Origin of the sequence: Streptomyces kaniharaensis (assembly GCF_009569385.1) — a bacterium.
In the GTDB taxonomy this organism is placed as follows: domain Bacteria; phylum Actinomycetota; class Actinomycetes; order Streptomycetales; family Streptomycetaceae; genus Kitasatospora; species Kitasatospora kaniharaensis.
This window is the reverse complement of sequence record NZ_WBOF01000002.1, coordinates 565,738-619,722: the sequence shown is the minus strand read 5'-3', so window position 1 is coordinate 619,722 and position 53,985 is coordinate 565,738. Positions and strand designations below refer to the sequence as shown.

Below are 53,985 nucleotides of genomic sequence, written 5' to 3'. Positions count from 1 at the left end.
CGCGGGGCGCTCGATCAGGGTGGAGGAAGGCATGGCAAACAGGACCCTTCACGCAGGCCAAGTCCGAGTACGGACGACCCTCCCGACCATACAGGAACACATGAACAGTCTTTCATTCATCGACTGTAGGATGAGCCCATGGGTCATGGAGCCGCCCCCGCGAAGAACGCCGTCCCGCACATCCGCCTGGACGCGGACAACGCCGCCCGGGTGGCCACCACCCTCCAAGCACTCGCTACCCCCTCCCGGCTGCTGATCCTCGCCCGCCTACGCGAAGGACCCTGCGCCGCCACCGAACTGGCCCACGCCGTCGGCATGGAGCAGTCCGCCTGCTCCCACCAGCTCCGTCTGCTGCGCAACCTCGGCCTCGTCGTCGGCCAGCGCCAAGGCCGCTCGGTCGTCTACGCCCTCTACGACAACCACGTCGCCGAACTCCTCGACCAGGCCGTCTACCACACCGAGCACCTCCGGCTCGGCCTCAGCGACGCCGCCGACACAGACCTCGCGGTCGACCCAGCGCCTCAGCCCTCGCGCTGACCCCGCCGGCGCCGCCGACCCGCGCTGGTAGCCGAGGAATACGACGCGGTCCGAATGCGCGCCTGTTACCAGAAGCAGCTCACCACTGCGGGATCGCCCACGCGCTGAGCCGGCCGCGTCAGCCCAGCCGGGTCGTGGCCGCGGGCCCTCCGGCAGCGGCATCCCACCTGCCGATCCAGCAGGGCTCCCACCAGCAGGGCCAGCGCACTGCGCGGAAGCAGGGCGTCGGCCTCGGGCTGCTGGGCGATGCGCACCGCGACGTCCACGGGCGCGGCCCTCCTCTGAGTAGACGATCGGTTTGGTCGTCCAGTCTGGTTGCCGCGGATCGCAGGGGCCGGGCAGCACGGCTGCCTGGGCACACTCGGGAGATACCTGGGGGAGAGGGCACGCGGCCGGGCTACGGTCCCGCCAGGGGCCCGCTCGAGTCCGGGGTGCGGAAAAATCAGGGCAGGGCAGGTTTTCGTGCCGCAGGTCCGGTCACCCGCGAGGCGTTGCCGGGGCCGATGGAGCGGTCGGCCCCGGCAACGCTGCGTACTGGTGCGAGCGGGTTGGGAGGGTGCACGCTCAAAGGCGGACAGCTTTCCGTGCCGGACGGAGGCCCATTCATGTCCACCCGGCATCCCTTCCGCGTCAGGCACACAGATACCACCGCCCACGCTTGTCTTCGTTCGCCGCGGGCCGCGGACGAAAGGCCGGTTTCCGGTTTGCCCTGACAGCCCCGGGGCACGCGCGTGGGCAGGTCCGACGTGCCGAGTGGGAAGGGGCTGGTGATGTCCACCGGACAGACGGGCTTCAGTGATGTCGCCTACGATCTGATCTCCGTTCAGTATCACGCCCTGAAGGGCGGATACGACTACGGCGAGTACGTCCGGGACGCCGAGAACGCCGGCGACGAGGAGATCGCCTCGTTCTTCCGCACCGTGATGGAGGAGGACTCCGCCAGGGCGAAGCAGTGCCACGAGTTCCTGGTCCGGATCAGCGGTCACGAGGAGGGTGGCCCCGCGATGACCGGCCGTGCGCACGATGGCGGCGCCAGCGGGAGGGCAAGCGGATCGGGGACGAACTTCCCGGACCCGGCAGCTGCGGACGACGGTCCGATCCCGGCCGGCCCGGAGAGCCGGGAGCGCTCGATCAGCGAGTCCTAGCCATGACGGGCGACCGGAACTGGGTCCGCGGCTGGCAGCCACGGCCGCCGCACTCGGCACGTCGCGTGCCCGGCACGCGCCGGAGGGACAGGCCCGCGCAGGCGATCCGCACCTGGCGGAGGGTTCTGCGGACGACGGCCCGAGACGTGTGGGAACAGGGTCGGACCATCGAACTACTCCAGCGTTCGATGGCGTTCGCGGCGCTGTTCTTCGTGACGCTCGTGCCGCTGCTGATCGTCATCGCCGCCGCCTTCCCCGCGCGTGGCACCGGCATCGCCGAGTGGATCACCGATGGCCTCGGCCTGAGCGGTCGGGGCGCCGACGCCGTGCAGCGGCTGTTCGCCTCCCGTGGCCAGGTCCTCAGCACCACCACCGGCTTCGGCCTGGCTGCCCTGGCGGTCTTCGGGCTCTCCCTGATGGCCGCCGTCCAAGGCGTCTACGAGCGGATCTGGAGGATGGATCGCGGCCCGTGGCACACCATCTGGCGCCAGGCCGTCGGTCTGGCCGGGCTCGTGGGATACATCATCGTGGCCGCCTGGAGCGGCTCTCCCTGGCGTCACTCGGGTGTTCAGCCGGCCTTCCGGATAATCGTGACGATCGCTGGCGGCGTGCTGCTGTTCTGGTGGCTCCAGCACCTGCTGCTCGCCGGACGCGTCCCGGCGCGTGATCTGCTGCCGGGAGCGGTTGCGACGGTGGTGGGCCTGGCGGGCCTGCACCTCTTCTCCCGGCTGGTCTTCGCGCCTCTGCTGGTGTCCAACGCGGTGTCCTACGGGACCGTCGGGACGGTGCTGATCGTCCAGTCCTGGCTGATCGGCGTCGGCTACACCGTCTACGGCGGCGCGCTGACCGGACGAGCCCTGGTCCGGGCCCGCCAAAGACCGTAGAGGCCTGTCAAAGACCGTAGCGCGCGGCGATCCGGGGGTGGTGGTGGTCCGATCGAAGGACGCGCGCCACCCGCAGGCGCGGTTGCCTGCACGCGGTTGGGGCGATGGCGAATCATGGGGACCGCTAGACAGGTACGCGAAAGGACTGGAATGTGGGCGAGGACGGGAAGGAGGAGTCGGAGGAGAAGGCGGACCGCAAGTGGACGGAGATGCTGCAGGAGGTCCGGGTCGCCCAAACCGGCGCGCAGATTCTCTTCGGGTTCCTGATCAGCGTGGTGTTCACCCCGCGATTCACCCAGATCAGCCCGGCCGACCGGGCGCTGTACGACGTCACGGTGGTCCTGGGCGCGGTGGCCACCGGCACACTGATCGCCCCGGTCGCCTTCCACCGCTTCCTCGCCGGCCACCAGATGATGCCCGAACTGGTCCGCGCCGGCGCCAAGATGATCGCCATGGGACTCGTCCTGCTCGGCATCACCGTCGGCGCCGCCCTCGTGCTACTCCTCCACGTCGCCACCGGATCCGTGATCGCCTGGGCGGTCGCAGGAGCCGTGATGCTCTGGTTCGCCATCTGCTGGCTCGTCCTGCCTTGGATTGTGCTGCGCGCGGGCAGACGCCGAACGACATGACCCGAGGCGCAGTGACCTCGCCGAGTGGATGAGCCGGCAGCAGGGCACCGGATCGCCCGGCCAGGAGTGAGCGCGCACCTCGGGGCGGGCCACCGCCGTTGCCGTCCGAAATCGATCTTCGGCCCGTGACAGGGCCGTGATAGGCGCCTCGGACATGCTCCCCCTGGCATCGCGTCAGGCGCTCTTGCCCGCCGATCTACGCGCGATGACCCGTGCGTCGCACTCACCAGGGGGAAAACACCCATGTCCATCCGTCGCAAGATCGCCGCAGCCGCCGGAACGGCAGCGCTGGCCAGCGCCCTCAGCTTCACCGCGACTCCCGCCCAGGCCGCCGGGAACCTCTACACCATCCCCGCCTACGGTGTCGCCATCCACTTCAGCAACGGCTACTGCCTCGACGTCCCCAACGCCGATGCGTACGGCCAGCAGATCGTCCAGCAGTGGTGGTGCAACGACACCGATGCCCAACGCTGGAACATCATCCCCGTGGACAGCACGCACTTCCAGATCCAGAGCATCCTCGAGAAGGGCAAGTACTGCCTCAACAACTACGAGGGCGGAGACGTCACCGGCAACTACATCCGCCTCTACGACTGCGGCACCGGCAGCGACCGCGTGTTCAACTTCGTCTACAAGGGCATCGGCTGGCAGCTCCAGCCGAAGTCCGCGTCGGTGAACTGCGTGAACATGTGGGGCGGTGACCAGCGGGGCAACGAGGCCCGTCTCTACCCCTGCGCCTCGGTCAGCAACGAGAACGTCTGGTGGCGTTACTGATCGCATCGCACCAGCAGCGCAGCCCGCCCCGCGCCGACCGCGTGGGGCGCGGCTGCGCCGTGCCTTCGCGAGCATCGCCGCAACCCCCAGGTGAGTCCGCTATGAGTCCACAGACTCTCCGCATGAGATGACTTCCGACTGTCGGATGATCATCTGTACTCATCAGCTGGAGATTTGCGGTAGTTTGTGGCGCCGCAGCGCGGTGGCCCACCCACACGGGCGGCATCCGCCCCCGTGGAACGGCCCGAATCCCTCCTGCAGGCTTGCAGGCTCATGCAGGGACCGCTGCTGATCACTGCGGCGGGGGCCTCGGCGAGCATCATGACCGGGCTCCGGCACGGCAGTTGTACCATGATCCAACTCAAGGGGGACACTTCTCCATGCGTGCTTCGCACAAGCGCTTCCTCGTGACGGCTGTTCTGCCGATCGCTCTCCTCGGGTCCATGGCCGCCCAGTGCGGCCCCAACAACCCCGAGCCGAGCGACACCGGGACCGCCACGGCCGCACCGACCGCCACGGCCGCTCCGACGGGCAAGCCGGCACCGACCGGCACGGCCGCACCGACCGCTACGGCTGCTCCGACGGGCAAGCCGGGTCCGGCGAAGAGCCTGTCGGCCGATGAGCTCACCAAGGCCCTGCTCTCCAAGGCCGACGTGCCGGGCGCCACCGACGCGAAAACCGGCCCGGCCGGCGGTGACAGCAAGACGGTCGCGGACAACGCCGCCTGTCAGCCCGTGCTCGACCTGATGGACGGGATGAACGCCGCGACGAAGCCGACCGCGGGCGTGGAGGGCTTCTACAAGACCGGTTCGGGCGCCGGGGTCGTGATCCACCTCGACCAGTTCGGTGCCGGCCAGGGTGACAAGGCCTTCTCGTCCGCCGCGGCCGCGCTCGGGTCGTGCTCCAGCATCCCCGGCTCCGTCCCCGGGAACGGCAACGAGAAGATCACGATGTCCGTGTCGAAGCTGAGCTACTCGACGCTCGGCGACGCGACCCTGACCTTCAAGGTGGCCTTCACCGGCGAGGAGTCGGCCGAGTACTCCTACGTCTTCGTCCGGAGCGGCGACGTCGTGATCGGCATCAGCAACCTGGCGAAGGCATCCGTGCCGCAGCCGGACCAGGCTCTGGTCAAGAAGCAGCTTGACCAGGTGAAGGCCGCCCAGCAGCACTGAGCCACCAGCGCAGACGGTGAACCCCTGGGGCGCAAGCTCCAGGGGTTCGCGGTCCGCTTCCCGCACTCGGCGGCATCCGGAAGAACCTGTTGCAGCTGCCTGCGGTCCTCGCAGGGGCGGCGTCCTCTTCCCGCTCGGCATCGCTTTCGCGGTGATGACCTCGCGAGGATGGGACGCATGGTCAGCGTCGAAGAGTGGATCCGGGTCCGAAGGGACCTGCGGCTGGGGCAGAGGCTTTCCGGGACGGTGACCGCGGTGCCGACTCCGGGGTCGGCGATCCGGGCGCTCTGCCACAGGATCCGACGACCCCGTAGGCGAACAGATCTGCGGCCAATGGCCGTAACGATCCGCCCGCACTGTCCGGCCGCGGTACGAGCCCAACCGGGCGGCTGCCGCTGCTCGCCGTGGCCACTGCAATCAGCGATCCGAACGATTCGGAGCAATCCGGGCATCCATCACCACGCTCCACGGCCGCCGTCTGTGCGACTGTCTGACTGATTCCGATCACTCATGAATTGCAGGCTTGTGAAGGCCAGTGGCGCCGTCTGCGCCGACGCGGGTACTGGAGGGGAGGAAAGCGGCGGGCCGAAAGGGCGTGCCGAAGGTTACGGCGCGGGGAGCGCCGGGCCGCCGTACTCCTCGAGGACGTCGAGGACCTCCTGCAGGGTCAGCTTCACAGCGGTGCTCCCGGGACCGGTGGCCCGCGCGTAGCGGAACCCGCCGTCGTGCCACAGGATCGCGTGCACCCGCCAGTCGAGCAGTGACATCGTCAGGACGTCGGCGTCTCGGGTGACGTCCCAGCCGAATCTGCGGGCCGTTTCGCTGAGGCGAAAGGCATCGTGGTTCAGGGGAGGAACGCTGTCGGCCATGGCCTTGATGATCGGCGCACCGCGCCCTCGCCGCCCGCGCCCAGACGCTGCTTTTGCCGGTCGCCCCGCTCATGGCGCCGGCACCGCCCTGTGAGCTGCGTCCGCGGGCTCTGTGGGCGAGAGCCGCCAGCCGCCTGCTCGGCTCCCGGTCAGTGGCCGAGCGCGTTGGCGAGCTGCTTCTTGTTCATCTTCGAGCGGCCGTGGATGTTGCGCTGCTTGGCCTCGTTGTACAGCTGGTCGTACGTCGGTCCCTGGGAGCCGGAGTGGGAGCGCTGGCCGCCGCGCCGTGAGGAGGACATGTCGTGGGTGGAGGAGCGGCTGGCGGTCTTCGACTCGCCGTGCCGGGCTCGCTCCTTGTTCACGGTGCGGGCCGCGATCTCCTTGGCCCGCTTCTCGCTCTCGCCGTGCTCCTTGGCGCTCTCCTTGATGTGCTCGTACTGGCGTTCACGCTTCTTGCTCGAACCGGCAGGCATGACTTGAACTCCTGACTCGAGTGATGTGCCAAGGCGGCTACCCCGAAGGTAGATCCCGACGCATTCAGGCGCCCGCGCAAGGATGGACGCTTATTGAGGAAGTTCCATCGTGATTCGTGCAGGTCACCGGCCCTGGTGTGACAAGTGGTTGGGGTGCTCGCGCAGCTCATCACGGTGATCGTCGCGCGGAGATCATCCGTCAGCCTTTCTGGCTGTCTTCCCGGGATCTCCTGCACGCTGTGTGCCGGTCCCCTACTGTGCGAGCAGGGGCTGTGGTGGGCCCGCGCGGGAGGGGATATGGCTCAGAACCTGATGGTGTGGCTGCTGGAGCGCCGCGTGGTGCTGGAAGAACGCGTTGAGCGGCTGCGCAAGCAGCTGGCAGACACCGAGGCCGAAGTGGCTCGGTTGGAGGCCGCTGAGGTCGTCTACCGGCAGTACCAGGAGGACGCTGACGCCGGGCATCCCGACGCCGAGGCCTGGCAGCAGGCCCTGGAGGAGGCCACCGGCGGAGAACCCGCCGCGCCCGCGCCCGGCGCCGGTGTGACGCCGGGCGCCGCAGGCCAGCTGCTGATCCCGCACTGCGGCCAGGACAGCGGCCCGCAGGACCTGCCGGCCGACTATCAGGCGATCATGGGGATCGTCGCGGACGGCGACGGCCCGCTGCAGGCCAAGGACGTGGCCCGTGAGCTGGGGCTGGATCCGGTGCCGGCGAAGGTGGAGCCGGTGCGCGGGAAGCTGCGCAAGCTGGCCGAACGCGGCTGGATCACCCGAACCGCGGCCGGACGCTACCTGCCCCGGTAGGGCGCGCGGTCCCGGAATAACGGCCGATTCCCGCCGCAACACGGCTTACCCCGGCGGGAGTTGGGAAGCTCGTGAAAACCAGGACCAGCCCCACCGGGGACACCGTCAGCCTTGTCTACTCCGTCCGCCTGCCGCTGTCCAGCCGGACCGTCAACTACGTGGCCGGCCTGATCCGCGCCCACCGCAAGACGATCCGCTCCCGCTGGCGCAAGCTGGACGCCGGGCGGATCGCCGTGATCGCACTGGCCCACCTGCGCAACGACGAGCGGCTGGCCGACCTGGCCGGCGGCAACGCGGTCTCGGCCTCCACGGTGCGCCGGTGGGTACTGGAGGTGATCGACCTGCTGGCCGCACGCTCTCCCCGCCTGGACCGAGCGCTGGCGAAGGTGGCCAAGGACAGCGGGTGCGTGGTGCTTCTGGACGGCACGCTGATCCGTACCCGGCGGCGGACCGGCCGGGCGAACCGGAAGAACTACTCGGGCAAGCACAAGGCGCATGGCCTGCTGTTCCTCGCCCTGACCGACGCGAAGGGGCGGCTGTTGTGGATCTCCTCGGCCCGCCGGGGCGCCTGCAGCGAGATCACGGCCGCCCGCTACGAGAAGCTGTGCGCGCGGCTGCGGGAACTTCGACTGGGTGCGGTGGCCGACCTGGGGTTCGTCGGCCTGGACGACGGGGACCAGGAGCAGCCGGCGGTCATCACGGGGTTCAAGGCGAGCGGCGGAAAGCGCCTCTCGTCCCCGAAGAAGGTCGTGAACCGGCTGGTCAGCAGCCTGCGAGCGCCGGTCGAGCACGGCTTCGCGAACCTGAAGACCTTCCGGATCCTGACCAAGGTGCGCATGCATCCGCGGCACGCGACCGCACTCGTGCGGGCCCTGCTGGTGCTGACGCACCACCAGGTGGCACGGTGACGGATGATCTCCGCGCGGTGATCACCGTGATGAGCTGCGCGAGCACCCCAATTATTCGTCACACCAGGACCGGTGACCTGCACGAATCACGATGAAACTTCCTCATTGCACTGCACTGCACTGCGCTGGTCTCGGTCGGAAGGCGTCCGGGCACGCGCGGCTGCCTGTCGGCCTTCGAGTCCGATGGGGTGAGCCCCGCGGCGGCGGCTCACACGGCCGGTCGGGGCGGGGATCACTGTCGGGTGGGCCGGGAGCGACCCGGTTCCGGACGAGCGACAGGTGGATGTGCGATGGGGCACGGCGGAAACGTGATCGAGGAGTTGATGGCCGACCACCGCGAGGTCCAGGTGATCTTCGGCAAGATCCAGGAGATGACCGCGGGCGGCCAGCGGCTGCGGGATCTGGTGGACGAGGTCACCATCGAGCTGGTGCGGCACTCGGTCGCCGAGGAGCAGTACCTCTACCCGGCGGTGCGCGAACACCTCCAGGGCGGCGACAGCCTCGCGGACAAGGAGACCGAGGACCACAGCCGCGTGGAGAAGATCCTCAAGCGCCTGGAGAACATGGACACCGACGACGCGCAGATGAGCCCGCTGCTGCAGCAGCTCATGGACGAGGTCGCCGCCCACGTACAGGACGAGGAGACCAACCTCTTCCCGATGCTGCGCCGGGCCTGCACCCCCGAACAGCTGGACGACCTCGGCGACAAGATCCGCCGGGCCAAGGCCATGGCTCCCACCCGCCCGCATCCTTCCGCTCCGAGTACCCCGGCGGCCAGCAAGCTCCTCGCGCCGGGCACCGGCCTGGTGGACCGGGCCCGTGACTTCGTCACCGGCCGCGGCGAATCCTGAACCGCCCCCAGGCGGCGACGGTCCACCAGCCGTGGCCGGGTCGCGCAAGGGCGCGGCCCGGGGGCCTGCTGGGGGCAGGCTCTGGGCCGTGCAGACAAGCGCGGTGTGGTGATCAGGGCAGCCGGGTGAGTTTGCGGCGACCGGCCCGGCGGCGCAGCTTCGGCAAGCGCTTCTGTGCGGCTTCGGCGGTGTGTCGCTGGCGTTCGTAGAGGACGCCGAAGGCGAAGGCGTGCCGCTCGCTGCTGCCGGTGTGCTGGCTTTCGAGGGCGATCAGTTCCTGCCGGGTCACCACGCTGTCCTGGTGGGCACCCAGCACCTTGTGCAGCTTCTTCATCCGGGCGCCGAACTTCGCTGCTCGTTTCGCCGTGCGACGCGGGATGTGCGATTGGGCGTGGTCGGCGGTGTAGCGGGCGCGCTTGGCGGCCTTGCGGGCGCGGTGCAGCGCCTGGTCGCGCTGCGGGCCCGGCTCGGTACCCAGGGCGCGGTCGAGGCGTTTCAGGGTTCGGCGCTGCTCGCGCCGCAGGATCTCGGACAGGTACGTGCGTGCCTGCCGGTTGGCGCGGCCGTTTAGTGGCGGGTCGGCGGCGAAGGCGTCGAGGCCGTCCAGGAGGGCGAAGTAGCGGGCGTTGTCGAGTTCGGTGACCGCCCGCTGCCAGGCCTGCCGGTAGCCCTGGGCGTAGCGTTCGGTGAGCTGGCCGCGCAGAGCGCCTTGGCGCAGCTGGGCGGGGACGGCGTCCAGCTGGTCCACGAGTTCCTCGCCGAGTACTTCCTGGTCACGGGCCCGGCCCAGCAGCCTTCCGAGCCAGCGCAGTTCCGCGGCCAGGGGCTCGACGTGGTCGCGCTCGAAGAGTCGTCGGTGGGCCTTGAGCAGGCTCCGCAGTCGGCGTGCGGTGACCCGCATCTGGTGCACGGAGTCCGCCTGGCCGCGGCGTACGGCAGGATCGAGGGCGAGGAACGCATCGAGCTGGGCCCGGAAGCCGTCCATGACGAGAGCGCCGGCCGACCCCGCCGCCGGAGTGGACGCCGGCCCGGCCGAGCGGGCCTCGGCCATACGGGGCTCGCCGAGTGCCCGGGAAAGCTTCGAAGGCCAGGTCGATCGCACCAGGCCCGCGTCGGCGAACACGGCCTCGATCCGGTCCAAGAGGGCTGGCGTGCCGTGCTCCAGCTCGACCTCGAACTCGGTCCACCCGCAGACCTCCGTACCGGTCCCGCCCGCCCGGCCGGCTTCACTCGCGGGCCGGTCTCCTGGCGCGTCGTCTTCGGCGAGAGCCGCCTGATCGCCCGAGGGAGCGACGGGGACACGTTCGGCGTCGAGGATCTGGGCTACGACCCGGTCCTCGGTGATCTCCGCGAGCGTGTCTCCCCGATCGTCGCGCAGCAGCAGCCGGGCGCGGCGGGTGTGCAGACGTGCCACCGGGGCGAGGCTGGTGCCGCGGGTGGAGGCCACGACGAGTCCCGCGAGTTCGGCCGGGACCTCGTTGGGGCCGCCGGCCGCCAGCGGCAGCCGGATTTCCTGGCGCACGTCGCCTCCGCGCGGCAGTTTCAGGTGCCAGCCGGCGTCGCTGCCGCCAGCGCGCCGGCGCAAGGTGATGTGGCGACGCAGCAGGCGCAGGTCTTGTGTGTCGTAGTAGACGGCGTCGAGGTCCTGGGGCTCGGCGCTCTGCGCGGCCGCGACACCGGGCACCCGGTCGAGCCGCTCGGGAAGTGTGGTCCCGTCGTACTTCCGCTCCGTCTCCGCATGCTGTGTGCCCATGCCGTGCGCGTGCCCGCGCCAGCCGCGGCCAAGCGTGGGCCGGGAAAACACTGGAGCTAGGGATCCGGTCGAAGCGCTGCGGCGGACCGCCTTCCTTCCGGAGTGACACGGTGCCTTCCCGTACCGGGTGCGGGCCATCCCCACGGCGGCTGACGCCGTCCGCGACCTGCCGCCGGGCCCGCCGCGGCATGGCCCAGCCGGAGGCGCAGACCGGGCCGGCCGCACGGGCCGGCACCGGCATCGCCCATCTGGCCGGCGCCCTCGGCCCCCTCCGTACGCCGCTGCCTGAGCCGCCTTCCAGCTGTACCGCTCGCGGCCAGATGGTGCGTCGGCTCGGGGCGAGGCAGAGGGGGAAGCTGCTGCGCGTCGGGCCGTGCGCCTGAGACGCTGTGATCATGCACGATCACGCACTGTTCACCACGCCCGTTGAGCCGTTCTTACGCGGGGCGCTGGATGTGGAGCACACGGAGCACGGCGTGCTGCCGCGGCGTCTGCCCGGCTGGGTGCGCCGGCAGTTCCCGGACGATTTCCTGGCCATGATGGCGGCTCAGCCGTCCGGGGTGCGGCTGTCCTTCCGCACCCGGGCCCGCACCGTCGAGCTGGCGGTGCAGCGCACCAGGACAAGCTTCGCGGGCTTCCCGCCGTGCCCCGAGGGCCACTATGACCTGGTGGTCGACGGCCGCCTTGCCGGGCGGGCCGCGGCGAGCGGCGGCCACCTGCGGGTGGTCGACCCGGTGACCGGGGCCAGTGATCTGCAGGCCGGGCCGCCCGGCACCGTCCGGTTCGCCGACCTGCCCGCCGGCGTCAAGGACGTCGAGCTCTGGCTGCCGTACCAGGAGGTCACCGAGCTCATCGCGCTGCGCACCGACGCCCCCGTCGAGGCCGCGCCGCAGCGGGGCCGGCGGGTGTGGGTGCACCACGGCAGCTCGATCAGCCACGGTTCCGACGCCGACGGCCCGACCGGCATCTGGCCGGTGCTGGCCGCCACGGCGGGCAGGGTGGATCTCGTCAACCTCGCCTTCGGCGGCAACGCGCTGCTCGATCCCTTCCTGGCCCGGGTGATCCGGGACATCCCGGCGGACCTGATCAGCGTGAAACTCGGCATCAACCTGGTCAACACCGATCTGATGCGGCTGCGCGCCTTCACCCCAGCGGTGCACGGCTTCCTCGACACCATCCGGGACGGGCACCCCGAGGTGCCGTTGCTGGTGGTTTCCTCGGTGTTGTGCCCGATCCACGAGGACACACCGGGCCCGTTGGTGACGGACTTCGGCGACGGGCGGCCCCGGTTCCGGGCCGGCGGCGATCCGGCCGAGGTCGTCGTCGGACGCCTGACCCTGGGCGTCATCCGTACGGAGCTGGCCCGGATTACGGAGCGGCGGTCCGCCTGCGACCCCAACCTGCACTACCTGGACGGCCGGGAACTGTACGGTCCGGCCGACTACGCCGAGTTCCCGCTGCCCGACGAGGTGCACCCGGACCAGTCCGGTCACCGGCGCATCGGCGAACGCTTCGCCACCCTGGCCTTCGGCCCGGGCGGCCCGTTCGCCCCGCCCGGTGACCGACGGTAGTAGTACAGCTCGTATGCACCCCTTCTCGCGGACGACGAAGTCCGCAAGGTCACCCATCCGGCCAGGACCCCGGCCACTTGCCGTCCCGGCGCGGTCGTGGGGCTCGGCCCGCGCGGCCTCTCCCGCCCGAGCTGGTCGATGAGGTGGCCGCCGGGTGTGGCCGGGTCGAGCAGCGGTATCGGCTGCTGCCGGCTCGGCTCGTCGTGTACTTCGTGCTGCGATGTGCCTGTTCTTCGGGACGGGCTATGAGAAGGTCGCACGGCTGCTGACGCAGCGCCTGGAACGTGAGGGTCGTTGGGAACGGCCTGGCAGGTGTCGACGACCGCGGCGATCGGGCGGGCGCGTCTGCGGCCGGGCCCGGAGCCGTTGCGGATCCTGTTCGTCTCCCTGGCGGCTGTTCTCAGATGTGGATGATCTGCAGGTTGGCGATGCCCTTGTAGTCCTCGACGAAGCCGCCGACGTAGATGGTGTGGCCGTCGGGGCCGACGACCATGCCGTTCACGTAGGCCTCGTCCAGTTCCCCGGCTGACCCAGCAACTCGGCGCCGGGACGGTGACGGCTCCACCAACCTCGTCGGGACACCGCGGCCTCTTTCGCTCACTGATCTCACCCGCTGATCAAGACCACAGGGCCCCGGCGCAAGACCGCCGGGACCCCGGACGGGCCTCGGCGCATCCGCCGACGAACGGCGGGCCCGGCAATACACATTTCACCGGCAGGGAGACCCCCGTCCCCGGCCTGCTCACTCAGGTTGCTCAGGGAAACACCAACCAAGGGGTGTCCTGTCAGGCACCTGCCAACATGGGGTATCCATGCATCGCGCTCCCCACAGACGCAAGACCATCAGCGGCAAGTCGCGCACCGCCCTCGCGTTCGCCGCAGCCGCAGTGATCGACGCCGTCGGCAAGCTCGTCCAGGGGTAAAACCCCGGGTCAGGCGCGGGCGCCAACCCCGCCGCCCTCGAGACATTCCGCCGCCCTGGGAAGGGAATCAACCTCCCTTCCCAGGGCGGTGGAGGGCGGGTTTGCGTCCTGGCGACAGCTCCTCGCCCGCCCTCTCGCCCGCACCTGGCCCGCCACCTGCGCCATGCTGGCCGCCTGCCCCGCGGCTACGACCCGCTGTTCGGCCGTGCCGACCTGGCCGCTGCGACCTGAGCACCTCCGGGGTGCAGGCACTTGGCGCCCGCACCTCGGGTGAGTGTTGCGGATGCGCATTCCGGTTGGCATGCCGTGGGCCCGCAGGGCGGCCGGTGGGCGTGGTCCGCCGCGGTCTGGCGGCGGGCGGGCCGGTTGTGGCCCGGGCAGCCGGTCCGGCGGGGCGGGTCTACTGGTCGGAGTAGCTGAGGTCTCCCACGGTCCAGCTGCTGATGTCGGCGATGGCGATGCGGTACATGCCGCCGGTGTGGGGAAGGCCGTAGCTGCCCTGCAGGATACGGGCGACGTGCAGGTGCAGGTGGGTCGGCCGCCCGGCGCGCGCTGTTCCTTCGCTCTCGGCGAACAGCGCGGCGAACGGCTTCAGATGGTCGGAGGCCGCGAGGACCTCAGCCACCCGCTCGTGCCACAGGCTCTGCGGCGCCAGCCGGCCGGTGATGACCGCGCCCGGGACGACTACGGTCAGGGGCATTTGGTTGCTGTGCTCGGACTCCACCATCGCGGCGATGTCGACGAGCAGCCCATCAGGATTCGACATGTCACCGGAGGATAGCGCCCAGCTGCGGGGCGCAGACTACCTCTCCTTCGGACACTGCAAAATCTGTTCTGGCCGGAGTAGACATTGGCTGGTGCTGTGGTTAGTGTTTCTCTCGTAGGCGCAGTCAAGCAGTACCCGCCAGACACGAACTGGCGGGAAGCGTGACAGAAGTTCGCAGGTCGGCCCGGCTGTGGGGCCCTGAAGCCAGAGCAGGTGCAGGACGGCGACAGGACCGGCGGCCGGGCCGGGCGGCCCGTAGTGATCAGGGGCCGCCACCCAAGCGGTACCGCAGCAAGTGCGGTAGCAGCACCAGCAGTGAAGTTGAGTCGAGAAGTACCGGCAGTCGCGGTACGCGGTATCCCAGTAAAGGCGTCAGGACTGCGGCGCGCGTGCTGGGAGTCCGGGCAGTGGAGTTCCAGACCGAGTAGGTGAGCAGGACGGCGACGGGGCTGGCTGTCGGACAAGGCGGCCCTTCAGGGCCGCCGCAGCAGGACAAGCAGCGGCAGTTCAGCAGTACCTGGCAGTTCGCAGTATCTGAAGTTCGCAGGACAACCCGTTAGTACCGAGGATGAACGGAGGGACCAAGCGCCATCAGGATCGCCCGGCCCGTGAGGTCTTCACCCGGGCGGACACCGCAGACCCCCTTTTGAGTACGAGGACGGTGGTTTCCGGTCACGCATACGCGATCCCCGCACTACCCCCACCCTGGGGCGGCGCGGAACAAGGAACCCGGCTCAGGCCGGTAGATGGTGTTGTTTCCCCTTCGGGGCCCCGGAGCCGACCTGGCGCCGGGGCCCCTCGACGCGTTCCTCAGGAACCAAGAGAGGTGCAGTGACTACGACGACCAACAGGCCCCACACCCCCGACACCGTCAGCTTGTTCGACGACGACGATTACCCCGCCTACACGATGGGCCGCGCCGCCGAGATGACGGGTACCACACCCGGCTTCCTGCGCTCCCTCGGCGACCAGGGCCTCATCACTCCCCTGCGCTCCGACGGCGGCCACCGTCGCTACTCCCGTTACCAGCTGCGCATGGCGATGCGCGCCCGCGACCTCGTCGACCAGGGCACCGCCATCGACGCCGCCTGCCGCATCATCATTCTCGAAGACCAACTCGAAGAGGCCCTGCGCATCAACGAACAACTGCGCCGCTCACAGCCTGGCCAGGAACCCGCTGCCGACACCTGGCCCGACTAATCCGTCCGGCCGACGACCGGTCCGCGGTGGGCGACGGGCGCTCCGACGGCGGCGAGTGCCGCCTGCTGCTCATCGGCGGGCTTGTCCCTGCGGGCCTTCGTGTTGTTGAGGCAGGTCCCCTGCGCCAGCTCGCCCTCCCGGAGGGGCCAGGGTTCAGCCTTCGAAGTCGGACCAGACGATTCCGACGCCCGTCCCGTTCTGGTCGCGGCCGATCAGGATGCTGTTCGAGTTGGTGTCGGTGGCGGGGAAGACGAACGTGTTGGCGCCGTTCGACGGGTTGACCACCACGTCCAGCAGCGGGGTCCCGGGAGCCGGCGGCCAGCTGGGCCGCGAACTGCGCCGCGACGCGCCCCATGGCGTCCGCGTGCCCGGGCTCGCCGGCGGTCAGGTTGAGGGCGCCGGCGATGCCCCAGCCGGATCATGGAGCGTCTGGCCGCGGAGCACGACTTCGAGCTGGCCCGGCTCACCACGGTCTGGGACTACGTGTCCAAGCGGCGCCGCTGGATCCGCCGCGGAGGCCCTGGAAGGCCGCCGGCATCTGGACGGGATGGTGCCGCCGGGTCACGGAGTGCCGAGGGCGGCTTTCCGCGAAGAGGGTTCAGCGGTGGCGCCGTGCCGGGAGGAATGCGGTGAGTGCCGCACAGGCGGTCGAGCCGAACAGCATGCCGATCCATGGAACCCCGCTACCGGGGCGGTGCGTGACCAGCGCGTAGACGAGGTAGCCGACCGTGCTGCCGAGGAAGAAGAAGGCGAAGGCGCGCAGCGCGAAGCGCCACTTGGGGCGGGCTGTTCCTGAGGTCACGATGGGGATTATGTACCCGAGGCGCCGGGGACGGACGGGCGGTGCCCGCTTCGGTTCCCGGTGATGCCAGGGGGTCGGCCTGTCGCAGCCCGACCGGAAACCCGGAGCCGGTCGAGATCCACGAGCAGTGCGGCCCTCTCGGGGGTCCCGCCGACGAGGCTGCTGAACTGGGCGCTTGCGGTGCCGGCTTGCGACTTCACTACTCGCTCTTGCTAAGTACCGGTAGTCGGCGTTACTGTGTACCGGTACTCAATACCGCTGACTAGCGCAGGGAGGAGGTGTTCCATGGCCAAGCTGCTGACGGAGATGCTCAAGGGCACGTTGGAGGGCATCATCCTCGCGTCCCTGTCCGGCCGGCCCGCCTACGGCTACGAGATCAGGGCACGGCTGCGGGAACAGGGTTTCTCCGACATCGCCGAAGGGACCATCTACGCGCTGCTCCTCAGGATGGAGAAGCGCGGTCTCGTCGACGTGGAGAAGGTTCCCTCCGAGAAGGGGCCGCCACGCAAGGTGCACTCCCTCAACGCTCGGGGACGTGAGTACCTCGAAGAGTTCTGGAGGACCTGGAGCTTCCTCACGGAACGACTTGAACAGCTCCGCGAAGGGGGCAAGTAACCATGTCCGATGTCGAGAAGAGCGGCTTCATCTCGAAGGTGATCGGGCCCAAGAAGCGCTGGAGGGAGTACAAGGCGCGCGTCAAGGAACTTCCCGAGAACTACCGCATGGCGGTCGAAGCGATCGAGCGGCACCTGATGCACTTCGTACCGACCGACGGCGACAGCAATGCGGCAATGTTCGAAGACCTCGCCGACCTGTTCGAGCAGGCCGCGGCGCACGGAACACCGATCCGCGAGATCGTCGGGCAGGACCCGGTGGAGTTCTCTGAGGTGTTCGCCCAGAACTACTCGGACGGTGGCTACGTCCCCGCGCGCGCTCGGAGGCGGCTGACCGACGACATCGAGCGCGCCACCGGCCAAGACGCCGGGAAGGACCGCAAGACCGCCTGACGGCAGGCGCAGCACATCGCACCCAGGGGGCTGGGTGCCACTTTCTCGACTCTCTGCACGGTCTGCATGACGCCGACACGGGGGGCATGCCGACTGGCCTTTTTTCCTCGCCGTGTGTCAGCGGCGACGTCGCGACAGCAAACGGCCGTCTTCGGCGCGCTTAACGCTCATGGATGTCATGAACGGATCAATGCGGCCTCGGGGTCGTCAAACCCGGCCGCACCGGGCCACGCCGGACTCACCCCACCAGGCCGGGGGACGCGACTGCAGATCGAGCACCGCATGTATCGAGCACCGCACGTATCAAACGCTTGCACGTGAGGAGATTCATGATGGGACAAGGCAAAAACGGCTTCTCCGAAGCTGGACTTCGCCGACTGCGCGAGGCACTGGCACGGAATGTCGATTCCGGGAAGATTCCCGGGCTGGTCGCCCTGGTCAGCCGGGGCGGACAGACGCACGTCGAAGCGCTCGGGACGATGCGCCACGACGGCGGCGCTCCGATGCGCCGGGACACCATCTTCCGGATGGCCTCGACGACCAAGCCTGTCGCGGTCGCGGCGGCGATGGTCCTGCTGGACGAGTGCCGGATGCGGCTGGACGACCCGGTCGACCGGTGGCTGCCCGAACTCGCCGACCGAAAGGTGCTCAGGCAGCCCGACGGCCCGTTGGACGACACCGTGCCGGCCCGGCGGCCGATCACCGTACGGGACCTGCTCACCGCCACGTTCGGGCTCGGGCTGGACATGACGGCACGGACCGCCCCGATGATGAGCGCGTTCTTCGAGCGGGGGGTTTACGGCCAGGACGGATGGCTGTTGCCGGCGGTGGAGCCGGATGAGTGGATACGCCGCCTGGGCACGCTTCCGCTGATGTACCAGCCCGGAGAGCGGTGGCTGTACAACGTCAGCGACGATGTGCTCGGGGTGCTCGTCGCCCGGGTCGCCGGCCAGTCCTTCGAGTCGTTCCTGCGCGAGCGCATCTTCGATCCGCTGGGGATGAAGGACACCGGCTTCTTCGTTCCCGCCGACAAGATCCACCGGCTGCCGCCCCTGTACGCCCCCGATCCGCAGACCGGAGAGTTCACCGTGGAGGACCCGGCCGAAGGCGGGCACCACAGCAAGCCCCCGGCGTTCCCCTCGGGCGGCGGCGGACTGGACTCCACCGTCGACGACTACCACGCCTACTTCCGGATGCTGCTGAACGGTGGGATGCACGAGGGCGAGCGGATCCTGTCCCGGGCCGCCGTCGAGCTGATGACCACCAACCGCCTCCCGGCCGAGCAGTTGGCCGTCCGGGAAGCCTGGGCCCGCAACGCCGTCCATCTGTCCTACGGCCAGGGGCAGCACGGCGGTTGGGGCTTCGGGATGGCGGTTCGCACGTACCGCGGGGACTACGCGCCCATCGGCCAGTTCGGCTGGGACGGCGGAAGCGGCACCACGACCTACGCCGACCCGCACAACCAGCTCGTCGGCATCCTGCTCACCCAGGTCGGCATGTCCACCCCGGATTCGGCACGGGCCATCACCGACTTCTGGACCACGCTCTACCAGGCAATCGACGACTGACCTGCCCGACGACCGGCTTGGGACAGTCGCGGACGGCGCCTTCGAGGGGGCTCGGCGCCGCCGAGCGCGGGTCTGTAAAAGGAACTGGACAGGCCCTCCGATGGCTGCTGATGACAGGGTTTGGTGACAGCTGGGGTCGAATGCGACCACCAGAACAAGGAGCGGCATGGCCAACCTGGTAGATCGAGGACCCGGTCGTCTTCGAGGAGGACGCCGGCATCGCCCTGCGAATCCACGATGGCGCGTTCTCCGCGATGGACCTCACCGCCCGCCACCCGCGCACCGGCGAACTGCTGTCCACGGTGAAGTTCATGGTGCAGACCGGCTGGTCACCCTCGATATGCGGGGCAAGGTCGCTGACTTCCTCCGCACGGCCGAGCTGGAGCCCGCCGAGCGCACCGCGCTCGACCACGGCGTAACTGTACGGCGCGGCCAGGGCTACACCCTGCGCGTCAGTGCCACGCCCGCAGTCCATCGCCAGCTTCTCGCCCGCTGCCAGCCCCTCGATGGCCCCCGGGACACCTCGGTCATCGCGGCCCAGCGCAAGGCCTGCCGCGAGTACGAGAACCGCGTCAGCGCCCTTGTTGAGTGACCACCGTAGGGGGTCCCGGCAGGAACGGAACGAGGCCCGGTGTTACGGGTGTTATTGCTGTGGTCGTCTGGGCTTGGTCGAACTCGCCCTCATGAGTTGGGCGAGGCGGTCCCAGGCCGGGGATGAGGCCCCGGCCTGGGTCTGCGCGGTCAGCTCGGCGATCCTCGGGTTGCCGACGGGCTCGGCCTCGGACGGACTGTGGTGGTTGGCGAGCCACGTCAGGATGCGCTCTGCGAGCGCGGGCAGGCGGGGATCGTCCCGCGACCAGTCGTAGGCAGCGTCGGTCTCAAGGTAGAGGGCACGGAACTCAGGCTCGGTGATCAGCTTGAGCTTCTCGGCGAACCACTGGTCGGCGTTCTCGCGTGAGGCGGCGTGCAGGAGGATCCAGCCGTCCCGTTCCAGGCTCACCTGGCGCTCGCTGACGCCGAGCTCGCGCAACTCGTCGAGATAGTCGACGACCTCCGGGGAGACGAACAGCCGGTCGCCGCTGCGCAGCTGGGCGAGGTTCGCACGCGCCTGGCGCAGTTGTGCGATGCGGTCCTGGATGTCGTGGTCGATCTCGGCGATGGCCGCGGTGAGCGTGTCGGGGTCCGCGTCCAGGAGGTCCTTGACGCGGGCCAGCGGCACGCCCGCGTTGGCCAGCGTCCTGATCTTGACCAGGGTGAGGGCGTGCTGGGCGTCGTAGCGCCGGTAGCCGGACGAGTCGCGGTCGGGCTCGGTGAGCAGGCCGCGCTCGTGGTAGTGGCGGATCGTCTTGGCGGTCACCCCGGCGTAATCGGCGAGTTGGCCTATCGTGAGCATGCTGGAGATCCTCCCACCTGGGGGCGAGCAGGGTCGGAGCGGGCAGGTCAGACCCGGCGGGTCAGCCGGCCGCCGCCGTTGCGGAAGCGCGCCTGGCCGGCGCGGACGTCGTGGTAGGACACCAGCAGCAGGCGCAGGTACCCATCGAAGGCCTCCAGCGGGTACCCGGCCGGCGCGAACAGGCCGGGCCTGATCGGCACGAGGCGCTGCGGCGGGGCGCAGACCCTCCCACCAGCGAACCGCGTGAAGATCCGCTCTTGTGAGGCGTCCGCCGGCTCGTACGTCACCCGCTCCTCGAGCTGGCCGTCGACGACGCTGACGTCGACGCGGAGTTGGTTGGAGCGGTACGTGCCCACGTACGGGGTGAGGTCGACGTCCTCCTCCAGCTCGGTGATCAGTGCGGGGAGCTGGACACCGAGGTGCTCGCTGAGCAGCCATCGCAGGATCTGGTCCTGCAGCATGATCGCGCCCGGGTTGTTGCCGAACGCGGTGAACACCAGGTCGTGCTCGGGAAGGACGCACAGGATGGACACCCCGCCCGGCGAGGCACCCGACATGGCCAGGACGGTCGTGTCGCCGAACGGGTACAGCACCCAGCCCAGGCCGATCGGCGGGGTGTTCGGGGTGGCCATGTCGAACGCCACCTGCTGCATCAGCGCGGTCGACTCGGGCGACAGGACGCGCGTGCCGGACGGGGACACTCCGCCGGCGAGGTGGGTGCGCCCGAAGGCGAGCAGGTCGGCGACGGTGCCGATCGGCGTGCCGCCGGCCGGCCCCCAGGTATCGGGCAGCATGAACATGCTGGTGGGCCTGGCCGCCATGGTCTGCGGGTCCAGGAAGTGGCCGACCGCCGTGCTGCGCAGGATGGCCTCCTCGGCCGATGTGCCGGAGTCGGTCATGCCGACCGGCGTGTAGACCTCGCGCTTGAGCAACTCGGGGAAGGGCAGTCCGGTCACTGCCTCCAGCAGGCGGCCCGCCACGATCATGCCGCCGTTGGAGTAGCTGAGCTGCTCGCCGGGCTCGAACAGGGCGCCGCAACTGCCTGCAAGGCCCTTGACGTAGGTCTTCAGGGCGTCACGGCCCTTGGCGTCGGGGAAGAACAGGTCCGCGTCGATGCCGTTGGTGTGCGAGACCAGATGCCGGACCAGGATCTTGTCCGCCGCGCCCGGCGCGGTCAGGGTCAATTCGGGCAGGTACCTCACGGCCGGCGCGTCGAGGTCCAGGACCCCGCGCTCGACCTGCTGGAGGACCAGCGTGGTGGTCAGGACCTTGGTGACGGAGCCGAAGAGGAATCCGGTGTCCTCGAGCATCGGCGCGCCGGTGGCCGCGTTCGCGGCACCGTGGGCGACGACGACCTGCTCGCCGGCGTGGTAGACGCCGGCGACGAACCCGGGGATGTTGTTGGACTCGCAATAGGCGGCGGCCCGCTCGCGGATCTGGGCTTCGACGGTGCTCAGTGCGTTGTTGGTCATGCGGACCATCGTCGAACCCTGCCCCTAGGGCAAGGTCAAGTCCGGAACGCGGAAAGCATGCGAGCGCTCCTGATCGCCTGGCGACGGACCGGCTGCCGTGCCGCCTGACGTGGCACCGAACGCGGAGCGGCGCCGGGCCGGCCAACCCATGCTGGGGGCGGGCCGGGGTCTCGGGCAAGCAGGGGGCTTCCGGCCAGGCCGCCGGGCGTCGTGGTTTTCGCGGTCGAATCCATGCGCCTCCCCCGCACGCCGTAGTCCTGGTGTGCTGGAGGACGGTGGGCATCGCGGTGCTCCTCTCGAAGGTGGTGGACGGCGTGCTGGCGCCCAAGGCGCCGGGGTGGCTGGCTACGGGCAGACCAGGTCGTGCAGCTGCTTGGCCAGGGCCGGCGTCGGGAGGACGAACGCTCCGGGGTGCGCCGAGCGCTATGACCCCGACCACGACACCGCCCTCCAGGACGCGCTGCGCGCCGAACGCCACCGCCGCCTCGCCGGCACCGCCGCCCAGCCCCTCTACACCGCCCTCCGCCCCGATTCCGGGGACGTCGTGCGGGTCACCCACCGGGAGCACGGCGACTTCAAGCTGCCGGCGGTGATCGGCATGCCGGGCGCCTGGCGCGACCCGGACTTCGAGACCAAGGCGGCCGACGTCATCGCCACCTGGCGTGCGGCGACGGCGACGTCCGAGCCCGCGGCGTAGTCGGGCATATGTGGCCCCTGGAAACCGTCCTTTGGACGAGGGGCCGCTGCTCAGGACCGCGTCGCGCGCCGTACCCGTTGTGCCAGCCGGCCTTCTCGCCCGTGCCGGGTTCGGGCGCCTGGAGGCCTTCTCCACCGAGATCGAGCACGCGATCCCGCACGGCCGCTCGCTGTTCACCGACCTGGTGCTGCGCGATCCCAGCGCGAAGGTGCCAGTGCTCCTGGTCGAGGTCGACCGCGCGAACGAAGGCGTCGGTGGCTCTGTACACGGGAATGGGAGTCGTTTGTCGACGACTTCGAAAGTCGCCTCGCGCAGGGCAGGCATGATCAATGTCAATGAGTTCGGGCGTCACTTGCAGCTCAGCGGGCGTTGTCCGTGCCAGCGCCCAGTGCCTCGCGCGAGCTCGCTAATGGTTTTGGTCCGAACCCGGTCTTGATGGGTCAGCGGGCGAGGGAGACGGCGAAGGGCTTGAAGCCGTGTCGGCGCAGGATGTGGGGAACCACGAGGATCATGGCCTCGGTGGCGCGGGCTGTGGTGATGCCGCCGAGGTCCTCGATCCATGCGGGCTGCCAGCCCAGGTCGCCGAGCAGGCCGGTGACGGTCTTCTTCGCATTCTGGTCATCGCCCGAGAGATAGGCGGTCGGTGGGGTGGCCAGGGTTTCGGGGGCGGTCATGACCATGAACAGCATGGTGTTGAGGGTCTTGACCACATGGGTGTCGGGGAGGGCGGCCTGGAGTTGCTCGGCGAGGCTGCTGCCGGGATAGCACAGGTCGCCGGGCAGGCCGTCATCGGCGTCGCGGGTGGCGTTGGAGACATCGACGAGGAGTCTTCCGCAGAGCTCGGCGCGCAGGCCGGCCAGGCGGTCCAGGGAGGTGTCGCCGGGCGTCGCGTTGATCACGACGTCCGCGGTGCGGGCGGTGGTGCGCTGGTCGGCGAAGGCGATCTGCGGGGCGATGCCGGCGGCAAGGGCTGCGATCTCTTCCGGGTTCCGGACACCGAGGGTGACACGGTGTCCGGCTGCGGAGAGCTTGCCGGCGAGGTTGGCGCCGACGCGGCCGGCGCCCAGGATGCCGATGCTGGTCATGAGGTGATGCTCCTTTTCGGTGTGAGGTGGGTAGACGGAGGTGTCCGGTCAGGCGATCGGCGACAGGACCTTGAGGGCGGCGGTGTGGATGCCGGGGGCGGCGGCCAGGAAGTCACGGCTGCCCGTGTTCCAGGGCTCGCCCGCCAGGTCGGTGACGGTGCCTCCGGCCTCGGAAACCAGCAGCGCACCGGCGACCAGACCGGAGCGGACGTCGGAGAACTGCCAGAAGGCGTCCGTGCGCCCGGCCGCGACGTGGATGAGCTGCAGCGTGGCGGGCACGGACACACGCACGACCAAGCCGTTGATGAGCATGGCGGTGACCGAGTCACCGATCCGCCGGAAAGTGCGCTCGTCCTCGCCGGGCCTGGCTTGGCCGGTGCCGACGAGCGCGGCGCCCAGATCGGTCTTGGCGGACACCTTCAGGGACCGGTCGTTGAGGCGGGCACCGCCGCCGGTGACAGCGGTGTAGGTGTCGCCGGTCAGTGGCAGGTGGACGACGGTGAGCACCGGCTGGTTGTCGCGGACCAGGGTGGCGGTCACGGCCCAGTCCTCCATGCCGTGAACGTGGTTGATGTTGCCCTCGGCGGGGTCGACGACCCACCACTCCCCTGACGGGAGCGCACCGCCGGCCAGCTCGTCCTCGGCCCACTGCGATCCCCGCCGGGCCCGCAGCAGCGGCTCCCGCAGCACGTCCAGCACCGCGTCGTCGTTGGCGTGGATCTCAGCGACGACCTCGTCCAGACTCACGCCCCGGGCGTGCGGGGTGTGGCGGTCGCGCAGGGTGAGGCTTGCGGTCTTCACCGCGGCGGTCACCTCGGACAGGAGCGTCGTGCCGGCGGCGAAAGGCATGGCTGTGCTCATGGTGGGCTCCGTAAGTTGTTAGGCGGCCCGGGAGGGCCGGATGTGGCTGATGGTGGCTTGCCTCTGGTGGCTCCCAAGGAGTGGCCGTCCGGCTCTCCGGGGCGCCCTGACCGCTGATTGAGATCTGCGTCCTGGTCGCTGTTTACGGAGCTGACGGCGGGGTGTTCCTCGGGCCAAGGAGAGTGCTGGTTTCGGCGTGGGGAGCGTGGGATGACAGAGCGGCGGGCTCGGATCTGGGTGGGGATCGACGCGGGCAAGGGCCACCACTGGGCGGCGGCGGTCGACGAGTCGGGGTTCCAGGTCTGGTCGAAGAAGATTGACAACGACGAGGCCGCGATCCTGGAAGCGGTCGCCGAAGCGCTGGCCATGGCGGGTGCGGTGGACTGGGCGATCGACCTGTCCGGCACCGCGTCCGCGCTGCTGCTGGCCCTGCTCGCGTCGCACGGGCAGAAGCCGGTCTACGTTCCCGGCCGCACCGTCAACCGGATGTCCGGCGCCTACCGAGGCGAGGCGAAGACGGATGCCCGCGACGCGTTCGTGATCGCGGAGACCTCGCGCCTGCGCAGGGACTTCGCGGCCGTGGACGTCCCCGCCCAGCTGGTGGCCGATCTGGCGCTGCTGGTCGCGCACCGCACTGACCTGGTCGCCGACCGGGTCCGCATGGTCAACCGGCTCCGTGACGTGCTGACCGGGATCTTCCCGGCCCTGGAGCGGGCCTTCGACTGGTCCGGCAGCAAGGGCGCGCTGACCCTGCTGACCTACCGGCAGACCCCGGCCGGGATACGCCGGGTGGGCCGCGCCCGTCTGGAGTCTTGGCTGCGCAAGCGTGGTGTCCGCTCGGCCGACAAGGTCGCCGCCACCGCGCTGGAGGCGGCCGGGGCCCAGCACACTGTCGTCGCTGCGGGCGACCTGTCGGCCTACGCGGATGCCGGCCGGCTGGCCTCCGCGGCCGGCCTGGTTCCGGTGCCCCGCGACTCGGGCCGACGCACCGGCAACCTGCACCGGCCCAAGCGTTACAGCCGTCGCCTGCGCAGGGTGTTTTACATGTCCGCGCAGACCAGCATGATCAAGGACGGCCCGAACCGGGGCTTCTACCTCAAGAAGCGTGCCGAGGGCTGCGGCCACGTCCAGGCTCTCATCGCCCTTGCCCGGCGCCGGGTGAACGTCCTGTGGGCGCTGTTGCGCGACGGACGGGAGTTCACCCCCGCACAGCCGGTCGCGCAGGCGGCTTGACTCGGTCATTGAAACTCCCTGGGTTCGATGGGTGCGGGCGGCTTGTCCCGCACCCGCACTTCGAAGGTAGGCCCCCCGATTGTTAACAACAAGTGCATGCTATTCACTTGTAGAATTACTGCCATGCAACTGGATCTGAACCTGCTCACGGCCCTGGACGCACTACTGGAAGAGGGCAGCGTCGCCGGCGCCGCAGCACGCCTCCACATCACCGCACCGGCGATGAGCCGCTCCCTGGGCCGCATCCGCAAAGCCACCGGCGACCAGATCCTGGTCCGCACCGGCCGCAGCATGGTCCCCACCACCCGCGCACTGGCCATGCGCGCCCAGGTCCACGCCCTCGTACAGCAGGCCCACCACCTTCTCTCCGCGCAGCAAGAACTCGACCTGGCAGCTCTGGACCGGGTGTTCACCGTGCGCTGGCACGACGTCCTGACCGCCGTCTGCGGCACCGCCCTGATCACCGCCGTCCACCGGCAGGCCCCCGGCGTCCGGCTGCGCCTGCCCGCCGAACCCGGCACGGACGACGCCGAGCTGCGCCGGGGCGAGGTCGACCTCGAATCGAGCTCCAGCGCCCCGACGCTCCCCGACATCCGTCACCGCCTCGTCGGCAGGGACCGGCTGGTCGTCGCCGTCCGACCAGGCCACCCTCTCACCGAAGGCCCGCTGAGCATCGAGCGTTACGCAGCCGCCGAACACCTCACCGTTTCGCGACGCGGAAGCCTGCGCGACCCGATCGACGACGCCCTGACCACCCGCGGCTTGGAGCGACGCGTCGTCGCCGCCGGGCCCACCGCCGCCTTCGCACTGCAACTCGCCCGCGACACCGACCTGGTCGTCACCCTCCCCGGCGCGGTCACCCGCGCAGCCCGGGAACAACTCGGCCTCGCCACACTGCCGACGCCACTCCCGCTGCCCGAGGTCCCGCTGTACCTGCTGTGGCACCAGCGCTACGACGACGACCGCGCCCATACCTGGCTGCGAGACCTGGCCACCGAAACCGTTCAGGCACTATTTGCACCACCGACCGCCTCTCAACAGCCCCTCACCAACCAGACCGGGCAGTGACGGATACGCCGGGGGGCAGGCCTGCGGCAGCTGACTCCCGCTCTCGTGAGCGTGCGACTCCCAATCCCACGTCGAAACGACGTCGTAAATCTCGTGAGCAGAACCACCGAGCGGACCGCCGCGGCCTTCGTTCCGTGAGAGGTGCCGAGCCGGGCAGCCCACCCCGTCAACTCCGCGCGTGCGGCCATCGCATCGGTCACTCCCCTTTCGGCACCTCGACGATCAGCACGGTGCCGCGGCTGCCGGTCCGCACGGCGTGCCTCGCACCCGCCGACTGGTGGGAAAGCGACCGGCACCGCGAACTGCCCCAGACGTTGAGAGGAGAAGAGCCGTAGTGGACTACGTGGAGGAAGTGGGCACCATCATCGGGCCGCCGAGCGGGCCCGGTGTTCCGGCGGAGTGCTGGCGTGAGCTCGAAGCCGAGCTGAGGGTGGAACTGCCCAGCGATTTCAAGGCCCTGGCCGAGCGATACGCACCGATGCAGATCGGTCGGTCGATCTGGCTGCAGAGCCCCGCCACGACCGCTCACAACCTGGCCGTGTACATGCGTGAGACCGTCGCCGCCTACCAGGATTGCGGCTTCTCGGACGAGAACTTTCCTGAATTCCCCGTCGCTCCGGGGTTCGGGGCGCCGGACGGCCTGATCCCCATCACGCCGACGACGCACGGGGAATCGGTCTTCCTGGCTCGTAGCGACACCGCGTACGGCTGGTGCGTCGTGGTCTTCGTGGGGGACTACGACGAGTTCTACCGCTACGACCTGACGTTCTCCGAGTGGTTCTACCGCTACCTGCGTGGGGACGACATGGCCGGGCCGGGCGGCGGTCAGGACTTCTCGAACCCGATCGCCCTGAGGGACTTCCATGTGCCACCGGGCACGGCTCCGGTGGAGCGGTTCGGTCCGGTGAGAGGCTCGTAGACAACCTGGCGCCCGGTGCTGGTTCGGACTTCCTGAGGAGATTTAAGTGGACGTTAAGTCCGTTTCTGGTAGCGGCCTCGTCCGGGTTGGGTGAGGAAGCCTTGGCGGGTGAGGCGTCCGAGGCGGCTGCGGGTGATGTTGACGGACGCCTCGTCGGTGGGTATGCCGAGGAGTTCGTGCAGCTCGCGTGCCCGGAATGCCTGGTCGGGGTGCTGGTTGAAGGCATTCACGATGGCCTGGTAGGTGGTGTTCGTCTCGGGTGGTTCGGATTCGGCTCCTGCCGGCGTGACCTCCGCGATGATCTTTCGGGTGGTGGCCAGGTCCGTGAGCCGCGCTTCGGTCTCGGTCAGGTCGGCGGCGAGCTCTTCGATCCGGACCCGTAGTTCTGCGGCCCGGGCGGTGGCCTCGTCCTGCCGGGTCTGGAGGTCTGCCAGGAGTTCGGCGACGTTCACGCGGCCAGTCCAAGGGTGTCGCGCCAGGCCGGGGCTGGTGTGGTGAGGCGGCGGGTCATGTTCGCGGTGGAGGCCCAGTAGACGCGTGAGGCGGAGGTGTCGGGCCGGTGGTCGTACTCGCGGGCGAGGCGCCGATGCAGCATCAAGGTGCCGTTCGTCTGCTCCACCACCCACCGTTTCGGCTGCGGGACGAAGCCCTTGCCCTGGTCGGCCGGGTTGCGGCGGACGACTTCGACGTCGATGTCCAGCAGTGCACCGTGGATGACGACCTCGTCCTTGAAGCCCTGGTCCACCAGGGCCTTCTCCAGACGCATCCCGCACCGTTCGGCGGCCTGGTCGAGCAGGGCGGTGCCGGCGGCGTTGTCGTGGGCGGAGGCGGCCAGGACGACGACACCGATGATCAGCCCCATGACGTCGACGGCCAGTCCCCGCTTGCGGCCCGACACCTTCTTGTTCGCGTCCAGTCCCGTGGTGCTCTTCGGAACACCGGCGGCCGCGCGGACGGACTGGGTGTCGATGATCACGAGGGACGGGTCCTCTAATCGGCGGGCCCTCTCCCGGATTTGGCAACGCAGGAGTTCCTGGATCCGCTGGTCGAGCCCATCCTGGCGCCACAGGCCGAAGTAGTAGAACACCGCCGACCAGGACGGCAGGTCATGGGGCAGGTAGCGCCACTGACAGCCCGTCCGGTTCTGGTAGAAGACCGCGTTCACGATCTCCCGCAGATCACAGGACCCCGGATCCCCGGTCGCCGATCGCGCCACCCGGTCCTGCTTCCAGGCCGTGATCATCGGCTCGATCAACGCCCATTGCTCGTCCGATAAGTCGCTCGGATACGCCCGTCTGTCCATGCGCCGCAGAACATCACCCGAACCACGACTGGCACGCCAGTACGGCCAACGTTCACACGAACGAGCGATCACGAGCCGAGAGAAAAGGGACTTAACGTCCACTAAGAAGCCGCGCCCTCAAAGGGGGCCACTGACCAGATGCCCTGCTTGCCCTGGTCGACCTGCGAGCGTCCGGCCACTTCACCGCCGCCCGGAGCCTTGGTGATGGCACCGTCGATGGCGATCTGGTCGAGAACGAGGCCGACGATGCGGTCGTAAGCGTCCAGCGCGATCTGCTTGAGCCGGGTGAACAACCCGAGCCTTATCCACTCGTCGCGGTGATTGCGGATCGTGCTGGCCGAGCAGGTGGAGTCCGCGATCGCCTCATACGAGCAGCCGAACCGCAGGACTTGCAGCAACTTGTCGAAGACGATCCGGTCGCGACCCGGCGCCAGTGGCAGCCCAGCGGGTGGGTCGGATCGAACGTGGGCCGCTGCCCCGCGTTCGACATAATTCGTCTCTCCTGGAGGCGTGAAGTGCCCGCTGACCTGCAGACTCTCCGCTTGCAGCCCGAATCGCCCGTTTCTCTAGGCATAGAGAAACGGGCAGGTCAGCGGCCTGGCCGATCGAGCCGATGGGCCAACAATGAGCCGAAGAACGGTAGAGACAAACCTCTCTGAAATGGGGCAAGTTGGCAACCTCGGGGCGAGGTCCGTGATCGACGCTCTATCGTCGATCACGCGGTGGCTTCGAGACGGCCTTCGGCCGGGCCCCCTCGGAGACCACACCGGAGAGCCTCGCCACCTGCGGAAACGCGAGCGCCTAGAGAAACGACCTGCGGCAGCCGAGAAGGTGAAGCCGCAGGCCAGCAGGCATGCCGTTGCTCCAGAGGCTCCGAATTACGTCGAACCCGGGGCTGCGGCAGCAATGCTGCGAATTGGTCCCGAGCGGTTCGGTCAGTCATGACGGCAGCACAGGCACAGGTCTCCCCAGTGATCACAGAGCATCGCAACTCCATGATCACGGGACCTATGCCGGTCTCGTCTCCCAGCTGGGCCCGCCCGCCGCCGTCCGCGCAGGCCGGCGTTATGTCGTCAGGAGGCGGTGCTTATCTGGGGTTGCTGAGTTATCCGCGCAGCTCAGAGCGGGTCATGTTCGTTCGGGCGCATGAGGCACGTTCTAGGCGCTACGACCAACCTGCGGGCTGGCATTCGAGCTGCCTGCTCTTGCACCCTCGTGTTCGCCTCTGACAGTCACCAGTACTTGACGATGCATAGTACTTGGGACAGTCTGGATGCTGTGACCTCCAGCCATGACCCGCAACTACTCAAAGGCGTCCTGTCGCTCCTGCTGCTGCACCTGCTGGCCGAACAGGAGTCATACGGGTACGAGGTGGCCCAGCGCCTGCAGGCCGCCGGCTTCACCGACGTCCTGGAAGGCACGGTGTATCCCGCCCTGGCGCGGCTCGAACGCGAGGGGCGGCTGACCACCAGGCTCGTCGCCTCCTCCAGCGGTCCCGCACGCAAGTACTACCGGCTGACCGACGCCGGGCATCAGGCCCTGGCCACCGGCACCACCGGCTGGGCCCGGCACGTCGCCGGCGTCGACGCCGTCCTTGCCCGCCCCCTGCCCACCGCACCGCAGAAGGGTTCCTGACATGCCACACACCGTCACCTGGCTCGACCGGTTGCGCATCGAGTGGGTCGTCTGGTCGCTCGACCAGCGCCTGTACGACCTGCCCTCCCGGACCCGGATCGCCCGGCGCCGCGAGGTCCGCGCCAACCTGCTGGCCGCCGCCGCGGAGGTGGGCGCCGCCGAGGCGCTGCGCCGACTGGGCGGCAGCCGGGAACTGGCGCAGGAGTACCTGAACGCAGAACTCGGCGACGGGCCGCGGCACTCCTGGATCGCCGCGTCGCTCTTCCTGCTCACCACCCCGCTGCTGCTCAACTTCTTCCTGGACGAGGCGGCGAACGCCTACCAGCAGGCGATCGCAGCTGTCGGCCCCCACATCGAAGGCACGTTCACCTGGCACGGCGTCGCCGGACTGCAAAGCTCCGTCACCTTCGTCTTCCACCAGGGACAGGCAAGCCGAACCGGTGGCGCCTGGACGCCACTGGTGTACGTGTTGCTGGTCGTTGGGGCCGTCGCCAGCGGCCGTCTTTGGCGGGCTCTGCCGCGCCGCCGGAACCAGGACTCGCCTGCCGCGGGCGAGGCGGGCTGAGAGCCCGCGCCCGCCGTCCGCTCCTCCCACCGTCCGCACTGAGCCTCACATGCCCAACGCGCCAAAACAGCCGCAGACATCCGTAAGGCACACGGACCGAATGGCCCTGTCCCTCACGTGCCTTCTCTGAACTGCGAGAGGGCCGCGTCAGGACGTCGGCCAGCCGAGATGGTGTCCCCTGGAGTGGTGTAGCAGCGACCACTTCTCGCGACGTGCTCCTACCACATCGCGCTGCTATACCGCTCTGGGTGACACCATCCGCACACCGGACCGGCGGTCGACGGCAGCCACCCCCAGCCCTGGCAGCCAGCCGACCCTGTTTATGATCACGCCCATGGCACTGGAATGGGAACAGATCATCGTCGACTCCTCCGACCCCGTCTCCCTCGGGCGCTGGTGGGCCGAGGCTCTCGGCTGGGTTGTGGTCGACGAATCTGAGGAGATCATCGAGATCCGGCCTGAGCCGGACCGGATGCCGGGGCTGCTCTTCGTGCCTGTCCCCGAGGGCAAGACGTCGAAGAACCGGCTCCACCCCGACTTCCGACCCGACGACCAGGAGGCCGAGGTCGCCCGGCTGCTCTCCCTCGGTGCCCGGCGCGCCGATACCGCGCAGGACGAGCAGCACTGGGTGACCCTTCTCGACCCGGAGGGCAACGAATTCTGTGTCCTGGGTGAGCGGAAGAGCTGAGCGGGGCCGGGCAGCCGTTCGGGCGGAAGTGCCGGACGGTTTCGCCCACGCGCAGCTGCGCCGGCCGCTGCTCGCCCACCCGGCTGGCCGGGTGCTCTGACCGTGGTCCGTGCACGGCTCCGGCTGGTGCGTTGATGACGCGCGGCTCAGCCGAGGCTGAACGGGTCGGGGCAGCTCGTTCAGCCGCGGTTCTCAGCCTGACGAACTGTGAGTTGACTGATGGCAGGGATACCAAGGAAGACCGGTGATGCCTTCCGCTTCTCATTGGCGTCGATCTCGCTGATCTTGTCATCGGTGGCAGCGAGGCTGACGGCCAGTTGCTCGACGTCGCCCAGCCATCCTTCGCGTTCGGCTTCGGCGATCCTGGCGTGAAGGTTCTCGCGGATCTCTTCCAGGCGGGGCCGTTCGCCTGGCCCCGCGATCAGTACTGGGCATCGAACACAGGCGTGCTCATGGACTGCTGGCCGGGCTGGCAGACCGGCCCCGCCAGGACCGCACGGTGTCCAGGTGTGCCCCGACCTGCCTGGCGATGCGCGCGTTGGCCCAGCCGCGTACGGCCAGCAGCACGATCTGCGCGCGTACCCGCGCCCCGTACTCGCTTCGGTGGCCCCAGGCGACCTTCGTCAACCGCTTGCGTTCGGAAGCGGTCACGGATATCGGGCGGGCAGCGGCAAGGGGCATGACAGACAGGCCGATCACGAAAAGCGCCCGGATCGAGCAGGACGGCCGTCGAGCCGTTTGGCGCGCTTCATCTCCTCGCGGGCGTACTGGGTGACACGCTCGGGCACCTCCTGGCGGTCCTCCGAGGGGTCAGGACGTGCCGGTGGTCGAGAGGGCGCCCACGGCGAACTTGTCTGTCTGTGCGGCTGCTTCGTCGATCGGTACGTGCTTGCCGTCCGGCGGGAAGAAGTCGACGACGCCGATCGCTCCGTAGTTTGCCCAGAAGCAGGTCGTCATGGGGAAGGTGTCGCTGACGTTCTGCTGGCACTTCAGCACCAAGTCCTTGGTGGTGAAGGTCTTGGGCTCGCCGACCGGGTTCCGGCCGTAGCCCTTCTCCAGCTCCATGGTGTGGGAGAAGACCTTGTCCAGTGAGGCGGCGGGGTCCGCCACCTTTTCATACAACGTCGTCCGGGTGGTGAGGTTAGGCGCTGTCGCCCGCATCGCGCCCTTGCTGAGGGTGATGCGCGTCGCGCCGAAGCAGGAGATCTTGTCTTCCCCGGAGGGCTGCTTGACTTGCGGCAGGTCGCCGTCACCGAAGACGTCCATGTCCAGGTCGCTGCCGAAGTGGAAGCCTCCGTTGCCCTTGTCGCAGGTCATGCCGTCCAGCGCAGGTACGCGGATTGCCTTGTACCGTGCTCCGGTATCGGCAGCGAGCGTTTCCGCCTTCGGCAGAGCGCCCTTCTTGTCGCCACCGTCGGATCCGCAGCCTGTGGCGAGCACACCGACGGCTATGGCGGCGGCCAGAATCCCCCACTTGTTCTTCATCGCCCATCTCCCCTGGTCAGTGATCACCAAGGATCCTATGGCCCGGGGGACTCTTGCGATGTCAATATGCGTTCGACTCAGGGCACGGTGGCTGTTGCCGCCACTCCGTTTCCCTGCGCCGACCGCACAGTGCCACTCGCCGGCACCCCCGAAGACGCCTGCCAGCTCTACCTCACCACTTCCAACATCTGACCAGACGCCACCCGCGACAAGGGCTTCGGAGTCAACCCCCAAAGGACTTCCGGAGCCGACCACTTAGCGTCACCGCTGGCGGATCCCCGGTCCTCAGAAGCGGAGCGAGTAGTCGTCCTCCCGTCGTCCTCCCACGCCAGGCGGCTGTCGTCGCCGACGGGCATGTCCTCGGTTTCCTCGTTCGTGCGCGCGTCCATGCCGAACATGATGCTCTGTCAGGCACTCCGGGGGCGGGGACATGTGGGCACAGCGCCTTCCAGCAGGGAGGCCGTTGACACCCCGATCGCGCCTCCCCGACCCGCCCCCGGCCACCGGCGCAGCGACCGGTTGACGCAGATGAGCGGCGCCTAGGCTGGCGGCAGCGTGATGTTCCTGCGCCGCCAAGAGGACACCTGGTCGGACCGGGGCCAGCTGGAGGGTGACCCCGGTCCGGCGGCACAGGGGCCGGGGGCCTGGCCCGTATGCCGCCGTCCCGCGGCCGACAGATGGCCACACCCACGAGCAGATGCTGAACCAGTCACTGGGAAGACGTTGCCAACTCCCCGGTCCGCTCGGGGGACCGGGCTCCGCAGCAGGCGTGTTGCCCGGCACGCCTTGACCCGCCTCGACGAGACTGGACGGACAACCCGATCAACTGCTCCCAGAAGGGACCGCCGTGGACGTCGCGGTGCGCATCACGCAGCAGCCTGAGGCCGATGCCCTGCTCTCGTGCAGCGCGCTCGCTCTGTTGGTGGGCGCCCTGCTGGACCGGCAGGTGGCTACGGACTGGGCGTTCGCCGGGCCGCTGACCATCGCGCATCGCCTGGGGCGCAAGGACCTCGACGTGCACCAGATCGCCTCCCACAGTCAGGAGGGCTTCGTCGCGCTGCTTGCGGCCGGGCCCGCTGTGCATGAATGCCCGGCGGTCATGGCCCGGCGGATCCAGGAGATGTGCCGGTTCCTCATTGCTCGCTACGAGGGCCAGGCGGCGGCTGTCTGGGAGGGCGTGTCAACGGGCAAGCAGCTGTACGGGCGCGTCAACGAACTGCCGGGCTTCGGCCGGCAGAAGTCGCAGATCTTCGTGGCACTCCTCGGCAAGCAATACGGCGTCCGCCCAGAGGGATGGCGCGACGCGGCCGGCAACTACGGCGAGGACGGCGTGTTCCGTTGCGTCGCGGACATCACCGGCCCCGACTCCCTGGAGAAGGTGCGCGCGTTTCGCCAGGAACAACGGCGCGTCGCCAAGGAGGTCAGGGTGCGGACTGCTGGCGCCGTCCAGCGCGCGAGAGTCTGCCCACACTTGCCGAAGGCGGGCGAGTTCCTTGCTCGTCGGTAGCGAGTCGACCGAATTCGGCTCCGTCCGGGCGAGCGGTCGCTGGCCCCTGCGGCTCAGGAGACCTCCGGGAGCTCCAACAACGGCATGAACTGTGGGGTGAAGTGCGCGGGGTGCCAGCCGCGCGCGGCAAGCTGAGCCCGCACTGCGACCGCGGCGTCGCGCATGACCACCGCCCACCTCGCACCCTCACCGTCCGGTTCGGGAGCGCTCAAGGCCAGCTTGCTCTGGGCAGACAGGCTCCGCGATGAGTGGGGACAAAGGCGTTCAAGGACGCGCGGTGGCAAGGACGCTCACCGAGCTGGCCCACAGGGGAGTGACGCTGCGCCCGGGTTCGGTCGCCGACGTCATCGAACGGAACATCACCACAGTGGCCGAGCGCCTGGGCATTCAGGAACGCTCCGCCTGGCGGTACGTCGACGCGGCCGCCCTCGCTGACTTCATCGCCCGCCAGCACCAGGAGTTCAAGGACTCCAGCGACATGACGTGTAGCACGTAGGGGTAAAGGGCACTTCGTCCCGTCCTGGACGGGATTGCCTTCCGTCATCCACCACGGATGAGCGGGAGGTTCCATGCGGGTGCAGCGCGTGCTGATGCCGGACTCGGAGGCCGAGTCGTGGACGGAGCTGGGGGACGACCACGTACCGGTCGCGCCGATCAAGACCGGCAAGAACACCGGGAAGAACCCGTCAGTGGTCTCCGTCTGCCGGGCGCTCTCCGAATCCGAGGAAGCCGCCGCGGCAGCCGACGACGACCTGCTCACCACCGAGGACATCGAACTGCGCGGACCAGCGCGTCGGCGGCCGTGAGGAGGTCAGCCCGTGATCCCGGGCCCGCACCGCACGAAGGACGGCGCACCGCAACTCGGCGCCGAAGGGCCCGGCCTGTCCGGCACCTCGCCCGAGCCGGACGGGCCGGGCGACACCGACCACCCGGGCCCCGACGGCCGCGAGGAGGCCGCGCCGTGACCGACACCTGGACCAACCCCGCCTACACCCCGGTCTAGGAGGTGCTGCTGGAGCTGGAGCGGCGGCATGACACCCTGCGGAACGTCGGGCAGGCAGACGGCGTGGACCCGCGCGGGACCGCCGCCCTGCATGCCGTCCGCTTCGCCGCCGCCATCCTGCAACCGGCCGTCCCCGACACGGTGGAGCCGGCGTTTCCCGACGGCACCACCGCACATAGGGTCAGTCCGCGCAGGGCGCCGGGAGGAGCCTTGCCCCGCCCAGGCTGTCGACGGCGGCCTCCGCGGTGGCGCGCAGCGTCGGGAAGCTCTGGTACGCGTTCACCAGGCTGTAGTAGCCGCCGTCGGCCAGGCGGTGCACCGACAGCGCGACGCCGTCGATGAGGACGTGGTCACACAACGAGGACTTGCCGTCGTCGGCGGTGATCAAGATCGCCCTGCCCTTGTATACCTCAGAAAACACCGGGGACCGGTGGCAGGAGCCCGCGCACTCCATCGAGGCGGCGGGCGCGCCCTGCGTGGTGGCCACAGCCGGGCCCGCCATGGCGACTCCAGTCAATGTCAGCAGCGCGACAAGTAAACCCCTGGTCATTCGGGTGGTCATAGTTCCCCTCCAGTGAAGCGGCGCCGGATCTTCAGCGCACGGTACAGTCAGCACCCTAACTGAACGCCGAAATCCGAGACAACGTCTATTCGTTGATGGTTCGGGCAAGCGTGTCATCCGTTACCGACTTCGGCCGTCGGGGTGTCGAGGGTTAGGCCGGTGCCGGTCATGAAGCCGTCGAGGACGGCGACCGCGGCGAGGCTGTGCTTGACGTGTACCCAGACCCATGCGCCCGGGTTGAGGGTCCCCCGAGTTCGACAGTTGGCGGGCACACGAGGGCTTGGCGGTCTCATGACCCGTCAGAAGCGATTCCCAAACCGATGGATACGACTGCCGCTCGAACTTCCGTGCGCATCAGCCTCGTTCGAGTGATCACTCCGTGGCCGGCGCATAGCAGAAGGGCCTCCTGCACAGCTCGGTGATGTCGAGTCAACCAAGCACCAGGAGGCCCAGGTGTCCCACTGTGGCGTGTCGACCCCGTCCGCGTCCAACTCCGGCGTGTCGCCGTGCGATTGCCTGGCCCACCGGCTCGGCAACGCAGCCGACCAGCCCGACCGGACCCGCCGCTACAGCTCCGACCTCACCGACGCCGAATGGCACCTGGTCCGGCCGCTGCTGCCGGTCCCGGCCTGGCTGAACGGAAAGGGCGGACGCCCGGAGGGCTTCTGCCACCGCCAGATGATCGACGGCGTGCGCTACCTGGTCGCCGAGGGCGTGCGCTGGGCCAGTCTGCCGACCGACTTCCCCAAGTGGCGGGCCGTATACCGGTTCTTCCGCCGCTGGCGCGACAACGACCTGATCAAGGAGCTCTACGGCCGACTGCGCGCCCGCCTGCGAGAACTGGCCGGCAAGAAGGCGGAGCCGACCGCCGCGATCATCGACTCGCAGTCGGTCAAGGCCGACGCCACCGTGCCGACCGCCTCGCGCGGCTACGACGCCGGAAAGAAGATCAACGGCCGCAAACGGCACATCGCCGTCGACACCCTGGGCCTGCTGCTGACCGTGCTGGTCACCGCCGCCTCGGTCAAAGACAACGACGCCGGCCGCGACCTCCTTGACCAACTGCGCACCGAACACCGCCGCATCGCCCTGGTCTGGGCCGACAGCGGCTACACCGGCTGGCTGGTCGCCTTCGCCACCACCGTCCTGGCCCTTGCGCTCACCGTCGTCAAACGCAGCGACGACGCCACCGGGTTCGTGGTGCTGCCGCGCCGCTGGGTCGTGGAACGATCATTTTCCTGGCTGATCCGGGCGAGACGCCTCGCCCGGGACTACGAGACCCGCATCGACAGCACCGAGGCGATGGCCTGGTGGGCCGCGAGCATCCCGGCCACGCGCCGCCTGGCCCGCTCCGGCGCCCCCGCGCCCCGCCGCGTCAAGCTGTCCGCGGCCTGAACAGCCCCGGCCGCTGCTCGGTCAGCCAGCCGCGCTCGACCAGCCGCTTCGCCCGGAACCGGGCGGCCTGCTCCTTCGCGTCGCTCGACGCCCAGCCCAGATACTCGCGCATGGCCCGAGCCCGCACTCCCTCCCCGCCACCGGCCGCGTCGCGCTCGACCAGGGCCACGATCCGCGCGCAGTCGAGCGGCAGCTCCCCGGTCCCCACGCCCTCGCACCACAGCGGCACCTTCACCCGCGGCCCCGCAGCCCCCGCAGCCGGCACCTCCACCGGCGCATCGACCGCGCCAGCCGCCTCGGCCAGGGCCTCAACCGTCTCCTCGCGGGCGATGACCGCGCGCCGCGCGGCCTCCTCCGCCTCGGCCAACGCGGCCTGGAGCCGCTCCACTTCGGACCGCAGTTCCTCCGCCCGGGCCAGCGCCACTCGCTCGCGCTTCTCCAGCACTCCCAGCACCGACGGCATCCGCCACCTCCGAGCACGCCCCGCACCAGCACGACGATCCGAGCATGCCTACCGAACGACGGCCACACCCCTCACCTGGGAAAACGTGACCCTACCTTCGATTTGGGAATGGCTTCTCAGGCCATGCGCCGATTCTGCTGGCCGGCCTTCATCGCCGCAGCCATTCCCGGACAGCGACAGCGATCTCACGGTGAGTCACGATATCTGCTCAGGGCTACTTGTCCCTCTGCGGTAGCTACCCGACCTGTGACTCAGCGTGCTACTTGTCGCTGACGATGCTACTCGAGGTGCGGTTCCTCGGCCGGGTCAGCACGACGTCTGTCGCTGAATCAGCGAGCTATCTGACGGCTGGTGAGCAATCGCAGGCAAGCCGTCGCGAACTCGGAAGGGGTCCCCCGCGTGCGAGCCCTCTGCGTTGCGCCGGCTCCTGGCACAGCAGTGGGCGTCGCGGTGGCGAAGGAGGCAACCCCGAGCTGTGATGTCGCCATCGCCAGGCATGATGCCGAGCTTCCGCGATCCGTCGGTGATGCGGTGCGGGGCCTGCGAATCCGTCATGAACCGTCTGCTGACGACGATCAGTTCCGGCGATCTGGACGGCAGCGGCTGGGTTCCGCTCCAGGGCCGGACCGCCACGCAGGACACTGGCATCAACATCGGGCGGAGCTACAACATCCAGCTCTACCACTGCCCTGTCTCCTTCGACCATCCGCACGAGGAGGTCATGCAGTAGAACGCCCGCCCGGCGGGCCGCCGGCAGGGCGTCCGATCAACTACTGGCCAGGCTTGAGGGGCCGAGGTACCCCTTGACGGCGGTGTGGGGGATCAGCGGGCGATCCCAGAGAGCGAGAAGGTCGTTGGCCACGTTCACGACCGCCAGCGGGTGCTCATCACCGCGCACCTCGACGCTGGCGGCGGACAGCCCGCTCGGGACAGCCCGCCGCTGCCTCAAGACCAAGCCCGACCCCGACGAAATCGACGGCAGACGGATCGATTCCTGCCTGTCCCGTCTCCCACAACGTTCTCGCTGTCTCACGTGACCTTGTTGGATTCGCGGCTGGTCTCAGTTGACGTTGCCACATTGGCCGGGGCTATGAGCCGGCGCCGTGATTCAGAGGCACACCCGCGCTGTTCTGCCAGCGGTGAACACCGGCCCGACCGGGCTCGAGGGTCACTACAGTCCCGTCTCATGACGACGGTTACTGCACGCACGGTCGAGTATCCGGCCGACGGCCTGACGATGATCGGGCACCTCGCACTCCCTGCCGGTGTCGACCGCCGGCCCGCAGTGCTGCTCGGACCAGAGGGCCTGGGGCTCAGCGACGTCGAGCGCCGCCGGGCCGATGCGCTCGCCGAGATGGGGTACGTAGCGCTGGCCTTCGACCTCCACGGCGGGCGCTATTTGGGCGACCCCGAGGAGATGCTGGCCCGTTGCATGCCGCTGCTCGCCGACCCCGAGCGGATGCGGGGCATCGGCCACGCGGCGCTCGACGTGTTGCGCGCCGAACCGCGGACCGACCCCGACCGGATCGCCGCCGTCGGTTACGGCACCGGGGGCGCAATCGTGCTGGAACTCGGGCGCGACGGCGTCGACCTGCGCGCGATCGGGACGGTCAACGCACTGACCACGGGCCGACCGGGAGAGGCGGCGCGCATCCGCTGCCCGGTGTGGGCCGGGGTCGGATCGGAAGACCCGATCATGCCGCCCGCACAACGGGAAGCGTTCACCGCCGAGATGCAGGCCTCAGGCGTTGACTGGCGCCTCACGGTCTACGGCGGCGCCTTGCACGCCTTCCACCACCCGCCGGTCGACCACATCGTGCTCCCCGGCGTCGGCCACCACCCACGGCAGGCGCAGCGAGCCTGGCGCGACGTCGTCGACCTGCTTGCCGAGTGCCTGCCCGTGACGGAGTGAACCGGTCAGCACCCGCGAACCAGGCCGGTCGACCGCCACCGGCTCCACCGGGCACCTGCCCGCACCGCGCGCCGACCGGCCGGGCCCCGCCAGCGTCCCGGCGGACGACGTCCCGCAACCGCTGGCCTACGTCCAGGGACAACCCCGCCTCATCCTCGATACACGGCGCAGCGCCGGCCTCCGCGGCTCGGTACCCGGACCTCGCCGAAGACCTGGGCGACGACCTGACAGCGTTCGGCTGGCCCCAGGCACCCAACCTGGTCACGGTCTCCCGCCGCGGGCGTCCCCTCGGCTGGGTGCAGCACGGCGTGGCCGGCATGCCCGGATGGGCCGCGCTCGTGGACGGCCGTCTCGTCCTGGACGCCGCAGACAACCTGCCCCTGCTGTCCGAGAGGTCCAGGGAGGCCACCGACCTCCTGGCCCTGGTTGTGCGCCAAGGCCTCGCCTGACCGCCGGGCACAGTGTCGCCAGCTGACTGCTGGACGGCCTGACGTCCCTCCGGATTTCACCCTTTACGTAGCAGCGCCTCCCGGATCTTGTGGTCACTCCGACTGGGTGCGGGGAGGCCGCTGGGGTAGTCAGAGCGCGAGGACGGGCCGGGTGGAGAAGTCCTCGTACATGTCCTCTCCCTCCGGGCCGTACACGAACTCGGTGGCGAGGAAGGGATGACGGTTGGCCGTGGCGAGCGGCAGCCAGCCCAACAGGTGGCCGTAGCCGCCGCAGGCCGACTCGCCGCCGTCGCCGCCGTGCACCGCGGTGACGTCGCTCGTCAGCTCTGTCCGGTACGTGTCGTACGCGATGTGCAGACCCAGGGCGTTCGGCCGGTGCTGCGGCCCCAAGGGGTCGTCGTAGGGGATCCGGTCGAGGGAGCAGTCGTCACCCCAGCGGAACAGGGTGGTCGCCCCGGCTCCGCAGGCGTGCTCCCACTCGTCGGAGTTCGGCATCCGCAGGCCACGCGCCGCCAGCACGGCCGGCATGTCGGCTGCGGGTTCGGTCAGGTTCTCGTCCTCCACTGCCATGAGCACCGTCGCCAGGGTGACGCGCCGGCGCGGACTGAGCACCTGCGCGAGGTGGGCCCGCAGATCGGGGCCGTAGCCGAAGCCCTCCTCCAGGCTCTCCTGGTAGTCGGCCGCCTGTTCGGGCGTTGGCTGCCAGGCGTCGAGGTCGAAGCCGAGTGTGACGGTGCCACCCGGCACCAGGGCGAACTCCTGGCCGTCTCGCTCGATCCGAACCCGGTGCAGCCGGGCACCCAGGTGCTCGGCTGCCTCGACGGCGACCACATGCCCGCCCGCCAGGTCGGCCGCCTGTCGTGCGAGGCGGCGGGCGGTAGACAGGTCGAGCGATCGCCACTGGTCGAGGGTGAGGTCGGTGAGGGACATGCGCCGCAGTCTTACACGAGGGCCTGACAGCGCCCGAGTCGGGCAACCCGCATGGAGATGACCTTGAAGCCTGTGGATTGCTAAATATCAGCCGACCGACCCACTGCCAACGTCGCGCACCCTCGCGGGGGCGAGGTCGGGTTGAGACGAGCAGCCAGCCTTCTGCTTTCCCGTCATCTCCGCTGCTTCCTTCCGCAGGTTCTTGCCGGCACTGGCGGAGGATGGCGGACCACTTTGGCGGCATGCTTGTACGACTTACTAAAAAGGCATAGACAGGTCGTTGGGGAGGCGTAGGGTCGCCTTAGTGTTTCAAGTTAGATGAATAGGCGTGGAGGCTGGGTGTGTTCGTGACGACCGGGCAGGCCGGGACGGCGCTGGGGTGTTCGATCCCGACGGTGAAGAAGCTGTTGGCCACGGGCGTGGTCCCCGGTGTCCGCGAGCAGGGTCGGCAGGTGTTTCCGCTGGCCGCGCTCCAGAAGTTGCAGGCCCGTCCGGTCGCGGACCTGGCCGTGTTCGGCACGGCCGAGGTGGCGGTGCTGCGCTCGGACGCCCCGCAGCGGGTGGACGAGGCGGATCGGGAGTGGATCGGCTTCGGCATCGGGCTGGACGAGGCGCAGCTGCTGGCTGCGTTGTCCGGGTGGTGGCGGTGCGACCCGGCCCGGGTCGCGGCGGGCGGGGTGCTACCGGTGACGGTGGCCGGGTTCGTCGTCGCGGTGCTGACCGGCCTGGCCGAGTGGGAGTCCGACGGCACCGTCGGCACCACGGGGCGCTACCGCTTCACCAAGGCGAGACTAGCCGGCTACCTGACCGACCTCACCGCCCCCGCCAACGCCGCCGACCCGGCCGACCCGGAGGACGCCCGCCTCGCGGGCCTGTTGCTCGGCACCCGCCTGGCGTCGGTGTCCGGCGGCCCGATCGCCTACGTCCCCACCACGACCACCGCCACCACCGCCGACGAGGGGGAGCAAGCCTGATGGACCGCAAGACGTACACCGCCGAGCTCGCCGGTCTGCGCGAGCTGCGCACCGAGATCACGGCCGCCGAGAAGGCCGTCGCCGCCGCGCAGAAGGAGCTGGACAAGCTCACCGTCCAGCGTGCGCGCCGCGTGGCTGGGCTGGCGGGGTACGAGGGCGCGAAGGCCGACGCCATCGCGAAGGCCTCCGGGCTGACGCTAGCCGATGTCGTGCGGATCGCCCCGCTGCTGGACCCGACCCCGGCCGCCGTCCGCGCGGCCAAGACCGACAGCCAGGCCGCCGCCGATGCGCCCGCCCCGGCGCCCGTGGCCGCGCCAGGCGCCGAGCCCGCGAGCGTGGTTGCTCCGGTGACCCGCCCCGCCGCCGTACTCGAGCAGCCGGTCCCGGCCGCCCCGGCGACCGAGGCGCCGCGCGAGGACGAGGACCAGGCCGTAGCCGAGCAGCCCGCCCCCGTCGCTGCGCGGGTTGAGTCGGCCGTCTCGGTCGCTTCGGTCGCTGCCGCGCTGCGTCCGGTGGTCGAGGCCGGTCCGCGTGAGCTGCCCGCCCTGCACGAAGGCCTGGCGGGCGCGCGGTTCGAGGCCGTGACGACCGGCCTGGTGTCCAAGCGCCCCAACTTCGTCCAGCAGGCGCGCAGCACGGTGTTCCTGGACGCGGCGACCCGTGACCTGGCGGTGCGCGACCAGGTCGTCCGCCTCGACCTCGGCGCCCGCACCCCGGGCGAGATCCTGGACGCCGTCCTGGCGACCGCGCCCGGCACCGAGCGGATCTACATCACCGCCGGGGCTCCGTGGCACGACGGTGCCGAGCGGTACTCCACGCTCAAGGACGCGGTCGCGGCCTGGCTGAACACGCCGTCGGAGCGCTGGACCACCGCCGTGGGTTCCGGCCGGGACAAGCTGGCCGGGCACTTCGTTCACCAGCGCCAGCCGGTCGGCCGCTACGCCCCGGCCGCGTCCCCGGAGGGGCCAGTGACGGAGATCCGCTCGATGGGGGAGTGGTTCGACCCGGATGGTGCCGACGTCGTGACCTGCCGGGATGCGTTCCGGCTGTTGTGGCAGGCGCTGCGCCGTCAGTGGGACGACGCGGTGCTGATGGGCTCGCCGTCGCAGACGGGCCGGGACCTGTGGTCGCGCACCATCCCGACGACGGGCAAGTGGGCCGGCGGCTACCCGGTCCTGTCCGAGGAACTGCGCGGCCTGCTGCACGCCACCGGCGGCCAAGGCCGTACCGAGCTGATCCTGCCCCCGCGCGTGCCGGAGCAGCTCCCGGCGCTGGTGGAGTACGACCGCACCTTCGCCTACGCGAAGCACCTGTGGAAGTCGCCGGTGGGCACGCCGCGCCGGATCACCGCGCGGGCGTTCGCGGCGATGACCGAGCAGGAGCAGACCAAGGCCCTGATGTCTTGCTCGCACTGGAACGTGCGCGTCACCGTCCCACAGGGCTGGAACCACGTCGGCCTGCTCCCCGCCCCCGTCACCGGGGACCGCGCCTGGGTCTACCCCTCGGAGCCGGGGGCGCCGTTCACCACCTGGGCGGGTGGCGCCGAGGTCCACCTGGCGCTGTCGAACCACCTGATGCCGTGGAAGGTCGAAATCCTCGGCGGCCTGCTCTTCGAGGACGGCAAGCCGCTCGACGAGTGGGGCAAACGCCTCAAGGCCGCGTGGGCGGACCTGACCAACCTCTCGAAGCTGCACGCCGACGAGCGGCAGCGGCAGGCGGCCTACCTCGCCTCCCGTGCCGTGCGCAGCGTCCTGCTCTTCGGTCTGGGCGGCTTCGCGCAGCGTCCGCGACTGGTGTCCGGCACCACTCCGGTGGGCGAGGCGCTCCCGGCCGGGGTGGAGATCCTCGGCCAGGCCAACGAGGTGGTGACGTGGCAGCGCCAGGCCGGCTTCTCCCGCGACCCGTACGCACACCCGGAGTGGGCCGCCTACGTGTGGTCCGGCGCCCGGGCGGCGCTGCTGGACATGAAGTACCGCCAAGGCAAGGAGGTCATCGCCTCCGCCGGGGCCCTGCACGCGAAGCCCGGCACCGTCGTCTACTTCGGCACCGACGGCATCGCCCTGACCGAGCGCCAGCCCTGGCCCTACCGCGGCGAGCCCGGCGACTACCTCCTCAAGGGCCACCTCACCGGCCCGGTCGAGCACCCGACCAGCCAGGAGCAGTACCTCAAGCTGCGCGGCCAGGGCCGCGCCGAACTCGCGCAGATGGGAGCTGACCAGTGAGCCCGGCCGACCCGAACCACCCCAACGAGGCCGCCCGCCTGACCCAGGAGTTGATCGACCAGGGCTACACCAAGCGCCAGGTCGCGAAGATGCTGGGCCGCGACGCCTCGCTCGTGTCGCAGTTCTTCACCAAGGGCAAGGGTGCCGCGTTCGTGCGCGCGCTGCGCCAGGTCGTGCGAGCGGTTCGCGGTGGCGAGCGCGACACCGAGGCGCTCGGCGCCGTCGCCCAGGAGAACGTGGAGCGGCGCCGTACCAAGACGGGGCAGAAGGCGCGGGTACGCGGCAAGGACGTGATCGGCGTCCCCGGCGAGTCGATGGCCGGCCGGGCCGGGAAGCAGGCCATCAAGACCGGCGCCGCACACCTGGCACCGGTCGTGCACGAGACGGGCCAGGCCGGAGGCCGCCTCGCCTTCACTGTCCGGATGAAGGCCGACCAGTACGTCTACTCGGCCGGCTCGGAGAAGGACTCCGGCGGCATCCGCCGCGGATTCATCCCCCGCTCCGACGGCACCGAGGAGCGCACCTACGGCTCCGCCTCCACCGGCGGTTTCGATGCCGCCGAGTGGTCCCAGCGGGTCGCCGACTACCACGGCGACGTGACCGAGGCGATGCGGGCCTGGCTGGTGGAGACCGGACGCGCCGTCGAGGACGCCGACATCCAATACCTCGAAGTCCGGGCCTGGGTATCCGAGGAGGGCCGATGAGTACCAAGCACACCGGCCGACCCGGCGATGCGAAGCGGGACGCGCTCCGCACCCTGGCCGCCGAACTGCAGGACAGCGGCCACACCATCATTCAGATCGCGTGGAACCTGCGCGTCTCACCGGGCACCGCCCGCCGACTCCTCGCCGAAGCCACACGCGAATTCACCACGCCGGACCCAGACCGCCCCGCATGGTTCACCGGCTCCGACGAGAAACTCGCCGTGCTCCGCCGCGCCGCCGAAGCGCGCGGCGTGGTCCTCGACCCGGCCACCCCGCCCAGCGAGGAGAACGCGCAGGAGCTGACCGACGAGCTCGCCGACGTCCTCCTCACCGAGAAGTGCTTTGACGCGAACTGGGATATCACGCCGTTCGGTGACCTGGTCGAGAGCTTGATCGACGGCCTCCACCGCTACGCCTACCCCGACGAGCACTGACAGTGAGGATGTTCATGAGCGGTTCCCCGCCACCGCTCCGAACACCCGGTAGACGAAGGAGAAGCACCGTCGTGGAGACCACCACCGCTGAGCAGGACGTGCCAGCCGGGCTGCGCGCCCAGGCCCAGGCGCCGCTTCCGGTGCAGACGTCCGGCACCGTCGTGGTGAATCCGTTGCCGCTGCACTGGTTCCAGAAGGAAGCGGTGGCGGCCGCGGTGCGTGAGGTGAAGGACGGCGGCCGGGCGACGGTGGTCGCGGCGACCGGTTCGGGTAAGACGCTGATCGCCGCGGGCTGCGCCCGGCGTCTGGCCGCTCGGGGGCGGGTGTTGGTGCTGGTGCCGACGATCGAGCTGCTGGAGCAGACGGCGGAGGCCTGGTCGTTGAAGGGCGGTCGTCGGGGTCTGGCGGTGGCGGCGTGCTCGCGGGAGGAGGCGTTGGAGAGCGCGGAGGCCGGCGGCCGCGTTCACGCCCGGGTGACCACGCAGGCCGCCCGGATCGCCGACCTGGTCCAAGCGGAGAAGCCGGGTGAGCCGGTCACCGTGTACGCGACCTATGCCTCGCTGGAGCGCATCGTCCAGGCCCACCGGCTGCACGGTCTGCTCGCGTGGGACCTGGTCGTCGTCGACGAGGCGCACCGCACCGCCGGCTCGGACGGCAAGGCGTGGGCCGCCGTCCACGCCGACGACCAGATCCCGGCGAAGCGCCGGCTGTACCTCACCGCCACCCCACGCATCGTCGACGAGACCCGCATCCCGCACGAAGTGGTCGACGTCGCCGAAGGAGCAGTGCTGTGCTCGATGGACGACGAGCGCATCTACGGCAAGACCTGCTTCACCTGGACCCTCGGCCAGGGCATCGAACACGGCTACCTCGCCGACTACCGCGTCCTCGTCCCCGTCGTCACCGACGAGGACCTGCGCGAGCTCCTCAACCTCCCCGCCATCGCCGACCTCCGCACCCAGCGCAGCAACGAGGACCTGCTACGCCTGGCCCTGCAGATCGCGGTGCTGCGCGCGGTCGCGGACCTGGAGCTGCGCCGCGTGATCACGTTCCACTCGCGGATCGCGGGTGCCCGCGCGTTCGCGGGGGACCTGCTGGAGGCCTCCGAGCTGCTGGAGGACGCGGAGCGCCCGGAGCGGATCTGGGCGAAGGCGGTGGCCGGCACCGACCGGCTGCGTGACCGCCGGGCCGCGTTCGCCGAGTTCAAGGCCCACACCGGCGAGGACGGCGAGGAATGCGGCATCCTCGCCAACGCCCGCCTCCTGTCCGAGGGCATCGACGTCGCCGCCGTGGACGGCATCTGCTTCGCGGACCCCAAGTCCTCGGTCATCGACATCGTCCAGGCCATCGGCCGCGCGCTGCGCCAGTCCTACCAGCAGGGCAAGGTCAGCTGGGTCATCATCCCCGTCTACCTGCCCACCCCCGCCGTCGGCGACGACACCGCAACCGCCCATCCCTCCGAGATCCACGACGCCGGCGAGGCGGTGAAGGCCGAGGCCGACGCCGAGATCGAGGCCAGCTCCTTCCGCACGATCTGGCGGGTCCTGCGCGCCCTGGCGGCGCACGACGCGCGGGTGGTCGGCCGGATCACCGAACTGCGCACCAGCCGCTCCCAGGGCACAGCACACACCACCACAACCAAGCCGGCCGAGGGCGAGGCCTCCGAGGCCGGGGAGGGCGAGCAGCCCGCAGCGCCGGAGTCGCCGATCGCGTGGCTGCGGATCAACGCGAAGCACCACGCGAACGCCATCCTCCAGGCGGTGAAGCTGCGGGCGTTCAACCCTCGGGCCGTCGAGTGGCAGCGGATGCACGCCGTCGCGGCGGTCTTCCACCTCCAGCACGGCCACCTCGACCCCACCGACAAGGCGAAGCACGCCGAGCTGATCTCCTGGCTCACCCGCCAACGCCACCTCCACGGACAGGGCCTGCTCGATGCCGCCCGCGTCAGCGAGCTGGACGCGCTCGGCATGATCTGGTCGAAGAACGCCAACGCCTGGGAACGCGGCTACGCCTACGCCGCCGCGTTCCACCACCAGCACGGCCACCTCGCGATCCCCGCCACCGCGAAGCTGGACGACTACGCGGTGGGCGCGTGGATGCGCCGACAGCGCAAGGCCGCTGGCCTCACCGCCGTCCAGGCCGCCAAGCTCGACGCCCTGGATGAGCTGTGGCGCCTGGAGCCGGACTGGAATCGCTCCTACCGCCGTCTGCTCGCCTACCTCGCTGCCGGTGGAACCCTGGACGGCCCGGCGAACCGCACCGGAGGCGAGGCGGACCCGGCGTTCCGGCCCGGCACGTGGCTGCGCAAGCAGGACAAGGCCCGCACCGACGGCAAGCTGACCGACCACCAGGCCGCTCTCATGGACGCGCTCCACCGGCACGCCGAGACCGTCACCGGCTGACCCGCATCGACCACGTCCAGGATGACGACCAGGACAAGCCCGATGAGCCGAACGCCACCAGCAGGACGTCGCCGCCTGCGCCCGCGAGGCCGCCAACCGGGCCCGCCAGACCACCGACGCCACCCACCGCCGCCTCGCGGGCACCGCCGCCAGCACCAATGCACGTATTCCGCGCGCCGGAGGAGGCACGGCTCCTCGGCGGGCGGGTGCTACCAGTTGGCCCAGGGGAGGTTCCAGCCGCCGAGGCCGTTGTCGGGGGCGACGGTCTTCTCCTTGGTGTTCACGACCGTGACGACGTCGCCGATCAGCGAGCTGTTGAAGAACGACCCTGCGGGGGAGGTGTCGCTGCCGCCCTCCACGTCCTTGAGCGAGACGCAGCCGTGGCTGGTGTTGGCCTTGCCGAACGGGTCGCCCTTGTACCAGTAGTTGCCGTGGAGGTAGGTGCCGGACGTGGTCAGCCGCATCGCGTGCGGGGCGGCGGGGATGTCGTACTCGTTGCCCATGCCGACGGTCTGGGAGTTCATGTGGGTGACCGGCTCCTTGGACATGATGACCATGGTGCCGCCCCAGGAGGGGTGCTCGTCGTCGCCGAGGGTGGCGGGCACGGTGGTGGACTTGCCGTCCCGCACGATCGTCAGCTGGTGCGTGGCGGCGTCCGCGGTCGAGACCTGGGAGCGGCCGATGGTGAAGGGTTCGTTCTTGTCGATGTCGCCCCACACGCCGGGGGCGACTTCGACGTTCTTCAGCCGATAGTGGATGGTGACCTTGGTGTTCGGCTTCCAGGGCTCGGCCGGGCGGAAGTCGATCCGGTTGTCGCCGAACCAGTGGCCCTTTACCTCGGTGCCGTTGTCGGTCTCGAAGGTGATGGCCTTCGCGACGGCGTCCTTGTTCACGACCTTGGTGCTGAAGTCCACCTTGACGATCATGCCCACGCCGTAGGTCTGGCCGTCGGCGATGTTGTCGTTGGTCGACACCTGCTTGCCGGGCAAGGCGGTGGTAAAGGCGCTGGTGGCCGCGGCGACCAGACCGTCGGCGTCCGTCGCCTGGGCGTTCACCGTGTACGCGGTGCCGGGGGCGAGTGCGGCGGCGGGCTTCCAGCCGGTGCCGTCCGGGGTGATCGAGCCCTGGACGGGCTTGCCGTCCTTGTCGGTCACGTCGACGGCGGTGAGCTTGCCGTGGGAGACGGACACCCGGAGCGCGGTCGGTGCGACTCCCCGGGCCCCGTCCTTCGGCTCCACGTCCAGCACGGCGGTCGACGTCCTCGGCGCGGCCGTGGCCGCCGTCCCGCCGGGGGCGCCGGGCGTGGTGGCGGGGATGGCGGAGGTGACGGGGCCGGCGGCGTCAGCGCCCTTGTCCTGGCCGTCGCCGTCGCCGCAGGCCGCGGACATCAGCAGGACCCCGCCCACCGCCAGTGCCACCGCACCGCGGTGGAATCGGTCGTTGGTGCGTATCGCGGCCCGGGCCGCCCGAACAGTGCTCACAGTTGCTCCCTCTCGGTGTTCGCCGTCAGCTTGGGCGCCGGTTCGTCCCAGCCGCAACGGTGGGCCGGCGATCTGGGACGCGGGGACGCCTCTACCCGGTTTGAGCTGGGAAGACGTAACCTTCCTGGGACGCGCCGGCAGGGGCTGGGATGGCGCGGCCGGTGCCGGCGGCGACCTCGGGGGAACCGTGAGACGGTCTGCGGCGTGCTTGTCTGCCGGAGCTCACGTCGGGTCGGCGTCCCGGCGATCCGGTTGCCGGCGATCCGGTTGCCGGCGACGGACCGGATCACCGCGGCGGTAGCTCCGAGGGGGTTCGCGAGCGGGTGGAGGAATCAGTGTTGGAGGGGACCGGGGAGTTGAGGGAGGCACAGGAGATCGCACGGCTGCTCCAGGAACTGAAGAGCCGTTCGGGTCTCAGTTACGGCGCGCTGGCGAAGCGGCTGCACGTGAGCACGTCGGCGTTGCACCGCTACTGCACCGGCGACGTGATGCCGGTGGAATTCGATCCGCTGGAGCGCCTCGCGCGGTTGTGCCGGGCGACACCGGAGGAGCGCACCGAGCTCTACCGGCTGTGGGTCGTCGCCCACACGTCGCGGGGGAACCGGCAGGCGTCCGTACCCGCCCCCGCGCCGAAGGCCCCGCCAGCGGTTCCGGTGACGGCACCGGAAACGGAAGCGGCACTGGAAACGGCACCGGAAACGGTTCCGGTTCCCGAACCGGAAACGAAAGCGCGACCGGCCGGGGAAGGCGTCGTGGAGGTCGGGACGGCCGCCCGTGCGCGTACCCCCGCCGTGTCGCCGCACCGGCGAGTGCGCCGGGGCGTACTCGCCGCCGTGACGGCTGCTGCGGTGCTCGCCGCCCTCGGGGCCGTCGCCACCGGTCTGAAGACCCGCACGGGCGGTGACCCCACGTCCGCTCCGGCCCCGGCGGCGGACGCCGGATCCCCGGCCCCGCTCCCGACTCCCGGCGCCGCGCCGGTCGCCGCCGACGTGACCCCGTCGGGGCCGACCGGCGCCGCGGACCGGGGTGCGAGTGCCCCGATCACCGTCACGGTCCGCCCGCACCGGGACGCCGAGTGCGACAGGTACGTGATCGACCGCCCGCCGTCGGAAGTCCCCCCGCCGCCCGCGGTGGTGGACGCCCCCGCCTGGGCCGCCAAGGTCGGCGCGGTCCCCGGCACCTACCAGTCGATCGAGCTCACCGTGCAGGGCACCGGCAGCGACACCGTCGTGCTGACCGCGCTCAACGTCCGCATCGCCCGGATCGCGGCCCCGCTGGCCTGGAACGCCTACTCCATGTTCGATGGCTGCGGCGGCGGAATGGCCGTCCACTCCTTCGACCTCGACCTGGACGCGGCCCGCCCCCGTCCGGTCGTGACCGACGGCAGCACCGGCCTGCCGCTCAAGGTGAGCGAGCGGGACCCGGAGGTCATCGAGGTCACCGCCCAGACCACCTCCCACGACGTCAGCTGGTACCTGGAACTGGAGTGGTCCAGCGGCAACCGCAAGGGCACGCTGACTATCGGCCCCGGCGCGGGCACGTCCTTCCGCACCAGCGCGATCAAGGGCCGGCCGCTGTACAGGTACCCGACCGGCGGGAAGGCCTGGGAACCGAGCCCATTCCAGCAGTGACGGGACGTCCTCCGCCGACCGGTCGGCGGAGGACGTCCACCCGCGCCTGCCGGGCGTCCGGGCGTCGGCGTCGGGGGCAGGCGGGAGCACATCGGACGCCTCACGCTGTGTTCGAGCCCCGCATGAGGCGGTCCGCGGTCTGTGGGCGGACCGTCCGCACACGCCCGGTGCGTGGGCTTCATCCACACCGGTCCGTCACATCGGTCCGTGACCGGTGCCCGGGTCACCGACGCGATCTTGTGCGCGGACGGGCCGGTGAAGACCCTGGTCGAGTTCTGTCTCGCGATCGAGCCCCGGCGCGGGCACGGCGCTCTATACGCCGCCTTGGACCGGGGCTGGCTGGAGCCGGCCAGGGTGCGTCGCGCGCTGGCCTCGCTGCCGCTGCCGAAGGCGGCCGACGGCCGGGTCGTGCTGGCTGTGGACGTGAGCAACTGGGCCCTGGGGCCGGCCCTCGCACGCCAGGAGTCCGAGACGAGGTGTCCCCGCGTCAGGTGCCCTGGAGCAGCACCTTCTCGAGGGACGCGAGGGCCGAGTGGAGCTCTTCGCGGGTGATGGTCAGCGGGGGAGCCAGGCGGATCGTGGAGCCATGGGTGTCCTTCACCAGGACGCCTTCGCGCAGCAGGCGTTCGCTGATCTCTCGGCCGGTGCCGATCGCCGGGTCGATGTCCACTCCCGCCCACAGTCCGCGCGATCGGTAGGCCGTGATGCCCCTGCCGGTCAGTGCGGACAACCCGGCGTCGAGGGCCTCGCCCAGCTCCGACGCCCGGCGCTGGAATTCTCCGGTCGCCAGCAGGTCGACGACGGCCGAGGCGACGGCTGCCGACAGCGGGTTGCCACCGAACGTGGAGCCGTGCTCGCCGGGGCCCAGGACTCCGAGCACCTCGCGACGGGCGACCACGGCGGAGACCGGGACGATGCCGCCGCCCAGCGCCTTGCCGAGCAGCAGTACGTCCGGCAGCACGGATTCGTGCTCGACGGCCAGGGTCCTGCCGGTGCGGCCGAGTCCCGACTGGATCTCGTCCGCGATGAACAGGCACCCTGCCTGCCTGGTGAGTTCACGCACCCGGGTCAGGTAGCCGTCGTCGGGGATGACGACACCGGCCTCGCCTTGGATCGGCTCGATCAGGACGCCCGCCGTGGTCTCGTCGATCGCCGCCTCCAGCGCGGCGAGGTCGTTGTAGGGCACGGTCCGGAAGCCCGGGGTGAACGGACCGAAGCCGTCGCGGGCGGCGGGGTCGCCGGAGAAGCTCACGATGGTGGTCGTCCGGCCGTGGAAGTTGCCGTCCGCCACCACGATCGTCGCCTGGTCGGACGGGACGCCCTTCACACGGTACGCCCACTTGCGGGCGACCTTGATGGCGCTCTCCACCGCCTCGGCGCCGGTGTTCATCGGAAGCACCATGTCGAGTCCAGTCAACTCGGCCAGTCCCTCCGCGAATTCGGCGAGGCGGTCGTTGTGGAAAGCGCGCGAGGTCAGCGTCAGCCGGTCGAGCTGGCGGTGGGCGGCCTCGATCAGCTTCGGATGCCGGTGGCCGAAGTTGAGGGCGGAGTAGCCCGCGAGCATGTCGAGGTAGCGACGTCCCTCGACGTCCTCGACCCAGGTGCCCTCCGCCCGGGCAACCACTACCGGCAGCGGATGGTAGTTGTGCGCTAGCACTGGCCCTTCGGCGCGGATCAGCTCTGCCGAGGAGCGTGCGGATCGGGTGGGAACGGTCATGACCTGATCTCCTGAGTGCAGCACTTGATGCCCCCGCCGGCCTTGCGGAACTCCGACAGGTCGACGGGGACGGGACGGTAGCCGCGCCGGCTCACCTGCTCGATGAGGCCGTCCGCCTGCGGCGCGATGAAGACATGGCGGCCGTCGCTGACGGAGTTGAGGCCGAACGCCATGGCGTCGTCCCGGCTCGCGATCACGGCGTCCGGGAAGAGACGCTCGAGAACGGCGCGGCTCCCCGGCGAGAAGGCCGGAGGCCAGTAGGCGATGTTCTCGTCATCCAGCGCGAAGAGCGCGGTGTCCAGGTGGTAGAAGTGCGGGTCGATCAGGTGCAGGCCGATCACCGGCACACCGAAGAGCTCCTGTGCCTCCCGATGCGCGCCGGGGGTGGTGCGGAAGCCCGTACCGGCCAGGACGAAGCCTCCTACTGGCACCAGGTCGCCCTCACCCTCGCACACCTCTTCGGGTTCGTGGACGTCGAATCCGGCCGCCTTGAACCACCCCGCGTACCGGGCCGCCTCCGGTTGGCGCTGCGGCGCATGGAAGCGCGCGCCGAGGACCCGACCACCCAGGACTAGTGCGGAGTTGGCGGCGAAGACCATGTCCGGCAGCTCCGCGGCCGGCTCGACCGTCTCCATGGTGTGCCCGTGCGCGCGGTAGGCCCGGACCAGCGTCTCCCACTGCACACGCGCGAGCACGGTGTCGACGGGTGCGCCGTCACGCATCCAGGGGTTGATGGCGTACTTCACGTCGAAGAAGCGCGGCTCGCAGACCAGAAAGCGCCGAGGTCGCGCCACACGGATAGGGGGCATGCAGAAGGTTCTCCGCTTCCGGGGAGGGCATGAGGGATGCCCTCAACGCTAGGAGGCGGGACGACGGGCCACAAGCGCCATCGGCTGCGCGTCGGCGCAGCGGTGCTGCGTCATTTCCCCGTTCAGCGGTGATGTGCTGCGTTCCCGGACGCGGGCCTGCCCGCGCCCGCCTCGGAGCCCATGGTCTGCAGGTGCGAGAGGACCAGGTGGCTGATGGTCTTGCGGACGAACGGCTCGGCCCGGATCCGCTCCAGCACCTCCTCGAAGTGCTGCACGTCAGCCGCCCTGACGTGGAGCAGCGCGTCGGCGCCGCCGGTCACGGTCATGGCCGCCACGATCTCGGGATAGTTGCG

Annotated in this window: 62 protein-coding genes and 1 pseudogene (2 of these 63 cut by a window edge); 38 read left to right on the top strand and 25 right to left on the bottom strand. The window is 70.0% G+C overall.

Going from position 1 to position 53,985, the window contains the following annotated elements:
* A protein-coding gene (locus F7Q99_RS30515) for a heavy metal translocating P-type ATPase (RefSeq protein WP_153467211.1) crosses the window boundary here: on the bottom strand, positions 1-33 show its 5' portion. 1,959 nt of this gene lie to the left of the window's left edge; 33 of the gene's 1,992 nt are visible here — the first part of the coding sequence; it begins with the start codon at positions 31-33; the stop codon falls past the left edge of the window.
* A 105-nt stretch (positions 34-138) separates the two neighbouring features.
* Here F7Q99_RS30515 and F7Q99_RS30510 point away from each other — a divergent pair, with 105 nt between their 5' ends.
* Complete coding sequence (locus tag F7Q99_RS30510) at positions 139-537, top strand: ArsR/SmtB family transcription factor (RefSeq protein ID WP_153467208.1); 399 nt, start codon at positions 139-141, stop codon at positions 535-537.
* Positions 538-602: 65 nt separating this feature from the next.
* On the opposite strand, the gene F7Q99_RS43810 is transcribed toward F7Q99_RS30510, so the two are convergent.
* Entirely contained in the window at positions 603-803 is a 201-nt protein-coding gene (locus tag F7Q99_RS43810) for a hypothetical protein (protein WP_407697885.1), read from the bottom strand.
* Positions 804-1,307: 504 nt separating this feature from the next.
* Between F7Q99_RS43810 and F7Q99_RS41840 the strand changes: the two genes are divergently transcribed.
* The 5 genes from F7Q99_RS41840 (at position 1,308) to F7Q99_RS30480 (ending at position 5,141) form a co-directional block, all read left to right on the top strand.
* The gene (locus tag F7Q99_RS41840) at positions 1,308-1,682 is read left to right on the top strand and encodes a hypothetical protein (protein ID WP_230211004.1); all 375 of its coding nucleotides are present in this window, start codon (positions 1,308-1,310) and stop codon (positions 1,680-1,682) included.
* 146 nt (positions 1,683-1,828) lie between these two features.
* Positions 1,829-2,566 (top strand): YhjD/YihY/BrkB family envelope integrity protein, encoded by a 738-nt coding sequence (locus F7Q99_RS30495; RefSeq protein ID WP_326847344.1) that lies wholly within the window; start codon positions 1,829-1,831, stop codon positions 2,564-2,566.
* A 152-nt stretch (positions 2,567-2,718) separates the two neighbouring features.
* Positions 2,719-3,195, top strand: a complete 477-nt coding sequence (locus F7Q99_RS30490; protein WP_195911315.1) for a DUF6328 family protein — start codon at positions 2,719-2,721, stop codon at positions 3,193-3,195.
* A 243-nt stretch (positions 3,196-3,438) separates the two neighbouring features.
* Positions 3,439-3,969, top strand: a complete 531-nt coding sequence (locus F7Q99_RS30485) for an RICIN domain-containing protein (RefSeq protein WP_153466701.1) — start codon at positions 3,439-3,441, stop codon at positions 3,967-3,969.
* Positions 3,970-4,349: 380 nt separating this feature from the next.
* Positions 4,350-5,141 carry a hypothetical protein gene (locus F7Q99_RS30480; RefSeq protein WP_153467205.1) on the top strand — a complete coding sequence of 264 codons (792 nt, stop codon included), beginning with the start codon at positions 4,350-4,352 and terminating at the stop codon, positions 5,139-5,141.
* 605 nt (positions 5,142-5,746) lie between these two features.
* On the opposite strand, the gene F7Q99_RS30475 is transcribed toward F7Q99_RS30480, so the two are convergent.
* The gene (locus F7Q99_RS30475) at positions 5,747-6,010 is read right to left on the bottom strand and encodes a hypothetical protein (RefSeq protein ID WP_153467203.1); all 264 of its coding nucleotides are present in this window, start codon (positions 6,008-6,010) and stop codon (positions 5,747-5,749) included.
* Positions 6,011-6,159: 149 nt separating this feature from the next.
* Positions 6,160-6,483 carry a plasmid stabilization protein gene (locus tag F7Q99_RS30470; protein ID WP_153467200.1) on the bottom strand — a complete coding sequence of 108 codons (324 nt, stop codon included), beginning with the start codon at positions 6,481-6,483 and terminating at the stop codon, positions 6,160-6,162.
* A gap of 297 nt (positions 6,484-6,780) precedes the next feature.
* Here F7Q99_RS30470 and F7Q99_RS30465 point away from each other — a divergent pair, with 297 nt between their 5' ends.
* The 3 genes from F7Q99_RS30465 to F7Q99_RS30455 all read left to right on the top strand — a co-directional run bounded on the left by F7Q99_RS30465 (position 6,781) and on the right by F7Q99_RS30455 (position 9,043).
* Positions 6,781-7,284, top strand: coding sequence for a hypothetical protein (locus tag F7Q99_RS30465; protein ID WP_153463723.1), 504 nt, complete (start codon positions 6,781-6,783; stop codon positions 7,282-7,284).
* A 71-nt stretch (positions 7,285-7,355) separates the two neighbouring features.
* Positions 7,356-8,192, top strand: coding sequence for a transposase family protein (locus F7Q99_RS30460; RefSeq protein ID WP_326846942.1), 837 nt, complete (start codon positions 7,356-7,358; stop codon positions 8,190-8,192).
* Between the two features lie 290 nt (positions 8,193-8,482).
* A complete protein-coding gene (locus F7Q99_RS30455) occupies positions 8,483-9,043 on the top strand; it encodes a hemerythrin domain-containing protein (RefSeq protein WP_153467199.1) in 561 nt (186 codons plus the stop codon).
* A gap of 112 nt (positions 9,044-9,155) precedes the next feature.
* Here the strand turns inward: F7Q99_RS30455 and F7Q99_RS30450 are convergent, their stop codons facing one another.
* Positions 9,156-10,796, bottom strand: coding sequence for a CYTH and CHAD domain-containing protein (locus tag F7Q99_RS30450; RefSeq protein ID WP_195911314.1), 1,641 nt, complete (start codon positions 10,794-10,796; stop codon positions 9,156-9,158).
* A 395-nt stretch (positions 10,797-11,191) separates the two neighbouring features.
* Here F7Q99_RS30450 and F7Q99_RS30445 point away from each other — a divergent pair, with 395 nt between their 5' ends.
* Positions 11,192-12,367, top strand: coding sequence for an SGNH/GDSL hydrolase family protein (locus tag F7Q99_RS30445; RefSeq protein WP_153467197.1), 1,176 nt, complete (start codon positions 11,192-11,194; stop codon positions 12,365-12,367).
* A 143-nt stretch (positions 12,368-12,510) separates the two neighbouring features.
* On the top strand, positions 12,511-12,636 hold the full coding sequence (locus tag F7Q99_RS41835) for a transposase domain-containing protein (RefSeq protein ID WP_326847343.1): 126 nt from the start codon (positions 12,511-12,513) through the stop codon (positions 12,634-12,636).
* Between the two features lie 1,054 nt (positions 12,637-13,690).
* Here the strand turns inward: F7Q99_RS41835 and F7Q99_RS30435 are convergent.
* On the bottom strand, positions 13,691-14,056 hold the full coding sequence (locus F7Q99_RS30435) for a hypothetical protein (RefSeq protein ID WP_153467196.1): 366 nt from the start codon (positions 14,054-14,056) through the stop codon (positions 13,691-13,693).
* A gap of 909 nt (positions 14,057-14,965) precedes the next feature.
* Between F7Q99_RS30435 and F7Q99_RS30430 the strand changes: the two genes are divergently transcribed.
* Positions 14,966-15,256 carry a helix-turn-helix domain-containing protein gene (locus F7Q99_RS30430; RefSeq protein WP_153467628.1) on the top strand — a complete coding sequence of 97 codons (291 nt, stop codon included), beginning with the start codon at positions 14,966-14,968 and terminating at the stop codon, positions 15,254-15,256.
* Between the two features lie 153 nt (positions 15,257-15,409).
* Here F7Q99_RS30430 and F7Q99_RS42790 read toward each other — a convergent pair whose 3' ends face one another.
* Positions 15,410-15,544 (bottom strand): hypothetical protein, encoded by a 135-nt coding sequence (locus F7Q99_RS42790; protein ID WP_268267663.1) that lies wholly within the window; start codon positions 15,542-15,544, stop codon positions 15,410-15,412.
* Positions 15,545-15,854: 310 nt separating this feature from the next.
* Positions 15,855-16,058: a hypothetical protein gene (locus tag F7Q99_RS30425; RefSeq protein WP_153467195.1), complete on the bottom strand. Its 204-nt coding sequence runs from the start codon at positions 16,056-16,058 to the stop codon at positions 15,855-15,857.
* A gap of 285 nt (positions 16,059-16,343) precedes the next feature.
* Between F7Q99_RS30425 and F7Q99_RS30420 the strand changes: the two genes are divergently transcribed.
* The 4 genes from F7Q99_RS30420 (at position 16,344) to F7Q99_RS30405 (ending at position 19,225) form a co-directional block, all read left to right on the top strand.
* Complete coding sequence (locus tag F7Q99_RS30420; RefSeq protein ID WP_153467194.1) at positions 16,344-16,673, top strand: PadR family transcriptional regulator; 330 nt, start codon at positions 16,344-16,346, stop codon at positions 16,671-16,673.
* Between the two features lie 2 nt (positions 16,674-16,675).
* Positions 16,676-17,065 carry a DUF1048 domain-containing protein gene (locus tag F7Q99_RS30415; RefSeq protein WP_153467193.1) on the top strand — a complete coding sequence of 130 codons (390 nt, stop codon included), beginning with the start codon at positions 16,676-16,678 and terminating at the stop codon, positions 17,063-17,065.
* A gap of 332 nt (positions 17,066-17,397) precedes the next feature.
* Positions 17,398-18,633, top strand: coding sequence for a serine hydrolase domain-containing protein (locus F7Q99_RS30410; protein WP_153467625.1), 1,236 nt, complete (start codon positions 17,398-17,400; stop codon positions 18,631-18,633).
* A gap of 340 nt (positions 18,634-18,973) precedes the next feature.
* Entirely contained in the window at positions 18,974-19,225 is a 252-nt protein-coding gene (locus F7Q99_RS30405) for a hypothetical protein (protein WP_230211002.1), read from the top strand.
* Between the two features lie 51 nt (positions 19,226-19,276).
* Here F7Q99_RS30405 and F7Q99_RS30400 read toward each other — a convergent pair whose 3' ends face one another.
* Both F7Q99_RS30400 and F7Q99_RS30395 read right to left on the bottom strand, forming a co-directional pair.
* On the bottom strand, positions 19,277-20,026 hold the full coding sequence (locus F7Q99_RS30400) for a MerR family transcriptional regulator (RefSeq protein ID WP_153467192.1): 750 nt from the start codon (positions 20,024-20,026) through the stop codon (positions 19,277-19,279).
* A gap of 47 nt (positions 20,027-20,073) precedes the next feature.
* On the bottom strand, positions 20,074-21,498 hold the full coding sequence (locus F7Q99_RS30395; RefSeq protein WP_230211001.1) for a serine hydrolase domain-containing protein: 1,425 nt from the start codon (positions 21,496-21,498) through the stop codon (positions 20,074-20,076).
* Positions 21,499-21,871: 373 nt separating this feature from the next.
* Here F7Q99_RS30395 and F7Q99_RS30390 point away from each other — a divergent pair, with 373 nt between their 5' ends.
* Complete coding sequence (locus F7Q99_RS30390) at positions 21,872-22,195, top strand: hypothetical protein (protein ID WP_153467189.1); 324 nt, start codon at positions 21,872-21,874, stop codon at positions 22,193-22,195.
* 440 nt (positions 22,196-22,635) lie between these two features.
* Here the strand turns inward: F7Q99_RS30390 and F7Q99_RS30385 are convergent, their stop codons facing one another.
* The gene (locus F7Q99_RS30385; protein WP_153467187.1) at positions 22,636-23,280 is read right to left on the bottom strand and encodes an NADPH-dependent F420 reductase; all 645 of its coding nucleotides are present in this window, start codon (positions 23,278-23,280) and stop codon (positions 22,636-22,638) included.
* A gap of 48 nt (positions 23,281-23,328) precedes the next feature.
* A complete protein-coding gene (locus F7Q99_RS30380) occupies positions 23,329-24,141 on the bottom strand; it encodes an inositol monophosphatase family protein (protein ID WP_153467186.1) in 813 nt (270 codons plus the stop codon).
* Positions 24,142-24,351: 210 nt separating this feature from the next.
* Here F7Q99_RS30380 and F7Q99_RS30375 point away from each other — a divergent pair, with 210 nt between their 5' ends.
* The 3 genes from F7Q99_RS30375 (at position 24,352) to F7Q99_RS30365 (ending at position 27,361) form a co-directional block, all read left to right on the top strand.
* The gene (locus tag F7Q99_RS30375) at positions 24,352-25,374 is read left to right on the top strand and encodes an IS110 family transposase (RefSeq protein WP_153467185.1); all 1,023 of its coding nucleotides are present in this window, start codon (positions 24,352-24,354) and stop codon (positions 25,372-25,374) included.
* 123 nt (positions 25,375-25,497) lie between these two features.
* Positions 25,498-26,442 (top strand): LysR family transcriptional regulator, encoded by a 945-nt coding sequence (locus tag F7Q99_RS30370; RefSeq protein WP_153467184.1) that lies wholly within the window; start codon positions 25,498-25,500, stop codon positions 26,440-26,442.
* A gap of 334 nt (positions 26,443-26,776) precedes the next feature.
* Entirely contained in the window at positions 26,777-27,361 is a 585-nt protein-coding gene (locus F7Q99_RS30365; protein ID WP_153467183.1) for an SMI1/KNR4 family protein, read from the top strand.
* Positions 27,362-27,414: 53 nt separating this feature from the next.
* Here the strand turns inward: F7Q99_RS30365 and F7Q99_RS30360 are convergent, their stop codons facing one another.
* From F7Q99_RS30360 to F7Q99_RS30350, 3 genes and pseudogenes are all read right to left on the bottom strand, one after another.
* On the bottom strand, positions 27,415-27,813 hold the full coding sequence (locus F7Q99_RS30360) for a hypothetical protein (protein ID WP_326847342.1): 399 nt from the start codon (positions 27,811-27,813) through the stop codon (positions 27,415-27,417).
* Positions 27,810-28,664 (bottom strand): IS5 family transposase, encoded by an 855-nt coding sequence (locus F7Q99_RS30355; protein ID WP_153463757.1) that lies wholly within the window; start codon positions 28,662-28,664, stop codon positions 27,810-27,812. Before F7Q99_RS30355 ends, F7Q99_RS30360 begins: the two co-directional genes overlap by 4 nt.
* A 140-nt stretch (positions 28,665-28,804) precedes the next feature.
* Positions 28,805-29,154 (bottom strand): annotated as a pseudogene (locus F7Q99_RS30350) (IS5/IS1182 family transposase); the annotation flags it as partial.
* A gap of 788 nt (positions 29,155-29,942) precedes the next feature.
* Here F7Q99_RS30350 and F7Q99_RS30345 point away from each other — a divergent pair.
* From F7Q99_RS30345 to F7Q99_RS30335, 3 genes are all read left to right on the top strand, one after another.
* Complete coding sequence (locus tag F7Q99_RS30345; RefSeq protein WP_326847341.1) at positions 29,943-30,299, top strand: PadR family transcriptional regulator; 357 nt, start codon at positions 29,943-29,945, stop codon at positions 30,297-30,299.
* A gap of 1 nt (position 30,300) precedes the next feature.
* Positions 30,301-30,864 (top strand): hypothetical protein, encoded by a 564-nt coding sequence (locus F7Q99_RS30340; protein ID WP_153467181.1) that lies wholly within the window; start codon positions 30,301-30,303, stop codon positions 30,862-30,864.
* Positions 30,865-31,198: 334 nt separating this feature from the next.
* A complete protein-coding gene (locus F7Q99_RS30335; protein WP_230211000.1) occupies positions 31,199-31,552 on the top strand; it encodes a VOC family protein in 354 nt (117 codons plus the stop codon).
* Positions 31,553-32,002: 450 nt separating this feature from the next.
* Here the strand turns inward: F7Q99_RS30335 and F7Q99_RS30330 are convergent, their stop codons facing one another.
* Together F7Q99_RS30330 and F7Q99_RS30325 are read right to left on the bottom strand one after the other, a co-directional pair.
* Positions 32,003-32,203 (bottom strand): helix-turn-helix domain-containing protein, encoded by a 201-nt coding sequence (locus F7Q99_RS30330; protein WP_195911313.1) that lies wholly within the window; start codon positions 32,201-32,203, stop codon positions 32,003-32,005.
* Between the two features lie 159 nt (positions 32,204-32,362).
* The gene (locus F7Q99_RS30325; protein WP_153467176.1) at positions 32,363-33,037 is read right to left on the bottom strand and encodes a hypothetical protein; all 675 of its coding nucleotides are present in this window, start codon (positions 33,035-33,037) and stop codon (positions 32,363-32,365) included.
* Between the two features lie 847 nt (positions 33,038-33,884).
* On the opposite strand from F7Q99_RS30325, the gene F7Q99_RS30320 reads away from it, so the two are divergent.
* Positions 33,885-34,544 carry an HhH-GPD-type base excision DNA repair protein gene (locus F7Q99_RS30320; RefSeq protein WP_326847340.1) on the top strand — a complete coding sequence of 220 codons (660 nt, stop codon included), beginning with the start codon at positions 33,885-33,887 and terminating at the stop codon, positions 34,542-34,544.
* A gap of 53 nt (positions 34,545-34,597) precedes the next feature.
* On the opposite strand, the gene F7Q99_RS30315 is transcribed toward F7Q99_RS30320, so the two are convergent.
* On the bottom strand, positions 34,598-34,756 hold the full coding sequence (locus F7Q99_RS30315; RefSeq protein ID WP_153467172.1) for a hypothetical protein: 159 nt from the start codon (positions 34,754-34,756) through the stop codon (positions 34,598-34,600).
* 65 nt (positions 34,757-34,821) lie between these two features.
* Here F7Q99_RS30315 and F7Q99_RS30310 point away from each other — a divergent pair, with 65 nt between their 5' ends.
* From F7Q99_RS30310 to F7Q99_RS30300, 3 genes are all read left to right on the top strand, one after another.
* Entirely contained in the window at positions 34,822-35,040 is a 219-nt protein-coding gene (locus F7Q99_RS30310; RefSeq protein ID WP_153467171.1) for a hypothetical protein, read from the top strand.
* A 73-nt stretch (positions 35,041-35,113) separates the two neighbouring features.
* Positions 35,114-35,350 carry a hypothetical protein gene (locus tag F7Q99_RS30305; protein WP_153467170.1) on the top strand — a complete coding sequence of 79 codons (237 nt, stop codon included), beginning with the start codon at positions 35,114-35,116 and terminating at the stop codon, positions 35,348-35,350.
* Between the two features lie 12 nt (positions 35,351-35,362).
* On the top strand, positions 35,363-35,509 hold the full coding sequence (locus F7Q99_RS30300) for a hypothetical protein (RefSeq protein WP_153467169.1): 147 nt from the start codon (positions 35,363-35,365) through the stop codon (positions 35,507-35,509).
* A 219-nt stretch (positions 35,510-35,728) separates the two neighbouring features.
* On the opposite strand, the gene F7Q99_RS30295 is transcribed toward F7Q99_RS30300, so the two are convergent.
* A complete protein-coding gene (locus tag F7Q99_RS30295) occupies positions 35,729-36,049 on the bottom strand; it encodes a tyrosinase cofactor (RefSeq protein ID WP_230210999.1) in 321 nt (106 codons plus the stop codon).
* 513 nt (positions 36,050-36,562) lie between these two features.
* Between F7Q99_RS30295 and F7Q99_RS30290 the strand changes: the two genes are divergently transcribed.
* Positions 36,563-37,504, top strand: coding sequence for an IS5 family transposase (locus tag F7Q99_RS30290; RefSeq protein ID WP_326847283.1), 942 nt, complete (start codon positions 36,563-36,565; stop codon positions 37,502-37,504).
* Here the strand turns inward: F7Q99_RS30290 and F7Q99_RS30285 are convergent.
* Positions 37,485-37,967, bottom strand: a complete 483-nt coding sequence (locus F7Q99_RS30285; RefSeq protein WP_153467167.1) for a hypothetical protein — start codon at positions 37,965-37,967, stop codon at positions 37,485-37,487. The two genes, F7Q99_RS30290 and F7Q99_RS30285, sit on opposite strands and share 20 nt — an antisense overlap.
* A gap of 553 nt (positions 37,968-38,520) precedes the next feature.
* Between F7Q99_RS30285 and F7Q99_RS30280 the strand changes: the two genes are divergently transcribed.
* From F7Q99_RS30280 to F7Q99_RS30270, 3 genes are all read left to right on the top strand, one after another.
* Positions 38,521-38,697 (top strand): hypothetical protein, encoded by a 177-nt coding sequence (locus F7Q99_RS30280; protein WP_153467166.1) that lies wholly within the window; start codon positions 38,521-38,523, stop codon positions 38,695-38,697.
* 456 nt (positions 38,698-39,153) lie between these two features.
* The gene (locus F7Q99_RS30275) at positions 39,154-39,879 is read left to right on the top strand and encodes a dienelactone hydrolase family protein (protein ID WP_153467164.1); all 726 of its coding nucleotides are present in this window, start codon (positions 39,154-39,156) and stop codon (positions 39,877-39,879) included.
* A 296-nt stretch (positions 39,880-40,175) separates the two neighbouring features.
* Positions 40,176-40,328 (top strand): hypothetical protein, encoded by a 153-nt coding sequence (locus tag F7Q99_RS30270; protein ID WP_153467162.1) that lies wholly within the window; start codon positions 40,176-40,178, stop codon positions 40,326-40,328.
* A gap of 129 nt (positions 40,329-40,457) precedes the next feature.
* Here F7Q99_RS30270 and F7Q99_RS30265 read toward each other — a convergent pair whose 3' ends face one another.
* Positions 40,458-41,258, bottom strand: coding sequence for a hypothetical protein (locus F7Q99_RS30265; protein WP_153467160.1), 801 nt, complete (start codon positions 41,256-41,258; stop codon positions 40,458-40,460).
* 341 nt (positions 41,259-41,599) lie between these two features.
* On the opposite strand from F7Q99_RS30265, the gene F7Q99_RS40580 reads away from it, so the two are divergent.
* The 5 genes from F7Q99_RS40580 to F7Q99_RS30240 all read left to right on the top strand — a co-directional run bounded on the left by F7Q99_RS40580 (position 41,600) and on the right by F7Q99_RS30240 (position 47,994).
* The gene (locus F7Q99_RS40580; protein ID WP_326847339.1) at positions 41,600-42,232 is read left to right on the top strand and encodes a DNA-binding protein; all 633 of its coding nucleotides are present in this window, start codon (positions 41,600-41,602) and stop codon (positions 42,230-42,232) included.
* Complete coding sequence (locus F7Q99_RS30255; RefSeq protein ID WP_153467157.1) at positions 42,232-44,454, top strand: hypothetical protein; 2,223 nt, start codon at positions 42,232-42,234, stop codon at positions 44,452-44,454. Before F7Q99_RS40580 ends, F7Q99_RS30255 begins: the two co-directional genes overlap by 1 nt.
* The gene (locus F7Q99_RS30250) at positions 44,451-45,158 is read left to right on the top strand and encodes a helix-turn-helix domain containing protein (RefSeq protein WP_326847338.1); all 708 of its coding nucleotides are present in this window, start codon (positions 44,451-44,453) and stop codon (positions 45,156-45,158) included. The genes F7Q99_RS30255 and F7Q99_RS30250 overlap by 4 nt, the downstream gene beginning before the upstream one ends.
* A complete protein-coding gene (locus tag F7Q99_RS30245) occupies positions 45,155-45,592 on the top strand; it encodes a type I phosphoribosyltransferase (RefSeq protein WP_153467156.1) in 438 nt (145 codons plus the stop codon). Before F7Q99_RS30250 ends, F7Q99_RS30245 begins: the two co-directional genes overlap by 4 nt.
* Before the next feature lie 71 nt (positions 45,593-45,663).
* Entirely contained in the window at positions 45,664-47,994 is a 2,331-nt protein-coding gene (locus tag F7Q99_RS30240; protein WP_195911311.1) for a DEAD/DEAH box helicase, read from the top strand.
* Positions 47,995-48,203: 209 nt separating this feature from the next.
* Here F7Q99_RS30240 and F7Q99_RS30235 read toward each other — a convergent pair whose 3' ends face one another.
* Complete coding sequence (locus F7Q99_RS30235) at positions 48,204-49,475, bottom strand: L,D-transpeptidase (protein ID WP_326847337.1); 1,272 nt, start codon at positions 49,473-49,475, stop codon at positions 48,204-48,206.
* A gap of 356 nt (positions 49,476-49,831) precedes the next feature.
* On the opposite strand from F7Q99_RS30235, the gene F7Q99_RS30230 reads away from it, so the two are divergent.
* Both F7Q99_RS30230 and F7Q99_RS43805 read left to right on the top strand, forming a co-directional pair.
* Positions 49,832-51,106 (top strand): helix-turn-helix domain-containing protein, encoded by a 1,275-nt coding sequence (locus F7Q99_RS30230; RefSeq protein WP_153467150.1) that lies wholly within the window; start codon positions 49,832-49,834, stop codon positions 51,104-51,106.
* Positions 51,107-51,247: 141 nt separating this feature from the next.
* On the top strand, positions 51,248-51,658 hold the full coding sequence (locus F7Q99_RS43805; protein ID WP_407697884.1) for a transposase: 411 nt from the start codon (positions 51,248-51,250) through the stop codon (positions 51,656-51,658).
* Here the strand turns inward: F7Q99_RS43805 and rocD are convergent.
* From rocD to F7Q99_RS30210, 3 genes are all read right to left on the bottom strand, one after another.
* The gene (rocD, locus tag F7Q99_RS30220) at positions 51,594-52,823 is read right to left on the bottom strand and encodes an ornithine--oxo-acid transaminase (RefSeq protein ID WP_153467148.1); all 1,230 of its coding nucleotides are present in this window, start codon (positions 52,821-52,823) and stop codon (positions 51,594-51,596) included. The genes F7Q99_RS43805 and rocD overlap by 65 nt on opposite strands.
* Positions 52,820-53,632: a dimethylargininase gene (ddaH, locus tag F7Q99_RS30215; RefSeq protein WP_153467145.1), complete on the bottom strand. Its 813-nt coding sequence runs from the start codon at positions 53,630-53,632 to the stop codon at positions 52,820-52,822. Before ddaH ends, rocD begins: the two co-directional genes overlap by 4 nt.
* Before the next feature lie 122 nt (positions 53,633-53,754).
* A protein-coding gene (locus F7Q99_RS30210; protein ID WP_153467141.1) for an Lrp/AsnC family transcriptional regulator crosses the window boundary here: on the bottom strand, positions 53,755-53,985 show its end. 273 nt of this gene lie beyond the right edge of the window; the window shows 231 of its 504 coding nt (coding positions 274-504); its start codon lies off the right edge, out of view; the stop codon is at positions 53,755-53,757.

Excerpts from the sequence above, each read along its gene's own strand:
- F7Q99_RS41840 (WP_230211004.1), top strand. The coding sequence starts at position 1,308 with ATGTCCACCGGACAGACGGGCTTCAGTGATGTCGCCTACGATCTGATC.
- F7Q99_RS30355 (WP_153463757.1), bottom strand. The coding sequence starts at position 28,664 with ATGGACAGACGGGCGTATCCGAGCGACTTATCGGACGAGCAATGGGCG.
- F7Q99_RS30370 (WP_153467184.1), top strand. The coding sequence starts at position 25,498 with ATGCAACTGGATCTGAACCTGCTCACGGCCCTGGACGCACTACTGGAA.
- F7Q99_RS30410 (WP_153467625.1), top strand. The coding sequence starts at position 17,398 with ATGGGACAAGGCAAAAACGGCTTCTCCGAAGCTGGACTTCGCCGACTG.
- F7Q99_RS30385 (WP_153467187.1), bottom strand. The coding sequence starts at position 23,280 with ATGACCAGCATCGGCATCCTGGGCGCCGGCCGCGTCGGCGCCAACCTC.
- F7Q99_RS30265 (WP_153467160.1), bottom strand. The coding sequence starts at position 41,258 with ATGTCCCTCACCGACCTCACCCTCGACCAGTGGCGATCGCTCGACCTG.
- F7Q99_RS30485 (WP_153466701.1), top strand. The coding sequence starts at position 3,439 with ATGTCCATCCGTCGCAAGATCGCCGCAGCCGCCGGAACGGCAGCGCTG.
- F7Q99_RS30395 (WP_230211001.1), bottom strand. The coding sequence starts at position 21,498 with ATGACCAACAACGCACTGAGCACCGTCGAAGCCCAGATCCGCGAGCGG.
- F7Q99_RS30245 (WP_153467156.1), top strand. The coding sequence starts at position 45,155 with ATGAGTACCAAGCACACCGGCCGACCCGGCGATGCGAAGCGGGACGCG.
- ddaH (WP_153467145.1), bottom strand. The coding sequence starts at position 53,632 with ATGCCCCCTATCCGTGTGGCGCGACCTCGGCGCTTTCTGGTCTGCGAG.
- F7Q99_RS30415 (WP_153467193.1), top strand. The coding sequence starts at position 16,676 with ATGTCCGATGTCGAGAAGAGCGGCTTCATCTCGAAGGTGATCGGGCCC.
- F7Q99_RS30285 (WP_153467167.1), bottom strand. The coding sequence starts at position 37,967 with ATGCCGTCGGTGCTGGGAGTGCTGGAGAAGCGCGAGCGAGTGGCGCTG.
- F7Q99_RS30445 (WP_153467197.1), top strand. The coding sequence starts at position 11,192 with ATGCACGATCACGCACTGTTCACCACGCCCGTTGAGCCGTTCTTACGC.
- F7Q99_RS30470 (WP_153467200.1), bottom strand. The coding sequence starts at position 6,483 with ATGCCTGCCGGTTCGAGCAAGAAGCGTGAACGCCAGTACGAGCACATC.
- F7Q99_RS30475 (WP_153467203.1), bottom strand. The coding sequence starts at position 6,010 with ATGGCCGACAGCGTTCCTCCCCTGAACCACGATGCCTTTCGCCTCAGC.
- F7Q99_RS30420 (WP_153467194.1), top strand. The coding sequence starts at position 16,344 with ATGGCCAAGCTGCTGACGGAGATGCTCAAGGGCACGTTGGAGGGCATC.
- F7Q99_RS30305 (WP_153467170.1), top strand. The coding sequence starts at position 35,114 with ATGCGGGTGCAGCGCGTGCTGATGCCGGACTCGGAGGCCGAGTCGTGG.
- F7Q99_RS30435 (WP_153467196.1), bottom strand. The coding sequence starts at position 14,056 with ATGTCGAATCCTGATGGGCTGCTCGTCGACATCGCCGCGATGGTGGAG.
- F7Q99_RS30480 (WP_153467205.1), top strand. The coding sequence starts at position 4,350 with ATGCGTGCTTCGCACAAGCGCTTCCTCGTGACGGCTGTTCTGCCGATC.
- F7Q99_RS30510 (WP_153467208.1), top strand. The coding sequence starts at position 139 with ATGGGTCATGGAGCCGCCCCCGCGAAGAACGCCGTCCCGCACATCCGC.
- F7Q99_RS30325 (WP_153467176.1), bottom strand. The coding sequence starts at position 33,037 with ATGAAGAACAAGTGGGGGATTCTGGCCGCCGCCATAGCCGTCGGTGTG.
- F7Q99_RS30405 (WP_230211002.1), top strand. The coding sequence starts at position 18,974 with ATGCGGGGCAAGGTCGCTGACTTCCTCCGCACGGCCGAGCTGGAGCCC.
- F7Q99_RS30375 (WP_153467185.1), top strand. The coding sequence starts at position 24,352 with ATGACAGAGCGGCGGGCTCGGATCTGGGTGGGGATCGACGCGGGCAAG.
- F7Q99_RS30380 (WP_153467186.1), bottom strand. The coding sequence starts at position 24,141 with ATGAGCACAGCCATGCCTTTCGCCGCCGGCACGACGCTCCTGTCCGAG.
- F7Q99_RS30280 (WP_153467166.1), top strand. The coding sequence starts at position 38,521 with ATGAACCGTCTGCTGACGACGATCAGTTCCGGCGATCTGGACGGCAGC.
- rocD (WP_153467148.1), bottom strand. The coding sequence starts at position 52,823 with ATGACCGTTCCCACCCGATCCGCACGCTCCTCGGCAGAGCTGATCCGC.
- F7Q99_RS30400 (WP_153467192.1), bottom strand. The coding sequence starts at position 20,026 with ATGCTCACGATAGGCCAACTCGCCGATTACGCCGGGGTGACCGCCAAG.
- F7Q99_RS30450 (WP_195911314.1), bottom strand. The coding sequence starts at position 10,796 with ATGGGCACACAGCATGCGGAGACGGAGCGGAAGTACGACGGGACCACA.
- F7Q99_RS30340 (WP_153467181.1), top strand. The coding sequence starts at position 30,301 with ATGCCACACACCGTCACCTGGCTCGACCGGTTGCGCATCGAGTGGGTC.
- F7Q99_RS30430 (WP_153467628.1), top strand. The coding sequence starts at position 14,966 with ATGGGCCGCGCCGCCGAGATGACGGGTACCACACCCGGCTTCCTGCGC.
- F7Q99_RS30255 (WP_153467157.1), top strand. The coding sequence starts at position 42,232 with ATGGACCGCAAGACGTACACCGCCGAGCTCGCCGGTCTGCGCGAGCTG.
- F7Q99_RS30455 (WP_153467199.1), top strand. The coding sequence starts at position 8,483 with ATGGGGCACGGCGGAAACGTGATCGAGGAGTTGATGGCCGACCACCGC.
- F7Q99_RS30275 (WP_153467164.1), top strand. The coding sequence starts at position 39,154 with ATGACGACGGTTACTGCACGCACGGTCGAGTATCCGGCCGACGGCCTG.
- F7Q99_RS30335 (WP_230211000.1), top strand. The coding sequence starts at position 31,199 with ATGGCACTGGAATGGGAACAGATCATCGTCGACTCCTCCGACCCCGTC.
- F7Q99_RS30295 (WP_230210999.1), bottom strand. The coding sequence starts at position 36,049 with ATGGCGGGCCCGGCTGTGGCCACCACGCAGGGCGCGCCCGCCGCCTCG.
- F7Q99_RS30465 (WP_153463723.1), top strand. The coding sequence starts at position 6,781 with ATGGCTCAGAACCTGATGGTGTGGCTGCTGGAGCGCCGCGTGGTGCTG.